A 52,706-nucleotide genomic window follows, 5' to 3' on the forward strand; every position below is an offset into this window, starting at 1 on the left:
AATAATCCCACCACCATCTCCAGACTGCGCTCGGCGCAGATGGCGACCCGGTCATCCGGCTGCACGCCGAGGGTCAACAGATGATGGGCCAGCCGGTTGGCGCGGCGGTTCAGTTCGTCATAGCTGAGAGCGTGTTCTTCAAACACCACGGCGGTGACATCCGGGGTACGTGCCGCCTGTTGTTCGAACAATTCATGGATCAGGGCTTCCTGCGGGAAATCCGCCTGTGTGGCGTTGAAATCCCTCAGCAGTTGTTGCTGCTCTGTGACAGGTAGCATCGGCAGAGATGAAAGCGCTTGCGTCATATCCGCGACCATTGCTGTCAACACGTTCTCAAGGTAGCCCGCTATGCGAACCACGGTCTCCTGATCAAACAGATCGGTCGCATATTCCAGCCCCCCCACTAAACCGGCGTCGGTTTCAGTCAGTGACAGCGTCAGGTCAAATTGGCTGCTGCGCTGCGGTTGCTCAATAAGGGATAGAGCCAGTCCGGGCAACGTCAGCGCCTGAGCTGGGGTGTTGTTCAGCGCCAGCATGACCTGGAAGACAGGGCTGTAGCTCAAACTGCGGGCCGGCTGCAATGTATCTACCACCTGTTCGAAAGGCAGGTCCTGATGAGCATAGGCCGCCAGTGTGCGTTCGCGAACCTGAGCCAGCAGTTCCGCCACCGTGTGGCACTGACCGGGTTCGATACGCAAGGCCAGCATATTGACGAAGAAACCAATTAACGCTTCGGTTTCGCTGTACTGGCGGTTGGCCACGGGGGTGCCGATGACGATATCATCCTGGCCACTGAGGCGGGTAAGGACAACAGTCCAGGCCGTGAGCAGGGTCATAAACAGGGTTGTGCCCTGACGTTGCCCCAATGCCTTGAGGGAAGTGAGGACTTCAGCAGTCAGATGGAAAGGCACCCGGCTGCCGGCATAACGCTGTACTGACGGGCGTGGCCGGTCCGTGGGCAATTCCAGCAAGGCGGGCGCGCCCTGCAATTGGGCACCCCAGAAATCACGTTGTTCGGTAAGGCGCTCTCCCTGCAACTCATTGCGCTGCCAGACGGCATAGTCGGCATACTGGATGGGCAGGGGCGGTAAAACCGCCGCCTGACCAGCAAGAGCGGCCTGATAAAGCGCTGCCAGCTCGCAGACCATGATGCCGGTGGACCAGCCGTCGGAGATGATATGATGCTGGGTAAACAGCAGCACATGCTCCTCATCGGCCAGTTGCAGTAATTGACCTCGGATCAGCGGGCCCTGAGTGAGATCGAAGGGCGCACAGGCCTCATATTCGGTGAGTTCGGCAACGCGCTTAGCACGGGCCGTCGCGCTCAGGGAACGTAAGTCCAAACAGGAGAGTGAAAAGCCGATGTCTGTAGGCGCTATCTGCTGACAGGGCCGACCGTCAACCAGCGTAAAGTGGGTCCGCAGGCTCGCTTGGCGGGCGACAAGGCTATCGAGTGCCGCGGTGAGGGCCTGCGGGTCAAGCTGACCGGAAAGCTGCAATACCGCGGGAATATGGTAAGCCTGGCTGGCAGCGGAATCGAGTTGGCCGAGGAACCACAATCGCTGCTGGGCAAAGGAGAGTGGCAGAGGCAAACTATGATCGGCCGCAGGGATAACCGCCCGGGCGGTGACGGAGGCAGCAGTGAGTGCCCGGGCGAGGTCAATCAGGACAGGCTGGGCAAAGAGCTGAGCCAGCGGCAAATCCAGAGCTAATTCCTGACGTACACGTGTCGTGCATTGAACTGCGAGTAATGAATGCCCGCCGAGTTTGAAGAAATGATCATAACGCCCGACACACGCCAGCCCCAGCAGGTCTTGCCAAATTTGTGCCAGTGTCGTTTCCAGTTCGCCAACGGGTGCCTCATAAGCATGCATTGCCACGGCAGACTGGTCGGGTGCTGGCAGTGATTTGCGATCGAGTTTGCCATTGAGCGTGAGCGGGAAGCTCGCCAGCATCACAAAGGCACTGGGCAGCATATAGTCGGCCAGATGCTGTGCCAGTCGCAGCCGTAAATCCGCCGGCACCAGTTCAACGCCGGACTGAGGCCGGAGATAGGCCACCAGACGGGTGTCGCCCGGAATGTCTTCGCGGGCGACGACGACAGCTTCGTCCACCCCCGGACACTGAACAAGTTGAGCCTCAATTTCACCCGGTTCAATGCGGAAACCGCGCAGCTTGACCTGAAAATCGTTACGGCCGAGGTATTCGATATTGCCATCTGGCAGCCAGCGGCCAAGGTCGCCGGTTTTATACAGCCGGGCACCAGATACGGTTGAGAACGGGTCCGGAATAAAGCGTTCCGCGGTCAACTCTGGTCGGTTAAGGTAGCCGCGGGCCACACCGGTGCCGCCAATATAGATCTCACCGATAACGCCGAGAGGTACGGGTTCACCCTGTACATCCAGAATATAGATTTGGGTGTTGGCGATTGGGCGGCCAATAGGGACATTGCGAGTGAAACCATTCAGCTCATAGGTATCAAACGCGATGCAACCCACTACGGTTTCGGTTGGGCCGTACTCATTAATAATGCGTGATTCAGGAGAAAGTTCACGCCAAAGTGCTACGGTTGAACTAGAGAGAGGCTCTCCCCCCACAATAAAATAGTGTGCAGGACAAGTTTGTTTTGCCGTCAGCAATTCCTGACCAACCGCAGCAAAATGGGTTGGGGTGATCTTGACCAGAGTAGTGGCATCCATAGATAACAGGGTGGGTATCAACTCGATCAATTCTTGTCCATCACGGAGCAGTTGTATTCTACCGCCACAAAGCAGGGGCAGGTAAATACTGGTGACAGTCGCATCAAAGGCCACCGGTGATGACACAATACTGTTTAGTCGATTTGCATTAGCATAGTGTCCAAGAGCCCACTGTAGGTAATTTCTGAATCCGCCATGCTCAACCATAACTCCTTTGGGTTGCCCGGTGGAACCTGAGGTATAAATCACATACGCCAGACTGTGTGAGGTCAATCCCAATGCTCGAGCATCGGGGTTTTCTGCTGACGCTTTATTAAAAATAGATAGTTGTTGGACATCAAGCACTACAGTAGGCAGGTTGCTGCCCAATGTTTCCCTCAGGGCTGCTTGAGTAAGTAGTGCGACTGGCGCCGCATCATCCAGCATATAGGCCAGTCGTTCGGCCGGATAGGCTGGATCCAGTGGTACATAGGCGCCACCAGCCTTGAGAATAGCCAATAACCCCACCACCATCTCTGGACTGCGTTCAGCACAGATGACCACCCGGTCATCGGGTTTTACCCCCAACGCAAGCAAGTCGTGGGCTAGACAATTAGCACAGCAGTTAAGTTCCTTGTAACTGAGAGCGCGTCCTTCGAACACCACAGCAATGGCGTCGGGAGTACGTTCAGCCTGTTGTTCAACCAATTGGTGTACTAGTTCATTTTGTGGAAAGTCAGCTTTGGTCGCATTGAAATCCATCAGCAATTGCTGACGCTCGTTGGCGGACAAGATTGGCAGGCGACAAATAGGCTGCTGAGGGTCGGTAGCCAAGGTTTCGATCAGATTACCCATGACTGTGGTCAAGTAACCCGCTATTCGAGCGGGATCGATCTCCACAACGCTTTGAACCAACAGACTAAAATCTTCACCTAGATCATCTACCGAGAGAGTGAGCGGATAGTTGTTACGTTCTATTGTGGTTAGCAATCGGGTACCGTCCGAGGCAATATTATCTATGTTTGATTGATTATGACGGTAGTTGAATAACGTGTTGAACAGCGGTAATGGCGGGGTAACACCACTACAGCGTTGGGCTAATGCCAGCGGAGCCTGCTCATGTTCCAACAGCATCGCTAGATCACGGTAGGTGGTCTGCACCATTTCCAATACACTGTGATTAGCAAGGGATACCCGCACCGGTAGGGTATTGATAAACATTCCCATGACTCGATCAGACCCAGCGTAACCTCGCAGGCGACCCAGCAGCACGGAACCGAAAACCACATCATCACGGCCGCTGGTCTGTGCTAATACTTGCGCCCAAGCAACATGGAATAGTACCCCTGCACTGACTCCTAAGTGGCGGGCCTGAATACGGATCGCTCGTGCCAGAGTGCTGTCCAGCAATAAATGGGCTTCGGTAATATCGTGAGCATCATTCTGTACATTAAACAGACCAAATGGTGTCGTTGGTGTATCAATATCGGCGAGTCGGGCACGAAAATAGTCTTCATGAACTGAAGACGGTACATTCAAGGTCTGGGCAATGAAGTTACGGTATGGTAGCGGATTAGGCAGTTCTTCAGTGAGTCCTTGCCGTAATAGATGGATTTCACTGGCGATAAGTTCCAGTGTCATATGGTCACAGACCAAATGATGGTAACTCAGCGCCAGCAGCCACTCGTGACTGACCGGATCATGAGCGATATCGGCGCTCAGTAACGGAGCCTGGCTTAGATCAAATCGGCGTTGATGTGGGTCTGTGTGGGTCTGTAACTGGGCTTGCACATTGTCTGCTGAAATAGGCACGAAAGTCATCACTGATAGCGAGGCTTGTCGCCAGACCACTTGTACGGGTTGGGTCAGCCCCTGCCAACAGATAGCGGTACGCAGGATATCGTGGCGATCAATGACTTTTTGCAAAGCTTCAAGGAAGGTATCAAGACGCTGACGGTTATCAAAAGCAATCAGACTATTTAACAGGTATGTATCGCCTTGCTCCTGTAGGCGGTGATGGAACAGTATGCCTTCCTGTAGCGGTGCGAGCGGATAGATATCCTGCACATTGGCCGCGCCGCCAACTACAGTTTTTGTAACCGTGTCGATTTCTGCTTGAGATAATGTTACCAAGGGCAACAAATCGGGAGTAATAGCGGTACAATTTTTAGGAATACGATTAGGTGGCACAATAAAAACAGAGTTATCTTGATTTATCTGGATAGCCTGAGCCATGTCAGCAAGCACGGGCGCAGAAAAAACGCCGCGAACATCAAGCAGCCATCCATCATTACGCAGTCGTTCAATCAGGCTAACCGCCATCAACGAATGACCACCGAGTTCAAAGAAATGATCTTGACGGCCAACACATTTCAATCCCAGCAAATCTTGCCAAAGCTTAGCCAGTTTTGTTTCCCGTTCCCCATTGGGGGCTTCATAGCTACGCGTTATTACTGCTGATTGATCAGGTGCCGGTAGTGCTTTACGATCGAGTTTGCCGTTGAGAGTCAGCGGGAAAGTTTCCAATATCACGAATGCACTGGGCAGCATATATTCAGCTAATTGCAAAATAAGTTGCTGACGTAGTTCAGCCAAGACAAGCTTAATACCGGGCTGAGGCTGAATATAGGCAACCAGCCGTGTGTTATTGGGGGTATCTTCACGAGCAATGACAATAGCCTCCCTCACTCCCGGACATTGAATGAGATGAGCTTCGATTTCACCCAGTTCAATGCGGAATCCACGTAATTTGATCTGAAAATCATTACGGCCGATGTACTCAATATTACCGTCAGGTAACCAACGTCCAAGGTCACCGGTTTTGTACATGCGGGCATCAGGATCTGAGGTAAACGGATCCGTCAGGAAACGCTCGATAGTCAATTCAGGGCGGTTCAGATAACCTCGGGCCACCCCGGCACCCGCAATATAAATTTCGCCGGTTACACCAAAAGGCACGGGTTGGCCTTGTATATCTAGAATATAGATTTGGGTATTGGCGATAGGACGACCAATAGAGGGTTGTGGTAACGTGATATCAATCGGGCAGACAGTGGCATCTACCGTACATTCTGTTGGCCCGTATAGGTTAAGAAATCGGGAAGTCGTGATTTGTTGCAATCTGGACCAAACTAAAGGTGAAATAGCATCACCACCAATCAACACGAGCTTAGGCTGATAACCAGAAGAAGAGCCTAAACCAGCATTCAGTAACCATTGCAATTGGACTGGCGTGCAGTCGAAGACATCCACTGCCTGACTGGCAAAATATTGCCATAGCATGTCCCCATCTGGACGCACGTTCTCAGGGACAATAACTAACGTGTGGCCTGACAATACTTGGATCCAATTTTGTACTGAAGCATCAAATACCAGACTGGCATTCACGGCTACACGATATGGCTGTTCTGTGTTATTCAACCCAGTATGAAGACCTAGTCCAGTATAAAGATTAATAACATTCCTGTGCGTTACCATGACTCCTTTAGGTTGCCCGGTAGAGCCGGAGGTATAAATCACATAAGCCAGATGGTTTGAGGTCAGTTTCTGGGCCTGAGTATTGGGATTTTCTGCCGATTTTTTATCAAAAGCGGACAAGACCGGGGCGTCAAATACTACGGTAGGCAGATGGCTATTCAGTTTTTCAATGAGTGAAGACTGAGTCAGCAGAGCCACTGGTTTCACATCATCCAGCATATAGGTCAGTCGCTCAGACGGATAGGTCGGATCGAGGGGCACATAGGCGCCGCCAGCCTTGAGAATAGCCAGCAGCCCCACTATCATATCCAGGCTACGTTCAACACAAATAGCGACCCGCTCATCGGGTTGTACGCCTAAAGAAATCAGATAATGCGCTAAACGGTTGGCCCGATGATTCAGTTCATTGTAGTTAATTGATTGTGTTTCAAATACCACGGCAATGGCATCAGGAGTGCGTTCAACCTGTTGCTCAAACAGCTGATGTATCAGTGCGTTTTGTGGAAAATCAACTTTGGTTGCGTTGAAATCCATCAATAATTGCTGACGCTCCCACGAAGGTAAGAGAGGGGCATTCCCGATCGGCCTATCTAAAGAAGTTATGGCGGCTTCTACTAATAGGGCTAAACGAGCCTGGAGGGCAACGACTTCTTCGTGATTCAGGTAATTAGTATTGTAATTGAATTCGATTGTGACAGGCTGGCTTACCTTTTCAAGGTGGGTAAATGTGTATTGGTAGATAGCTATTGCAAGGGGGAACATTGCACCACGATGTGACGCTTTAAGCGTTGTGACAGCTTGTTGCATATTAAAATTGGTGTTGAACAACTCAAGCGACAGTGTGATATCAAAAAGTTGGGCACGTCCTGTTTTCTGTTTTATCTGTGTATGCTGGTTAATTTCTGTAATGGGTAACCGCTGATACTTATAGCAACGACGTAACTCTGCTGCAACCTTGTGCATAACATCAAGGAAAGAGTCTTTAGAGTGAATAGTTACTCCAATGGGAATGACTGACGAAAATGTCCCTAGAGTACATTTCTGTTTCGCATTTTTGCGATTGTGCACTGGAATGCCAATAACAATCTCTTCTGTGTCTGTACTACGGGCGAAATAGCAAGCCAGAACGGCATACATAAAATGGAGGATAGAGAATCCATGAGCGGCCACTGTATCTTCAATCTGTTGAAAAAGTGTTGCGTTCAGCTGCCAAAGAACGGGTTTTGCCGGCGAGTGAGTGACAGATGTGCCTGGATTTGAGGGCGGAATTAGGGCTGGAGGCAGTTTTTCATAGCGTTCCAGCCAAAATTGCAGGTCACGTGTGTGTAATTTGGAGTCAAGATAGGTACGATCTTCAACAATAAAGTCAAGGTAGGAAGGAGCAACGTCTGCTAATGTATCCCCCTTGACCAAACGATTGTAATTATCTGCAAGATCTTTGATAACCAGCCTCAAACCCAGACCATCTGAGATCAAATGATGACAGCAAAATTGCCAGTACCAGCGTGTATCACTGACTCGCAGCAACTCAGAACGCCACAGCTCCCCATACAAATGGAACGGGCGTATAAAAGTAGCGTGCACTTGCTGTGTGGCTTGGGCTTCTGCATCAGCATAGTGTGAAAAATCGTGCACAGCTAAAGAGACTGAGGAAGTATCGACGAGTTTTTGGCGAGGTAATCCGTGGGTATCCACAAGCCGTAAGCGTAATGTGTCATGGCGAGAAACAACGGCTTCAAGAGCCTGAGTGAACAATACTTCATCCAGAGCTCCATCAATACAGACCAATGTACTGATGTTGTAATTGGGGGAGTCAGGATGAAGAATTTGGTCAAGCCAAATGACTTGTTGAGTAGAACTAAGTGATAGTTCATGAGAAGAAGTAAAAGGATTTTCTGATGATAGGTTGTGGCTATGTGGCATATTCATTTTATCATTCCAAAGTGTCAAGTCTTGAATCTCTATCAACCAAACATCGTTCTAATTTCTAATAGGGCAAACATTTGATAACAGACACTAATATAGTGATACGTTTATATGCTTAATTAAGATAAAAGAATGATATAGAAATAATTCGATTGATATTCGTCACGGAGATGGATAATTAAGTTTATTATTAAAACGTGATGAGACGGAATATCACTTGATATGAATCGCCCTGATTTTCCAACAAGTGATGAAACATAATTCCATCCTGCAACGGCGAAAGTCCATAAATATCCTGAACGTTCTGGAGCCCTCCCGTTATCTGGTTGATACTTCGATCAATGTCAGACTGATTTATTTCAGTCAGTGGCAACATTTCTGGTGTAATGCGTTCGATATCCTCGGTAATTTGTTGCCAAAGTTTTTGCAGGAGAGTAGAAAACAGCGGGAAAACATCCAAACATTTAATTTCATCCATAATATATCCCATTGAAGATTAGCTATTAATGATTTCGTCTCATTATAGAACTTGAAGGAATTCGTTATTATTGCAGGCGGTAAACTAACTTAAAATTTCTTTCACTATTTTAAATATGTTCAAAATTGAATTTTTCAGCTTTAACAAGCACAACATCGATATGTAAACTAATTGTATAGTTTTATTATTTTCTGGATAAATTTTCTCTGCCTTTATAATTTCCTTACTCTGTAAAAAAAGCCTATTTACGTTATCATTAAAACTATTTCTTCTGTTTACTACCTTTCGTATTTTTAATTTTCTTTTCTAAGTTACTTCCCACGCTACCGCCCTCCTGGTTCTTTAGGATAAATCTTATCAATATTAAAATCGAAAAAAATCAACACTATAATAAATTAAAAAATTATAGTAATTTATTAATATTAAACATATGGCATGTCAATTGAAATTATAATATTCTTTGATTTTTATATTGTTTTTCTCATTAAAATATTTCAAAACAAATAAATAGACTCAGTTTATTAAATTGTTATTTAAGTTTAATTATCACATATATTTATTTTTTAACTTTAACAGAATATTAATATTTATTTTATTATGGTTAATATTGTAGGCCACCAGTAAACCGGAGGTCATGTCGACCAGAAACTGGTCGAGTTGGCTTTTGATCCGCGCTGCCCAGGCAGCGCACTTTCAACTTGAAATTCCAATGAAGGTGCCAGACCTTCCATTACCGCATTAAAATTATCTTTATCAAGTTTACGTTGAGTATTCATGGCATCTTTATATATGACAGGAAGTGCAAACTTACGTTAAACCACACCAAACCTGATTAAATAATCGAATAAAATGAAATAAACGAAGAGAAAAATTAACGTCTATTTATAGCAATCTAATATGTTGTGACACATTTAATGATATTTAAAAACCACCGCAGGCCAGCTGGTAAATAAGTTCTCACACATATTAATTTAATGCAACACCTTACTGGATTAAATATAATATCAAAAACCTCTCAAATTAATTTAACCTATTGTATTTAAAGGTTAAATTAAAAATTACGAATTGTAATTAAAGTGTATTTTCATACTTGTCCTATTTTTCAAACTACTATTTTTAGCAGTAATACTCTGATTAGTCAGAAAAAATAAAATATAGGTGTAATTAAAGGATGAATTATGATTTTCGTCATGATCAACCAGAAATAGTTATATTGATAATCGATTTGTTAGATTTTAAAGTATTTATTGCAATCACAAACCAATATATTTTTAACATTTTGCTTTATATAGGCGGGAATTTTAACCATGAAAGACAGGTACAATGATGTCATTTCATCAAATTAATTTTAATGGAAATACAGAATGGTTATGAACAAACCTTAGTCATAAAGGAGATAAATTCAATAAGTAACAAATGCTCATTTGGCGTGTAGCGGCAAAACTCAATCACCTGGTTCAACAACCATTTTTATTCTTTCTGCATAAACAGGGATATCTTGCATAAGAATAATCATAAGTTATATGAAATCTATGCAAAATATCCACCCCGTGAAGTTCGCCAATTAACACTAAGTTATTAAATGGCTTATCAAAAACAACTAGAGCTTAGAATCTCTATGAGCCTGATTAATAATGGCTTTTGCCATCCATTTAGTGATTTCAATAACCTTCTCATTATCCATATTCCAAATATCTTTCATTACCAGAAAGACTTCAGAGCCATAAATCAGAGAAAAAGAACGAATAACATTTTCCAAAGTCTCCGGTGGAAAATGCCCTTTTAGTGGTTCAACAACCGTTGCAAGGATCTCCTTACGATGCCCACGTACCAATTTCTTTTCCTGCTTATCCGCAGATAAATCTCGCCCATGGGCCCATTGCTGTAAAGAAACCAACAGAGCCGCCCGCAATGCACCTTCATGTTGAAACATACGGGGATAGGCAAAATCCAACAGCTCAATAATCCGATCTTCGGTTTTCTCACTGGAAGGCTTCCAAGTGAGAATCGGCCCGAGGCTGGCACTAACAATTGCGTCAATTAAATCGCTCTGGGTCGGAAAATAGCGGTATGCCGTTGCTCTGGAAACACCAGCATACTGTGCCAATTCGGAAACCGAAGGTATCGCTCTCTGCTCAAAAAGTTCCAGTGCAGCATTTATCAGCAATGCATACGTTTTTTTCCGGGTCCCGGTAAAGTGAGGTTTAGTATTCGAATCCATCATTGCCACAACTCTTTCACAATAAAAATCTCTAGATAAAGCTTATGGTTAAAATTCTTCTTCGCTATCATCACTCTACTTAACTATCTACAAAACACCCAAATTGATTCAGTTTATTTATGGGTAAAATGAGATGACAGTCTCAATTTGGTAATATAATAGTGATACTAGAGTCTCATCTTGTCTATAATCTGTCCATGAATTAGTAGTCAGCACCAGGGAAGTATTCATAATTATAATGAAAAAAAGCCAAGGCTGTGTTTATATCGCCACTATTTTTGATACCAAGAGCGCAGAAATCTTCTACGTCAGGGATCTGATAGAAAAAGCTGGCCTTGCCGTTCGTACTGTGGATTTAACTACTAAATCTGGCCCGCTCGAAAGAGGTGCGGACATCACTGCATTAACAGTAGCAGAGCATCATCCACAAGGCAAAGATGCCGTTTTCTGTGGTGATAGGGGGAAAGCGATATCCGCAATGTCAGTCGCTTTTAATATTTTTTTATCAAGACAAACTGATGTTTTAGCGATTCTAGGTCTGGGGGGTTCCTGCGGGACAGCACTGATTACACCCGCGATGCAATCTTTGCCTGTCGGTATACCAAAACTGATGGTTTCTACTATGGCTTCCGGTGATGTTTCAGGTTATGTCGGTGTCAGTGATATCGCCATGCTCTATTCAGTCACTGATGTGTCCGGCCTTAACCGTATCTCCCGTCAGGTATTGAAAAACGCGGCCAATCAAATTGCAGGCGCAGTTTATTTCTACCAGGAGAACAATGTTGAAGATAAGCCGGCTATCGGTCTGACAATGTTTGGCGTCACAACACCTTGCATACAATTACTGACCAAAGAGTTAGAGCAACAGTATGACTGTCTGGTTTTCCATGCAACCGGCAGCGGCGGCAAAACAATGGAAAAACTGGCCGAAAGCCGTCTGCTAAATAGCCTGCTGGATATCACCACAACTGAAGTCTGTGACTATCTGTTTGGTGGTGCTCTACCCTGTGATGCAGACCGTTTGGGGGCGATAGCACGCACACAAATACCTTATATTGGCTCTTGCGGCGCATTGGATATGGTAAATTTCGGGCATCTGAATACTATCCCGGAACGCTACAAATACCGGCAATTTTACCGCCACAACTCTCAGGTAACATTAATGCGCACCGTACCAGAAGAGAACCGCCAAATGGGAATTTGGATTGCGGAAAAACTTAATCGGTGCGAAGGAAAATTAAAATTTATTATTCCTGAAGGCGGTTTTTCCGCTCTGGACATTGAAGGTGGCCCCTTCTGGAATCCTGATGCGACTCAAGCCTTTATCAACGCTTTTGAGTCTACATTTATAGAAACGGAAAACAGACAACTAATTAAAAACTCTCATCATGTGAATTCACCTGAATTCTGCCAACAGGTGATTAGCGAATACCAACAGATGATGATGACTTAAGTTGTGACTCAACACGAACAACCACTGAAACAGGAGTAAACATTAATGGGCCTGACCAGCAACGATAATACCGGTTCAGAAGCAGTACTTACACTGAAAGATTGTATACAACTAATTAATGACTAAGCAAAAAGTTGTCAAAATAGTGCATTCTGATGCTATTGTTCTATTAGTCACAGCTTCTTACGATATGTCTGTCAGGAGTTGTACTAAATAAAGCAGTCAGGTGCTCATGTTCTAAAGGGAAGCCATAAGAACTTCCTGTTAATAACCTTGCTGTAAGATGTTGGGAGTTAACAAACTAAATTAAAACATAAATACACCTGCTTTGTTTTCTTCCTTTTCGGAGCTTATCTCCGTCAACACCAGGCTCCTGCGGCACCCACCGCAGGAGTTTTTTTATGAATAAACGGGCAGTAGATTAAAACTTGATAAGATATGAGCAGTGACATTCAATACGCCAAACAGCAAAATCAAGCCGATCATCGCATTGCCGCCCCAAACCCGATAGGCTGGGCTACCAAACCGTTTACGGGATGCTCTGGCGAGTAAAGCGGGAACGATAGCAGCCCAAACTGTCGCAGCAAGGCCGGCGAAGCCAATCGCATAAATAAAACCATTCGGGTAAATCATCCCTCCAACCATTGGCGGAAGAAACGTTACCAATGCGGTTTTAAAACGCCCCAGTTTGGTATCATCAAATTTAAACAAGTCGGCCAAATAATCGAACAGTCCCAGCGTGACACCAAGAAATGAGCTGGCAACAGCAAAGTTAGAAAAAAGGGTCAACAATAAGTTCAATGTTGAACTGTTTAAGCCTCCACTTAATGACTGGACCAGAACATCAATATTTCCCCCTTGTTCCGCAACTTTAATAAAATCTGACCGGGGAATATTTCCCATTGTTCCAATCAACCAGACTAGATAAAGAACTAATGCCATTAACGTCCCAATAAACAGACATTTCTTTATTTTCTGAGGTTCTTTTCCATAATATTTCATCAGACTAGGAACATTGCCATGATATCCAAAAGAAGCCAGACAGAAAGGCAAAGTTGCTAATACATAAGGCCAATAAGTCGGATTAATCTCAACAGTATTAAATAAAACCGCAGGTTCAACGTTATAAATCAAGCCACCAAAAGTCATAAAGAAAGTTAATACTTTGGCACCAAGAATAATAGAGGTTATCCGGCTAACCGCTTTTGTACTTAGCCAGACAACAAACGCAACAGCAAAAGCAAACAAAAAACCAGCCAGTCGCGGCGAAAAATCTATCTCCATATCCCCTATGACATGCTGAATAATCGATCCACTGGCAGAAATATAAGCATAAGTTAGAATATATAAGACAAACGCAATCGTAATACCATTAATGATATTCCATCCGTTGCCTAAAAGATCTTTTGTTATCGTTCCGAAACTTGAGCCAATCCGATAATTAAGATTGGCCTCCAATATCATTAACCCTGAGTGCAACATACAAAACCAGGTAAAAAGCAAAGCAGCGATTGACCAGTAAAACCATGCTCCTGACATGACAACCGGTAAGGAAAACATGCCTGCGCCAATAATCGTTCCGCCAATGATCATTGCGCCGCCAAGTAAAGAGGGAGACGATTTTTTTATTAGTAAAGTAGCCATGTGCGTAATCCTAGCGTGGCTTTATGATATACGAAATAAAATTTGGGATGCTTGCAGATAGAAGCACCCCGTTTTTTATTATTTAATTGGCTTTAATCTTGCAACAAAATGCCGTAATACTGAAGGCTCATAAGTAAATGTTAATCCTCTAATTTGAGTCGCTCTCTCTTTCAGGGAAATAAAAGCCTCTGCAATATAATCCATATGATCATTGGTATACACCCGGCGAGGAATAGTTAAACGCAAAAGTTCCATTGGTGATTCTTTTTGCTTTCCTGTTTTCGGATCACGACCTAACAATAAAGAGCCAATTTCGACACTCCTTATTCCTGCATCCAGATACAGTTCATTATTCAATGCATGAGCAGGAAATTGCTCTCCTGGAATATGTGGCAATAATAATTTAGCATCAACGAATACAGCATGACCACCGGTAGGATACTGAATAGGAATACCCGCATCTCTTAATCTGTTGCCTAAATAAGCCACCTGATTAATACGATATGCCAGATAATCTTCATTCATACCCTCTTCAAGGCCAATTGCCAGAGCTTCCATATCACGCCCGGCAAGGCCGCCGTAAGTAACAAACCCTTCCATTGGCACACAGCGGGTACGCACTTCGTTAAATAGATCTTCATCGTCACGGAAACAGCAAAGACCACCAATATTGACCATCGGGTCTTTTTTAGCTGACATTGTCAGCATATCACCATATTGATACATCTCTCTGACAATTTCTTTGACTGATTTATTCTCGTAACCTTTTTCTCTTTGCTTAATAAACCAGGCATTCTCACAGAAACGAGCGGAATCAATCACTACAGGAATATCGTATTGCTTCGCAATCTCATACACAGACTTCATATTAGCGATAGAGACAGGTTGACCACCAGAACTATTACAAGTCACGGTTGTGATAATTGCCACAATATTATCAGCCCCCTGTTCCGCAATCGTTTTTTTCAATTCATCAATATCAAAATCGCCTTTCCAATCGTAATACGTCGTTGTATCAAAGGCTTTTGGCGTAACAACATTAATCGCTTTCGCACCATTTAATTCAACATGGGCAGCCGTGGTATCAAAATGGAAATTAGAAATAAAGACCGGATGTGTTGCGCCCCCTTGCGCTTTTTTGCGGGCAATCAATGATGGGAATAAAATTTGCTCTGCGCCACGGCCTTGGTGAGTTGGAATAGTATATTGATAGCCAATCAGCTCGTTAACTTTATTACATAAATGATAATAGTTGCGGGAACCCGCATAAGCCTCATCACCCATCATCATTCCCGCCCACTGGCGATCACTCATTGCACCGGTACCGGAATCTGTCAGCAAATCAATATAAACAGCATCACTTGGCAACAGGAATGGATTATATCCAGCCTCTTCTAATGCTTTTTCACGTTCCGCACGCGTAGTCATGCGGATATTTTCTACCATTTTAATACGGAAAGGCTCTGGAATACGTTTCATAAATATTTTATCCAATAATTGTCTATACTGCATAATTCAGGAAAGCCCCTGAAAAACACACAGAAATACGCCACAATAAATGCAGTGATTAAAAATAAAGATTTAATTAAAGATACAATTAGAGGAATTAATTAGGGAAATAGTTAGAAATACGGTGATCGACATTAAACCATGCCTGTATATTACAAGAATAAATAAAATGATAATGTAAAAATATAGAAATCATAAAATGAACTTATCCCCCAGTTAAAACTGTTCAATAAGATATAGATAATATTTAAATTATCCGTGACCAATCACGCAAAAAACAAAAATTATAAAAAATAGAAATTTATATACACCTCAGTAAATCGATTATATACTCAAGAAAAAACAGTTAATAAACATCGTATAAAAACCAATGAAAAAAATATAACAACACAATTAAACTAAATCAATAAAACTAAAAGTTAACACAATAAGAATATTTTTAATTTCTGCATTTTCCTATATAGTATAGCAATTACTACGAAAAACAGAGCTGTTCATAGAGTGAAAAATACTTATATAATGGAAAAAATATCACAGAGCTAAAGAATAACGTATGAACCAACATAAACCCTATTGGAATCGTATGGTGCCGGAGCTCACCGTCACTGATTTTTCTCGATCTTTGGATTTTTACCAAAGAATTCTTGGCTTCCAGTTACTTATTCGCCGCGATGCCCCAGATTTCGCGTATCTAGAATTGGGCGAAGCACAACTAATGCTTGAAGCACTACATGATGATGGCTGGAATACTGCCTCACTAAATTATCCTCTGGGAAGAGGTGTGAATTTTCAAATTGAAGTTGATGATTTAACTCCTCTACTTAACAACTTAAAAGCTAATGGCATAAAACTATATCGAGAAGTTAAAGACAATCATTACCGTGTTGATGAAATACTGGCCTGCCAAAGAGAATTCCTGGTGCAAGATCCCGATGGCTATCTGCTACGTTTCAGCCAATTCATAGAAAACATAAACAATATACCAATAAACACATTACTTGTTATTGATTAATTATATTTCAGTTTAATAAATTGTTCTAATTACTTAAATCTAAAACAAACTCATTTAGATTATTTTCATTAGCTTAAATAGAACACCTTAGAGTCTGATTTATTTATAAAAACCCGCCCTTATTAAAGGGCGGAATAGAAATAACAGAAATAGAATTCTGTATAGCACAATAACTGTGCTATCTGAAAATTAATTAATTCCAGTCTCGATTAATTATTTATTCTTAAATACAACAGGGGTTGATTGTTCAGGAGTTGAATTATTAGGACTATCAGAACCGATAATACATGTCGCCGTATGGGATGAAAAAATAACACATTTTATTGCGCATATAGGGAAATGTGGCTTTAATACACAAGCATAGGTAGATGCAGAAAAAGTAGAAAAAAAAGTCAACATCAAAATAGTCATTATTAATCGACGCTGTAGTCTATTTATCATCATATCACCTCGTTAAATGGTATATTTTTATTTCCATATATTTTACTCCTGCAACTGATTATAGAACAAAATTTAACCAGGTAAATTTTTTTATCTTTTCGTTGATGAAGCGTTTAAGTTTTAATGAAGAAATAAAATTATTTAGATAAGTTAAACTTTAAATATTACCCAAACACAAAAATACAGATATTATTTGGGAAATTTATCAAACATAAAAATAACAATCTCTAATTGTACCAACTTCTATATCAGTGTTAATCATATGAAAACGTTACCAAAACAATCAAATAAAACATATAAATTTTTTTACTTTCTACTGTTATCAGACAACAATCTACTTGATATAGATCTGAAATTATTCACAAATCTACCTGGTATCTCAACAGTCAGATACAGACAAATTGAAAAATAGCATTCACCTTTTTATTCTTATCCTCTCGCTGTTAACAGATGAATAAACCATGTACAATGTATGAATATTTTCTGAGTACGCTGCATCTCAAGAAATTACTTATTTTACCTTTTTCAATAAGCAGGTTTTTCAAATGCATCAAACTGATGTTACTGAGCGTTCGCTCTTTTCATTAAGCTGGCCGATTTTTATTGATATTCTCCTCCATCTGGCCACTTTATTAATTAACACCTATATGGTGAGCCATGTTTCTACTTCTTATCTGGCTGCCATGGCAGTAGGTAATCAGGTCTTTGACCTGTTTATCACTATTTTCAGCTTTATCAGTGTCGGTTGCAGTGTTGTTATTGCGCAATACATTGGTGCTGGCAAACAGAATAAGGCCAGTCAGGCAATCCATATTTCTATCGCATTCAACTTCTTACTTGGGCTTAGCTGTGCACTGATTACCCTCTTCTTCGGCTATAAGATATTACATATCATGAACATGCCAGAACACCTGATGGAAGACGGTTTCAGCTATCTGCACATTCTGGGGATCTGTCTGATCCCGGAAGCCATGTCGCTTATCCTGGCGACTTGTTTACGGGTTTACGGAAAATCCAAGCCGGCAATGTATGTCACGCTGATTGCTAACTTGCTGACGATATTAGGTAATATGATTGTCCTGTATGGTTTCTTCGGATTACCTCAATATGGTCTGGAAGGTGTTGCCTGGTCTACCGTCTTTGGCCGGATTGTTGCCGTTATCCTGTTATTCTGTCTGCTCAGTTATGGCCTGCGGATTAAATTTAAGTTGTCAGGTTTCCTGCGCTGGTCGAAGAATATGTTGGGCAAAATCTTACATATTGGATTACCCGCCGCGGGTGAAAACGTGGTGTGGGTCCTGCAATATATGACTGCCATAGCATTTATTGGACTGATGGGTGAAACCTCACTGGCAGCACAAACCCTCTATTTCCAGTTGTCACTGTTTGTGATGTTGTTTGGAATTTCTATCAGTATTGGTAACGAAATTATGGTTGGCCATCTGGTCGGGGCCAAACGATTTGAAGATGCCTATATTCGCGGCTTTAACAGCTTGAAAATTGGTTGTGTCGTAACCATTGGTGTTGTCGCCATCTTCTGGCTGTTCAGAATACCGATTCTGCATTTCCTGACGCAAGATGAAGCCATTATTAAACTCCTATTGCCATTATTCTTGCTGTCCGTTTTTATGGAGCCAATTCGTACCGCTAATATCGTTATGGTGAACGCATTACGTGCATCCGGTGATGCCCGTTTCCCGTTATATACCGCTATGTTCTTTATGTGGTGTGTTGCTATTCCTGTGGGATACTTTCTAGGCATCAAGATGGAAATGGGGATCTTAGGTATTTGGATCGGTTTCTTCTGTGATGAATGGCTGCGTGGATTCGTTAATACCTGGCGTTGGAAATCTAAAAGATGGCAAACCAAGCGATTAGATATTTAATACAGATTATTGGTGATTGAAGTCACCATATAACCCCCACTCCTGGGGTCCCCTTCATCGGGAGCCCCAATGTTGTATCCTTCCCAATTGATGATTTTATAATTCCACTACCCTCTACAATGGAAGACACCTTTGTTTTTAATATCAACGAGGCAAGCAGAAAGTCGAGGATTAGATGGTCTAGGAGTAAAACCTAATACATCTCAAATGCATTGATTTTCGATTATTTCGTTTATTGTATATTTCGATTATTTCGTTTACAATCAAGGCAACACAATTAATTAGGAGATAACGATGACAACCAAGCAACTGACCAATGTTAATCTGCCGGACAAATTCGAAACGGAATTAGCCCAGCAAAGCCAACGCGAATTAGCGGCCTATCTGTCAACGAAACTGGAAACCCAGAAAATCGAGATTATGGGCGAAGACCAGCAATCTCATACAATCGAGCTTCCAACCTCAGCGATGATGTTGCTGATGGAAATTTTAGGTGAGCTAGCTGCTGGCAATGCGGTTCAGATCGTGCCAGTTCATGCAGAACTGACGACGCAAGAGGCGGCAAATATCTTGAATGTGTCACGTCCACATATGGTGAAATTACTGGAAGAAGGATTGCTGCCTTTTCATAAAACAGGCCGGCATCGTCGCGTATTGTTTGCCGATCTAATGGCTTACAAGCGTCAACGTGATCAGAACAGCCTAGAAGCTATGCAAGCGTTAGCAGAGCAAGCTCAAGAACTGGGGATGGGTTACTAATGAGACATTCGCCCTATCCTGTCCTTCTAGACGCCTGTGTTTTGTATCCGGCCAGACTGCGTGATCTGTTAATGCATCTGGGGATAATCGGCCTTTATCAACCTAAATGGAGTGCTCAAATCCACGATGAATGGCAACGAAACCTTTTAAAACAACGGCCTGAAATTACAGCGGAAGCTTTAACCCGAACTGTTCAATTGATGAACAGGGTACTGCCCGATGCCAACGTGGCGGGATACGAGCCTTTGATTACGGGTCTGACACTTCCTGACATGGATGACCGCCATGTACTAGCTGCTGCGATCCGAGCTAAAGCCGAAGTGATTGTAACGGTAAATCTGAAAGACTTCCCGGCAGAGGTATTAGCTGCTTTTGACATTGAAGCCTTGCATCCTGATGCCTTCATTTCTGATCTATTCGATTTAAATCCTGCGTTTGCTCTAGAAGCAGTCAGAAGACAGCGTAAGTCGTTGAAGCATCCCCCAATGGATGCCGACGAGTTTCTGAATATGCTCTTTAAACAAGGGCTGCCTATGACGGCTAAAGTCTTGGAAGGTTATAAGTATACGTTTTAAAATAATTCTCTCGTATCGCATGGTTTTATGAATAATAACTGTCTTAACGATGGTTAATTTAAAAAAATAACGAAATTACAGGTAGGCGATAAAACTACATCTATTAACCGAGCTTATTTACGACTTATATTAAAGAAGCACAGGATACTTCTGTAAAAAAACTTAAACGAAATAACAGCAAAAAATAGTAAAAATACAACCATAATAATGAGCAGGATATTTACCTGCCCATTATCACCTTGTACCCATTACTTCGAAATTAAATGCTCTTCTTTACCATAATGCTCAGAACGGGGACCATAAAGTAAACCGCGACTACCGCCAGCTGTCAGTAAACGATTACTTGTAATGCCGGCAATTTCATGGCCTTTATCCGTAATGGTATTCGCGATTTGTGAAACGACCGCAGACACCAAGATTCCAATAAGACTACTATTCGAGTTATCTTGATTTTCAGTCGATGAGGCAACTGCCCGGCCATTCCACAATTGTTTACCACTACGCAGATCCACCAGTTTCGCGGAAGCCGTTACGCGGGTATCGCTGTTGATAATCTGATATTGCGTGCCGTACTCTTCAATATCCAGATAGAGCGCGGAATCTGCACCAAAAATATCATGCAGTTTTTTATAACTGATATTCTGAATATCCTGCGCCACTGTCACGCCATTTTGCTGAAATGTCTCTTCCACCACCGCAGCCGGAAAAACATAATAGCCAGATTCTGCTAATGGATAAGTCACTTGAGATATCAGGCTGTGACCTGCTTTTACTTCCAAAGATTTATTCACCGCCGGCAATACCAGAATGGATTTTGGCTTGCTCTCTTTAAATGCTGTGTAATCATAAGGAACAGATTTACTGCTACACCCAGTCAGCACAAGCGTAGCTAATAAACTTAACGCCACAAGAATACGGTTCATTGCATAGTTCCTTTATTTTTACTTAATAAAAAGTCCATAAATGGCGCTGATTCAGGAAACAGTTTTTTCTCTGCTTCAAACTGATGGAACGCGTCTGAAACACGACCCGTTTTGCTATACAGCAAACCCATCTGTGCATGCAACCCAGGCGGTACAGATTTATCTTTCGCTTTCGCTTTTTCAATCACTTTCTGCAAAGCCTGTAACTGTTCTTCAAACCCCATCTTATCCTGCTGATAATACTGATAAACTGTAGGTTCGTATTCATCCCATTCATAAATCGTTTTCGGCTGATTGATACAACCCGCCAAAACCATCGTAGCCAGTAATAAGCCCGCTTTTTTCATTAATACCATGAGAATATATCCCTATATTTCTTAGTTAGAAGGTTTCCATGCACCCGTTTCAATATTTTCGACCAAGCTATTTACCGCTTCACGAATTGCCAGATCCAGCACTTTACCATTCAGCGTGGAATCATAGCTGGCAGTGCCACCGAAGCCGATAATTTCACGGTTGGATAATTTATACTCACCCGCGCCTGCCACAGAGAAAACCACTTCGGACGTTTCCACATTCACCACATTCAGCATGACTTTTGAATAAGCCACCTGTGATTTACCGCGTCCAAGCAGGCCCCATAACTGATGATCGCCGACTTCTTTACGGCCAAATTCAGTCACATCGCCGGTAATGACGTAAGTAGCACCTTTCAGCTTCTGTGATTTACCCTGTAAACCCGCTTCCGCTTTCAGTTCCGCCATGTTGGTACGTTCCAGAACGGTAAAGCGCCCGGTCTGCTGTAAATGGGTGATTAAAATCGTTTTAGATTGATTACCGAGACGATCAACGCCGTCAGAGAAAATCCCGTTTTGATAACTGGAACGGTTTTCAAACTTACCGATAGCAATTGGACTGCGCACACCTTGATATACAGTGTTATAAGAATTCACTTTTTGCACCTGAACGGTATTGGAAGATTCCGTTGCACACCCTGATAATATTGCCGAAGCCAAACAAATTGAAGATAAAACCAACTTACTCCGCATAAACCCTATTCCTACACAAAATTATTCGCCTATCCACCTAAAATGCAAAAATAGGCAGATGACATATTCCATTAAAAATCTATTTATATCAGAAATTATTATGAATAAGCCTGAGCTATGTGACCAGAATTTTATGCTAAAAAAATAAAAAACCATTCGTTATATCACACTTTCATTATTAAATTTTATTTCCATAGCGAATAAAATCACATTAACTTAAATTATAATTTAAATATTTTATTAATATTTATACTGTTAATGAAATTATTGGTATTTGATATCAAAAAATCTATTTGTTGATGATTAAATATCGTTCAAAAATAACCAATTAATTAAGCTAAACAAGTAAAACAGGAATATTTCTATATATAGCAAACAAAATGGAGAAAAACATGAATATTGTTGATCGTTTTATTTCTTATACCAAAATCAATACCACGTTTACCCCCCACCCGATTCCGATGCGCGGTGGCGATGATGGCGCCGTTCTTTCCCAAAAAGGTTTACCTTGCCCGAATCTCTTTACCGGCGCACATAATTTCCATTCAATTTATGAATATTTGCCGGTGAAATCCCTGCATGCAGCCAGCGAAGTTGTGAAAACGATAGTGGAATTAACGGTAGCCCGGTTTGCTCCAGGAGCGGATATATAATGCAAATTCTCTCGATATAGTCAGAATAATTTACTGGACGATAAACATCTGGCAACTCACTTAGTTAAACTGCCCAAGTTTTTTTGGGGCAGTTCACCACAGCCGGGAGCAAGTGCTACCCGGCTATCTCCTGCATGGATTGCTTCACAAATTCCGAAAATGGCTTACGTTCTTTCCTACCGAAGCCGATTCCAGCGCCGATAGATACTGAGTTCTATTTTTAAGCTTAATTACCGTCCAGGGGTAAGCACTGAATCGCCAGCTTTCTTCAGTCGTGAGGTCTGCATCCAGGAGATACCATCCCCTGATAATTTGCTTAAGATAGCCTTTCTTGACGAGAAAAGTGCGTTGCTTATCAGTGATTGATCTGGAGTTGAATACGTTACCCACAGCCGCATTACTCGCCGCTTTCAGTGCTTCTGCTAACCTTTCGTTTCCAGTTTTTGCCATATTCTTTCCCCGCCAGATGCTTAATAATTAGCTGTTATGAGAATGCAAAATTAGTTTTTACGCTATTACATTTCTAGCTGTTGCGCTAAGATGGGGTAGTGACCAGCTACCCGGTCACTACCCCAAGATCCAGTAAACAAAAGGGGTTTGGCGTACGCTGGAACACGAGCTTCTAACTCAAATATATCGCAACCTTGTCACCAATAACTTCATAACATAATAATAAAATACTGTTAATATTATCGCTCATATTGAAACTATTTTATCCATATTTAGCAACATAATACGCTTTATGATATTATGAATAATGATAACCTCAGGTAGTTTATAACTCATCAATGCAGTGGGTTCTCCGCGATACCCAGGAATGTTTTGAATGAAAAACGAGCCGGGCTATGAAAGCAATTTCGCCTGATTCGTCAAGGCGTTATTGCATCAGAAGTAAAGCAATGTCGTCATTCAAAAAAATAAGGAGAAGACCGATGCAGGTCAGCAGAAGAGCTTTCTTCAAGATCTGCGCGGGTGGTATGGCGGGAACAACAATTGCCGCGCTGGGATTTGCTCCAGCCGTAGCGCTGGCTGAAACTCGTCAGTACAAACTACTGCGCTCACGTGAAATTCGTAATAACTGCACTTACTGTTCCGTTGGCTGTGGCATTCTGATGTACAGCCTGGGTGATGGTGCGAAAAACGCCAAAGAAAGCATTTTTCATATCGAAGGTGATCCGGATCATCCGGTCAGCCGGGGTTCTCTCTGCCCGAAAGGGGCTGGAGTGCTCGATTATATTCGCAGTAAAAACCGCCTTCAGTACCCTGAATACCGCGCTCCAGGTTCTGATAAATGGCAACGTATCAGTTGGGATCAAGCGATTGAACGTATTGCCCGTCTGATGAAAAATGATCGTGACGCCAACTTTGTTGAGAAGAATGAAAACAATGTCACTGTCAACCGCTGGCTGACAACGGGTATGCTCTGCTCTTCCGCTGCCAGTAACGAAACCGGTATTCTCGATCAGAAATTCACCCGCGCCATGGGCATGATCGCCATTGATTGTCAGGCACGCCTCTGCCACGGTCCGACGGTATCGGCCCTGGGGCCAACATTTGGCCGTGGTGCCATGACCAACAACTGGGTCGATATTAAAAACGCTAACGTTGTTCTGATCATGGGCGGAAACGCCGCTGAAGCGCACCCGGTAGGTTTTAAATGGGTAATTGAAGCAAAAATCAAAAACAATGCTCAAGTGATCGTGGTTGATCCACGTTTCAATCGCAGCGCTGCGGTAGCCGATTTTTACGCGCCGATCCGTGCCGGCTCAGATACCGCCTTCTTACTGGGTGTGATCCGCTATTTGATGCTCAACAACAAAATCCAATCTGAGTATGTTAAGGCTTACACCAATGCGGGCTTGATTGTTCGTGAAGATTATCAGTTTACAGACGGTTTATTCAGCGGCTTTGACCAAGCCACCAAAAGCTATGACCGATCTTCATGGCATTACGAAACCGATGAACAAGGTTATGCCAAACGGGATGACACCTTGTCTCATCCACGCTGTGTCTGGAACTTGTTGAAAAATCACGTTGAACGTTATACCCCGGAACAAGTTTCCAGCCTGTGTGGGACTTCAAAAGAGGATTTCCTCTATATCTGTTCCCAACTGGCAAGTACCTCAGTCACCAACCGCACCGCAACCATTCTCTATGCACTGGGCTGGACTCACCACACTGGCGGTGCTCAGATTATCCGTGCCGCCGCAATGGTCCAGTTACTGTTAGGTAACGTGGGAATGCCGGGCGGCGGTGTTAACGCATTGCGCGGTCACTCCAATATTCAGGGCTACAGTGACCTTGGTTTATTATCGCTTAATCTGCCCGGTTATCTGCCTCTGCCGAGTGAAAAACAGCAGAACCTGGCAACCTATCTGGCGCAAACCACACCGAAAGCCTTAGTGCCAAATCAGGTTAATTACTGGAAAAACACACCAAACTTCTTTATCAGCTTGCTAAAAGGTTTCTGGGGTGAACACGCCACAGCAGAAAATGACTGGGGTTACGATTGGCTGCCTAAATGGGATAAAAGCTACGATATCCTGACTCAAGCCGAATTAATGACTCAAGGCAAAATGAACGGCTATATCGTTCAGGGCTTTAATCCGCTGGCAGCATTCCCGGATAAAAATAAATCAAGCAGAGCATTAGCTAAACTGAAATATCTGGTGGTGATCGATCCGCTGGTCACAGAATCATCTAACTTCTGGCAACACCACGGTGAGATGAATGATGTGAATCCGGCTGATATTCAAACCGAAGTTTTCCGCCTGCCCTCTTCCTGTTTTGCCGAGGAAAATGGATCGATTGCTAACTCAGGTCGCTGGCTGCAATGGCACTGGGCTGGAGCTCATCCACCGGGAGAAGCCCTGCACGACGGTAAAATTCTTGGCAAGTTGCTGATGCGTCTGCGTGAACTCTACCGTGAAGAAGGTGGCACTTATGCCGATCCTATTATGAATCTGTCGTGGGATTACCAAAATCCTGAAGATCCGACACCAGAAGAGATTGCCCGTGAAGCTAACGGTAAAGCATTAGCGGATATTAAAGACGAAAACGGCAATATCATGCTGAAAAAAGGTCAGCAACTTTCCAGTTTCTCTCAACTGAAAGATGATGGTTCCACATCCAGCTTCTGCTGGGTCTACACCGGTTGCTGGACCGAACAAGGCAACCAAATGGCCCGCCGTGATAACTCAGATCCATCCGGTTTGGGCTGTACTCCAGGCTGGGCGTGGGCGTGGCCACAAAACCGCCGGGTGCTCTACAACCGCGCATCGGTTGATCCACAAGGCAAACCGTGGGATCCGAACCGTGAGCTGATCAAATGGGATGGCAGCAAATGGCATGGCTTTGATGTTGTTGATTACAGCAACGCCGCACCGGGAACCCATGTTGGGCCGTTTATCATGCAGCCAGAAGGCGTCGCTCGCTTATTCTCTATTGATAAAATGGCTGACGGGCCATTCCCTGAACATTACGAGCCGATTGAATCCCCTATCGGCACCAATCCACTTCATCCGAATGTGATCTCCAACCCGGTTGCCCGCATCTTTCATGCCGATGTGGCTTATATGGGAGACGCGAATGAATTCCCTTATGTCGCAACGACTTATTCCATTACCGAACTGTTCCGTCACTGGACAAAACACGCTCAGCTTAATGCCGTGGTTCAGCCCGAACAATTTATTGAAATCGGTGAAAAACTGGCGGCAGAAAAAGGCATTATTCAGGGGGATGAAGTCAAAGTCTCTTCCAAACGCGGGTTTATCAAAGCCAAAGCCGTTGTCACCAAACGAATTCAGCAACTGACCATTAATGGTAAGCAAGTTGAAACCATTGGTATTCCTTGCCATTGGGGTTTCGCCGGGGCAACCCAGAAAGGTTTTCTGGCAAACACTCTCACACCTTCCGTGGGTGACGCCAACGCGTATACACCAGAATACAAAGCGTTTCTGGTGAATGTGGAAAAAGTCTAACAGGAGCGAATTATGGCAATGCAATCTCAAGACATTATTCGTAAATCTGCCACCCATTCCTTTACCCCAGCACCTGGTGTGCGTGATCATCAGGAACAAGTGGCAAAATTGATCGATGTCACCACCTGTATTGGCTGTAAAGCCTGTCAGGTGGCCTGTTCAGAATGGAACGATATCCGTGACGAAGTGGGTTTTAATGTCGGTGTTTATGATAACCCAACCGATCTGACCGCTAAATCATGGACCGTGATGCGATTCTCTGAGGTGGAAGAGCACGGCAAACTGGAGTGGCTTATCCGCAAAGATGGCTGTATGCACTGCGCGGATCCGGGCTGTCTGAAAGCCTGTCCGTCAGAAGGTGCGATTATCCAGTATGCGAACGGCATTGTGGACTTCCAGTCAGAACACTGTATCGGCTGTGGTTACTGTATCGCGGGTTGTCCGTTCAACGTGCCGCGGATCAATAAAGAAGACAACCGGGCATATAAATGTACCCTGTGTGTTGACCGTGTTGGCGTTGGCCAAGAGCCTGCCTGCGTGAAAACCTGTCCGACCGGAGCAATCCATTTCGGCACCAAAGAAGATATGAAAAATCTGGCGTCCGAACGGGTAACTGAACTGCAAGGCCGTGGTTATCAGAACGCCGGGTTATACGATCCCGCAGGTGTTGGTGGTACGCACGTTATGTACGTCTTGCATCATGCGGATAAACCGCAGCTTTATCACGGTTTGCCGGATAATCCGACCATCAGCCCAACCGTGACTTTCTGGAAAGGTATCTGGAAACCACTGGCAGCGGTGGGTTTTGCCGCAACATTCGCCGCCAGCCTCTTCCACTATGTCGGCATTGGTCCAAACCGCACCAGCGAAGAAGACGAAGAACATGCCCGTCAAGATGATGAGGTACCAACAAAATCAGCTAATCGGGAGGAGTTGTAATGAAAAAGAAGGATACGATTCTCCGCCACTCACCGATTGAACGGGTGAATCACTGGTCAGTGGTGCTCTGTTTTCTGTTTACGGGGATCAGTGGGTTGGGTTTCTTCTTCCCATCCTTTAACTGGTTAATGAATATTTTCGGCACACCTCAGTTAGCACGGATATTACATCCGTTTATCGGCTCCATGATGTTTTTCTTGTTTATCTTTATGTTTTTCAGATACTTCAAGCATAACTTTATCGACAAAGAAGACATTGTCTGGCTAAAAAACATCCATAAGGTCCTGAAAAATGAGGAAGCCGGCGATATCGGCCAATATAACCTGGGTCAAAAAGGTATTTACTGGTCTATCATCGGCTGCCTGATCTTACTGGCTATCAGTGGCGTGATTATCTGGCGTCCCTATTTTGCCGATTTCTTCTCTATCCCGCTGATCCGGCTTGCGCTTCTGGTGCACTCTCTGGCCGGAGTTGGCCTAATCCTGCTGATTATGATACATGCCTACGCCGCATTTTGGGTGAAAGGCTCTATCCGATCGATGGTGGAAGGCTGGGTAACCCGCGGCTGGGCGAAGAAACATCATCCTCGCTGGTATAGAGAAATTCGTCAAAAAGAGCAGCAGGAAGAGAAAAACTCTTAGCCCATTTTCCTGCTGAATTTACCTGAACCATGCCATGTGAATAACTGACAGAGATGTTCCAGCATGGTTCTTTATTTGCAACAATACCCAATACCGGCAGTGAAACATTTTGATATTTTATATTTAATTGACATAAATCATTATCTTATTCTGTTATCTCTGTTTAAACTATCTAATGTGAAAGCCACTTACAAATATTTTTACAATTGTTGGTTTTTTTGCTCAATTTTCTTCTTTTCTCTGTTTATATCAGAATAAAAAGAAATTAAAATCAGTTAATTACAATAATTCACTATGATCTATCAATTTATGTCATTAAAAAATAATTTCTATTTTTCACTTATACATGATCGATTATTCTGTAACGCGAAAATGTTCTCCCGTTATCTTCTTACTGACGATCAATCTGCATAGTGAAATACTCTGATATATACGAATCTCAAAAATATAGGGTTGTTGCATCATGTTACATCTCTTCCCTATAACACCTACATTTTTAACGGAAATATTAAGCGAGAGCCATTATGGAAACGGCAAAAAACAACCCTATCATGGTCGCAGATTCCCCTGCGGCAAAGCGGGCAAACATGACTGAAAATGAATGGCGGGCAGCTATCAAATTCGACAATCTTGATGTTGGCTGGATCATCATGAGTATCGGCATGGCAATCGGCGCCGGTATTGTCTTCCTACCGGTTCAGGTTGGTTTGATGGGATTGTGGGTTTTCCTGCTGTCATCGGTGATTGGTTATCCAGCGATGTACCTGTTCCAACGTCTGTTTATCAATACGCTGGGGGAATCCCCCGAATGTAAAGATTATCCCAGCGTTATCAGCGGTTATCTCGGTAAAAACTGGGGCATTCTGCTGGGTGCGCTCTACTTTGTTATGTTGGTAATTTGGATGTTTGTTTACTCAACAGCCATCACTAATGACAGCGCTTCCTATCTGCAAACTTTCGGCGTCACTGAAGGTTTATTATCCGACAATCCTCTCTACGGACTGGTACTGATTTGTATTCTGGTTGCACTTTCATCCAGTGGTGAGCGACTCCTGTTTAAATTATCCAGCTTTATGGTGCTGTCCAAACTGCTTGTCGTCGCGGTACTTGGCTTATCCATGATAGGCATGTGGCACTTATATAATGTCGGCGCGCTGCCACCAGCAGGAACGCTGATAAAACAGGCGATCATTACGCTGCCATTTACCCTGACTTCCATTCTGTTTATTCAAACCTTAAGCCCGATGGTTATCTCTTATCGCCATCACGAGAAAAATCGTGAAGTCGCCCGCTACAAGGCATTAAGAGCGATGAATATCGCCTTTGGCGTCCTGTTTTGTACGGTCTTCTTCTATGCAGTTTCATTCACCTTAGCAATGGGACATGATGAAGCGGTTCAAGCTTATGAACAAAATATCTCTGCTCTGGCGATTGCTGCAAAATTCTTTCCCGGGGGCTGGGTAACGGTTATCAGTGTTTTACTGAATATCTTTGCTGTGATGACCGCCTTCTTTGGCGTTTATCTTGGCTTCCGTGAAGCAACCCAAGGCATAGTGATGAATATTCTGGCGCGTATCATGCCAACAGAAAGAATCAATAAAAACTGGGTACAAAAAGGCATCATGATTTTCGCTATTCTGCTGGCTTGGGGAGCGATTATTCTGAATGCACCGGTACTGAGTTTTACGTCAATCTGTAGCCCAATATTCGGTATGGTCGGTTGCCTAATCCCGGCTTATTTGGTCTACAAAGTGCCAGCGTTGCACAAATATAAAGGAATATCGCTGATCTTGATTATCTTTACCGGATTCCTATTGTGTATCTCACCATTGCTGGCATTTTCCTGAATTAAAAAAATATTAATGGGGTAAATCGCAGTCTGATAACAGACTGCATTTACTCAATTAATGAAATTATACATTCAGAATTACATTAATATGAATGATGAAACAGACAGTTATCATAATATATATGAATACAAAAAAAGCAACCAAAACAGAATTAAATAATTTAATTTTATGTATTAGAAGTCAATATTATAACTTGTTTAACATAAATGATAATATATAAAGAGTTTTACCTAAAAAAACAGAATTAATTTATTTTTAGGTGATCATAATATTGGCTAAGAATAACCAATTCCCCTACTTAAAATAACAGCAAAGTTGATTATCTGCACATTTAAACCGAATCCTAATTCCCCATTTATAAACCAACCCTTATTAAGTAAATCATTAATTAAATATGAGATTCAGTAACTGAATAAAATCATCTAATTTATTAAATTCCTTATAGATATATTGCGAATTTTTTTCTTTTCATTACTATGAGCTTATGAACGATTAACTTAAGTCATTAAATTAATTCGTTCGTTTTCAAACAACCAAAAAGCATTTCTGTTAATTAAGTTACAACCTACAATTGAATTAATCATATATTGTTATTAGTTCATAAGTTATATATTTTGGGTTATTTAGGTGCATATAATGATAAGTAAGGAAACATTTGAGGTCTTTCCCTCTGTTGATATTGTTGACGGCATAGCGATGACATCGAATTCTGCGATTCGATTAACCCGTGGTGAAAATTCAACATTGCGGAAACCTTTAGGTACCCCGGTAGAGGTCGCACTGGCCTGGCAAAATGCCGGGGCGAAATGGATACATGTTGTTGATCTTGATGCTGCATCAGGGCGAGGTTCAAACAGCCATTTGATTGCTGATGTTATTGCCGCAGTCGATATTCATGTCCAGGTCTGTGGCGGGATCAGAGATGAAGCGATCTTGAGCAAAGTATTAGCAACCGGATGCCAACGGGTTAATTTGGGCACCGCAGCATTAGAAAAACCAGATTGGTGTGCCCGAGCTATTGCAGAACATGGCGATAAAATCGCAATTGCTCTGGATGTAAGAAGCACATCAGAAGGTTATCAACTGACAACCCATGGATGGAATGTAAACAATGGCAATCTCTGGGATGTACTTGAACGCCTTGATAGGCAAGGTTGTCAGCGCTACGTCGTGACCGATGTTGAGCGGGGCGGCATGATGAGTTCACCAAACTTCACCCTATTACGTGAGGTCTGTGCACAAACTTCATCGCCCGTGATTGCCGGCGGCGGGGTATCAAGCATAGATGATCTGCGTGCTTTGGCGGACATGCACCCTCTGGGTGTTGAAGGTGCAATTCTTGGTCAGGCTTTACATATCGGTAAAGTTTCTCTGGAAGATGCCCTTGCCGCAACACAATCGCTGAGGAGTTGAATATGTCCGGGACGTTCTCTTTACCTCCTGATTTGGATTTTCGCGCTATTGGTTTATTGGGTGAGTTACGCGGCATACCTGAAGCCGGCTATTTAGCAAAAGAAGTGATGTCTCTCCCGGGTTTACTTACAGAAACATCGGAATTCGTCGGTTCCCGCGGTGTTGCCTATTACGAACAAAAATCTTGCCAGGAGCTATTAGCGACAGCGAAATATTACGCGGAGCACATCACTCAACTCCAATGTACAGATGAGCTGTGCGCCACCCCATCAAAATATATCTTAGCCGATCATATCCTGGCAAAGTTGCTCAGAGTTATTGATAGCTTATTAAGCTCTCCGCAAACTGTTAACGAAGATATTGTGCCGTTCATTGATGGGGTCAAAGAGTGCACTAAAGTCGTCAGCTCAACACTGACAGGCACAGCATTCACTTTTTCATCCTCCTCGATCCGTGACCTGAAATTGCCGTTTTCTTCGGAACACAAAGTGCCCAGACCGTATATTGAAGGGGATAATCACCTGTTAACGTTAGCTGCGGCACAAATTGATGCATGCCCAAACTCCTCGGTTGTTGGCATTATGTTGGGAGGATCATCGGCGGCGGCAGTCACCGCCGCGGCGTGGAGCAGCGATCTCAATTTAGTGAAAGTTTCACGCTACGACGATGCATCTCATAAAAGCAATCGCCTCTGGGGACATGACATTCCATCTGGACAAACAGTAACGATTATTGATGATAATTGTGGAACAGGAGATACCTTACGTCAGGCGATAGACCTGGTGATAGCTGAGACCGGGCAACGTCCGAAAGCACGGGCCGTCGAACTGCACTGGGAAAAATTATTGCGTACCCGTGTTTATGGGCATCTTGATCGTGTATTTAATCCCGAAACTTTAGATGTATTGACACCCTGGTGTTTCAGACATCATCGGGTACTAAACAGTTCGGTTACCCAACTCTTAACTCATGGTAAATACACTCATACAACCACTGCGGATTGGATCGCCTATTCATACAGTTTGTTATCTGTCCTTCATGACAGCCTGGCAGACTCAACATGGGCAACCAAATTATTGCATTTTCTCTCGAATCTAAAATCACAAACACCACTGAATTGTGAGCAACCAATAGATGCATTTAAGACTTTGGCACATCAATGCCCTGAATGTTCTGCTCGGAAAATTAGTTTGGAAAAGGGAAATAATTGATTATGGCAACAGCACATATTATTTGGGATTGGAATGGAACATTGCTTAATGACGTCAACGCAGCGTTAAATGCAACGAATTTTGCACTTGCTGAAATTGGCATTGGACCACTGACGCTGGAACAATATCGGGAATATTATTGTGTTCCTGTACAAGCGTTCTATAAACAAGTGATTGGGCGTGAACCCTCATCCTCTGAATGGTCAGTGATCGGAAACACATTTAATCTTCACTATCGACCGGGCCTGCAAAAAGCCAGTTTAACTGAAGGCGTAAGCCAGTTACTTGCTTCCCGCTATCAAGCAGGTGCTACTCAATCATTATGCTCACTGATGCAACATGATGAATTGTTGCCTATGATTGACAATCATGGCATTGGCAAGTTCTTTACCTGTATAGATGGCAGAAATACGCCATTATTGACAACCGGCAAATCAGTGCAATTGGCTAATCACGTAAAAAACCTCAATATTTCCCCTGAGCAAAGTGTTGTTATTGGCGATGCTACTGATGATGCCATTGCGGCATTAGCGGCAGGTACTCATGCCATTCTATATACCGGGGGAACCCACAGCCGTATAAGTCTTGAAACCGCAGGTGTTCCCGTTGTTGATACCTTAAGTGAAGCGTTATTAATAGCAGACTCTCTGGTATATAAACAATAAAAAGGAATTTATCCAAAATAACTATAATAAAAAATATGTTTAGTCATTTAAAAATAAAATTTAACTATTATCTATGCTCATTTCATAAATAAAAAGGAATAAATTTATGTTAATTTCTGTCGTTGGACTCCAATTCGGAGATGAAGGAAAAGGAAAATTTGTTGACTATTTGTCCGTTAATACAAATAACGTCGCCAGATTTAATGGCGGAGCAAATGCCGGTCACAGTGTACAATATGGGAATATAAGAGGATCATTCTCCCAATTACCCTCATCACTGAATGAAAAAAATTTATATATATGTCAAGGAGCTCTAATCAGCTTGCCGATACTCATTAGAGAGATTGATTTCATACAAAAAGAAAACATTAAATCTAATATATTTATCGATCCCCGCTGCCATATCGTTTTACCATTACATGCCGAGCTAAATAAAGCATCAGAGAAATATAAAGGTAAAAATAAAATAGGCTCGGTTGGTGTAGGCGTTGGTGCCTGCGTTGAAGATAAATCTAATCGTCATGGTATCCGACTTATTGATACCTTAGATAAAGAGAAATTAAGAAAAAAATTAGAGTTTCTTTGGGGTATCAGGGAAAAACAGATTAATCATGTTTTTAATGAAGAAGCCACATTAGATTTTGAGGAGATGCTAGAAAAAACGCATCAATATGGCAAGAGAATAGAGCCTTATTTCACATTCACTAATGAAGTTATCGGTGATTTGCTAAATTCTGGCGAAGATGTTTTACTTGAAACATCACAAGCCACTTTCTTAGATAATAGCTTTGGTACTTATCCTTATACCGTAGCATATCAGACATTAGTTCAAACTTGTTTTGCTATGATAGGTATCCCGGCGCAGAAAATACATATTGTCGGTGTGATGAAATCCTATATGATCCGCGTAGGCAACGGACCATTCCCCACAGAGTTATCTGACGAGAAAGCTGACTATATTCGGGAACGTGGAAACGAATATGGTACCGTTTCAAAAAGACCAAGACGTTGTGGCTGGTTAGATTTATCTCTGATTAAACATGCGGTAAAACTCAATGGGGTAACCGAACTGGCAATCACGAATGTTGATGTTCTTGCTGGCTTACACGAAATAAAAGCGGCTATTGCATATGAAATTGACAATGAAATCGTCAGTTGTGATAACGCATTATTACAGTTAGACAAAGCAAAACCTATCTATAAAACCTTTAAATGCTGGGGAGAGCTTAACGGATCATATACACACTTGACAGAGCTTCCCACCGAATTGATTAACTTCTTGTCTCTTATTCAAGACTATGCTGGAGTTCCTATCAAGTATGTCTCATATGGACCAGATAGAAATCAGACATTAGTCATTCAATAATAAGAGCGGAAAAAATAATGATTCATTATGTAACTGGATTTATGTTTTCTAAAGATAAAAAACATGTCTCTTTAATCTCAAAATTACAACCCAGTTGGCAAACAGGGAAACTTAACGGGATTGGCGGTAAAATAGAGGCAGGTGAAAACCCTCAACAGGCAATGGCAAGAGAATTCGCTGAAGAAGCAGGAATTGAAACACGCCCTGAAGAATGGCGACTATTTACTGTCTTAACTCGCCCTGACGTTTATCGGGTAAATTTTCTCTCTATGTGTGATGATCGGGTTTATTCTGCAAAATCTATTGAAAAAGAGATCGTCAATATCTATGAAACAAATGCATTACCCGATAATGTTATCTATAACTTACGTTGGTTAATTCCAATGGCTGCCGATGAGCATTTACGTTTCGATAAAGAAATTGAAATAACAGAAATGCGGGGTTAGATGCGATGTTATTGGTATAATGTATATTTTATGTAATTAATACTGTTGCAAATACGGAAGCACCTGTATCTGAAATGGGTGCTTCCGTAGTCAGAAAACACATTTTCTAATGATGGGAATGTCAGATAAACACGCTGAGTATCACTCATCACAAAAAACCTTTAAAACTAAAAGCTTTCTAATTTTATCGTGGAATTTCAATAAAATAGAACAACCAACAAAAAACCAATAATTGCTTCTATGAATTTAAAAAAAATTGATAATACTCTTAATTTTTTCACTCTTGTGACTGCTCCCCGCCGTAAAGAGGGTGTCGTAAAAGCTCAATGAATCTTTCAGTTATATCATTAAATAAATCAACATCCGTATCATACTCTTTAACTGCTTCCTCACCATTGGCAAGTAAGAAAAAGTTGAATTCAAGTTTATTTGTGGGCACAATGTGCTCACAACATAATGAGGAGGATATCATGCAAACAAGTATTAAGACACGGATCTCCGAAGAGCTGAAAAACAACGCTATGACTGTCCTGAATGATTGTGGCCTCACCGTCAGCAGTGCCATTCGTCTATTCTTAGAACAAGTTGTGCAATCTCAAGGGTTACCCTTTGAAGTTAAACGACGCCCCTCTACTAAGACACTGGCAGCCTTACAAGAAGCCAAAGAACTGGAAATAAAAGCAGAACATCGTTATCACTCTGTAGAAACCATGCTCAAAGGACTGAATGATAAACAACAAACGGAGTAAATTACCCCGACGGATAGAGTATACACGTACTTTTGCAAAGTCTTGGGAACGTTATAATCGGGGTCGTAGAAATATGAACGATATGATTGAGGTTATGAAACTGATTTTTTCAGATAAAGAGTTACCGGAAAAATATCTCGATCATGAGTTAAAAGGGGCAGAATGGGAAGGCGCAAGAGAGTTACACGTTGGTGGTGACTTTATTCTAAAATTTCAATAAATATTTCAGTTATAGCATTAATGATTGTTAAAAAAATAAAATAAATAGATAAGAATAAACTATTCATTTATTGTGGCGAGATCACTGACAAAAAACCATTAAAGTGACCGTTCCGTCGGTCACGAAACTCAGCCATCAACCGGTTTATATCTTCCCCCTCTTTAAGCCATTATCAGTTAACATCCAAATTTACCCAATGTCGCTTCCGCAATAGGAATATATTGGTCTGTTAATTTACTGACGCTGTTATTGGTTGCCGGATAACAACAATCAAGGAAAAACCAGTTTATCGGTGTATCCAATATTGAAGCAATCTGCACCAAATGGGATAAATTAATGCGGTTTATCCCTCTCTCATAGCGTGAAAGTTGTTGTTGGCTGATAGCTATTTGCTCCGCCAATTTTACTGCGGTCATGCCTAATTCTTTCCTTCTTTTCTGAATACGCTTCCCTACTAATAGATGATCTTGTCTCATTTTCATCCCAACCTTTAGCTTAAAATAACACCCTATTTTATGGCATTGCCAAAATTATTGCCCCTGATCCAGAAAAAGGACCGGCTTCTACTTTGCCATTTTTCTGTAAAACTGATTTCACCATAACTGGTACGCTTCCTCCAGCCGGTACAAAAACAGAAACACCCTCTTCGCCTCTTCTATTATTTAATAACAACTGGGCTTTTAAACTACCATCACTTCTCAACGGTACGAATCCCCTATCAGGACCCGTCGCTGTCACAACAATCTCTATATCTCTATTACAGGTCACATTAATATTCTCAGTTCTGCTTGCGCCTTCCAATTCTGCTTCATCAATATTACCGTAATTAAGTTCAACTGAACCCTCACTTACTTGACAAAAACCTATCGGAGGAGGTGCAACACCACATAAAGATCCCGGCAATAGTCTCCCTCTAAAACCATTTCGATCAGTTTCATAAAACAACCCCACACATTCCTGATGAAACTGAATAGCCGGGCCAACATGTTTTGCAATTCCGGTAATTGGAAAACTGGTTTGTTTCAATATCTGAGCCTGAACTTGTTTCATCGTCCTGTATCTTTCTACACGGATATTGAATAGTTTATATGGCTGCCCTGAATAACCGTCTATACTATGACGATGGTTAACAGACACCCAACATGCAGAATAACCATAACAAGGATTTGGCGTAAAATCGTTCTCTTCATCCCAGCGTTCAATCACAAAAGTATAATAGGCATTTGTGGGAACACCCTCAGATTTAGTGATATATGAAAATATTGATGCCGCAGCACCTGATGAGAACAGCGATAAAAATACCAGACAAGCAGAGAATAATTTTTTCATTTACTTACCTAATAAAATAAAACCAAAATTGTGCGATTAGTCATAGTTGAGATTAAATGTCGCAATAGCATGAAACACGCCCCGTTTAATCGTCTGGTTAATCAACGCCGTTGGTTCAGCTTGCACATACGCTTTCAGGATAATCACGTTTTCACCCACTTTTAACGGATAAACATCACCGTCTTTATTCAACGGTAACCGTTTGCCTTCCACCGTTTCGATACCAATGGCAATCCCGGAAGCCTGGCTACCCGCGCCTAATGCTAATAAACCCGGTATTTGTGTGTTTTCTACCCCATTGAATGTCAGTTTAATAGATTTCCCCACACTCATATCACAGCCAGATAACCTGAGCTGAAAAGGTTCACTATTAGTCCTGCCATGCATATACAAATATTTTTCAGCAATCGTGCCCAAATCAAGCCGAATATCTTCATCACCCGGTTTAATCGTGCAGGGTTCCTCAACCAATGCTCCGTAAAAACGCATATTATCCGCAGCCTGTACCACCTGATTGCAATAAACCGTAATAGCAACAATCATAAAACCAACGCGTAACACGAATAACTTGAAATAATTCATTGGGTTTCCTTTCACTGGTATTCCGCCAGTAATGTCGCCGTCACTTCAAATGCCCCTTCTGGTAACGTGCTTCCCGGTTTTTTCACCGGCACAGCCTGTATCACCGGCAGTTTCTGTGATGCCACCGGAATACGCTTGTTAAGGATGAAAGCTTTACCATCCAAAGTCAGATGAATACCCAAATTGGTGATATTCGTTTTCAACGCAGCAGCATCAAATGAAGTCTGTGGGCCAATCACTGTTAATCCTAAACTCCAGCCAGAAATATCAGGCACACATACCAATTGATAATTCACCGACTGGGTATAATTCACCCCGTCCACCTTATGTATTCCAACATTATGACCAAAATAGACATCAATCATATTGCCGTCATTAATGACGCAAGGGGGCGGTTCAAGCAGTGTGCCATGAAACCACATATTATCTGCCGCCTGCCCCGACATCACACTGATCAAACCCAGATAAACTGTCCAGAAAGCACGATAAATCAAATATTTCATCAGTGTCTCCTGTTTATTGGTACTCAACCATCATCGTAGCAGCCGCACCAAAACCACCGCCTTTCAATACCGCAGTCATATTTTTTACCGGCACCGCATGTAACTCCGGAAAATCCGGGTAGGCAAATTTCATCCAATCATTGACGGGTAATTTTTGTCCGTTATGAATAACCGCGATACCAAGCCCAGAGTGATTGGTTTGTAACACTGCCCGGTCAAAACTGGCAGTGTTACCCGATATCATCATTTTCATCGCATTGGCCGGCATTTTTTCACATTTCACCGTGTACTTAACCGGTTTCATGTAATTAACCCCATCAATACGAGTAATCATCACTTCACCAAAATCCACATCAATAGTATTACCATTATTAATCACACAAGGTGGAGGCGCGATAACAACGCCATAAATATTGACCGGCGTTTTACCCGAAAGACTACTCACTGGCGTTGCTGCGACGTTTACCCTTTTTGTCGGTAAATCAGCCTGAACACCAGCACTCAGCAAACAACCCAGCAGTAATACAACCCATTTTTTTCGCCTGCGGTATGGCTTTCTTATTCGCAGAGGCTTAGTCATAATTCACCCTAAAATCCACCACTGCCCAGTAATGCCCGACCTCCAATGCTCCCGACGTTCGCACCGGCGTCACGTAATACACCAGACTATCCTGCCCCGCTGCCACAAAATGCGGGCGTCCCCGTTCTCCCAATCGGACATCATTGTTAGCAGTATCTGTGATCTGCAATCCCAACCCGGTGATGCCCGCCACCCGTACCAGATGGGGATAATCCCGATCCGCCGCAGCCACAAAACTGACGGTCACCACCGGCTGCAAGTTACTCCACGTCAGATTGCCTGTCCGGGTATCTCGCACCGCCCCTTTGGTCCGTAAACAGTCGCGGAATTTCAGGGTGAACGGTATCGGCGTGCCTTTATCTCCCGGCTGGCGTAAATCACTGTTCAGCGTCGTGCCCAAACTCACTTCCTGCCACTCAGAAGTCATATCCAGACGGCACGCCGCCTCAGTTAACATACCAAACACATGCAGTTCACCGTGGTGACTATCTATATCCGCAACCCGGTTCTCCACCGCCTGACTCACCGTCACCGGTATCAGTAAGATCGCCAACACCAGTGCGCAACCTGCCCGCTTTATGTTCATCGTCGCTCCTCGCGGCTTCGCCCGTTACGACGAACGTTCAGCCACCTGACACTGGTTTCCTGCACAGCTAAAAGTCAGTTGTGGCCGGCCACCAAAATCATTGACGTAGGTCAGTACCGGCGCACTTCCCAAAGCCCCCGCGCTCCCACTCAGCACCGCACTGCTTTTTGGCGCCACCATCAATGGCTTAAAATCCGCCACAGTTTTCCCTTTAAGCTGATTCGACGCATCCACCACGGTGATGTAATACGGAGTCGGGTTGTTCACCTGATATTGATCCCCCTGACGTGTCAGTGTCATCTTCTCCTGCCACGGGTTATCCAGATCAGTGCGACTGGCAAAAATCGCCTTTGGCCGATAGAACAGTTTTATCCGAGTTTGCAGCGCAATTTGCAATGTGTTCGGTTTCTTGCTGCGCGGCGGTATTTCACGCAAATTAAAATAGAACAGGCTTTCTCGATCCTGTGGCAGCTGTGCTATTGCCGGCAGTGACTGTATTTTCACCTGGCTCTTTGCCCCCGGCTCCACTCGCTGCACCGGCGGTGTCACCACTAACGGACCATTGATTTTTTTACCCTGTTCATCTTCTATCCAGCCCTGAGCCAGGTACGGCAACTCTTTGTTCTGGTTGCTGATATCCATACTGGTGGATTTATCCTCACCGTTAAACACTATCCGGGTACGATCCAGTGCAATGGCCGCCATTGACTCACTGACCACTGACAAACTCAGGGCTGCGATCGTTACTGCATTCATTGTTTTCTTCAATTTCATGCTCAATTACTCATTCTCAGAATATGTCATTTCAGCGTCATTACGGGTCACCGCGATAAGTTCTGGTGACAGCAACAAGGTTTTCACGCTGCCTGTTAGTTGAAACTATGGCTGCTTATTACCGCCAGCCAACTGGCAAGGCAGTAATAACGAGGCCATCTCTTCGACTATTGATAATTCATGCGGCAGTTCAATCACACACTGCAACTCCCCATCCCAGCGTACATCCAGTTTCTCCCCCGGATTTATCCCGCTCAGGTAGGTATTCCCACCATCATTGACGATGCCAATCTCCCGTTTATCCTGATTCAATACGGTGGCCCCAAACGGAGGTATACTCCCGTCCGACAAACGGATCATGCTCATCGCTTTCTCACCGGATATCACCTGAAATTTACGGTAGCCAATCGCCCCTTCCGTCAGCGTCGCTTGTTGTACCGACCGTATTGCTTCCACATTGTCCGGTAGCTTATTCAAATCAATACTCGCACTGTTGCGGTAATAGTTGTTTACATCAGAGATCACCGCCTTACCGAACATATTGGTATGGGTAATCGCACCGAAGCCTTTCACCGGGACACCCCCGACACCATCGGTATCTACCATCAGACGCGTCGTACCCGGCGTATTGATGCGATGCAATGCCGCACCTTCTGACGTGACAGTCACCCCACCCTGAACAGCAAGCGCCGCCGAGGTATAACGCCCATCCTGATAACTCGCACTTGTCGTCAGTTGGGCAAGATCACCGTAATGGGTTAAATAGCCGTTAGCCGCTGCCTTACCGTCAATACTGGTACCCGCCGCTAAACGATAGCTGCTGTTTTCATTAATCCGGTCGTAATAACCTACCGTATTGGAATTACCTTTGCGGTTGACCATCGCGTTATAACTGATCGTTCCTGAATTCCCCCACGGCAGGGATAACGTCATATACATGCCATCGTCATTCTTACCTTCATATTTATTACGATAAGCCGATAGGTTCAGGTTAATATTCTTAATGGTTCCAATACCGAAATAGCGTGATACCGATATGTTGTAGCGATCATTGTTCGACTGGTTCCAGTAAGTCTGGTGGCTGTAGTTCAGATAAGTACTGATCCCTAAATCCGTGAACTGTTTATTCAACATAATGGTATAAAGTTCTTTATTACTCTCCGCATCCCCATCGTGATAACGGCGATCCAAATACTGGCTCATGCTCATGAAGTCACGTTCCGAGAAGCGATAACCCGCAAACGTCACCTGACTGTCATATTCCTCAAAACGCTTGGAATAACTGAGACGATAAGAGCCGCCGGTCAAAGTTTTACCCTCATCCGGTAAGCGGGCACGGGATTCAGTCACATCAAACGACAACGCACCGAAGGCCATCAGATCACGCCCTACCCCCAACGACAGCGCGTTATAATCTCCGGCCCCCAATAACCCACCATACAGTGACCAACCGTTGTTTATCCCCCAGGAAAATTCGCCCAACCCAAAGCCGTTCCCCTCACTATGGTGCTTCCAATTGGTCGGCTTACCCGCCGCCAATTTGTACTGCACCCGGCCCGGACGGGTCAGATAAGGAATGCTCGCTGTATCGACCTGAAATTCCTGTATGCCACCATCCTGTTCTTCCACCCGGACATCCAGTTTGCCACTGACCGCATCATTGATGTCCTGAATACGGAATGGGCCGGGCGCAACCTGAGTCTCATATAACACCCGGCCCTGCTGACGAATGGTCACTCTGGCATTGGTTTTCGCCACGCCAGTCACCTCCGGCGCATAACCACGCAGGTTTGGCGGCAACATATTGTCATCCGTCACCAGACTCGCCCCGGTAAAACGAAAGCTGTCAAAAATACCTGAATTGAGATAATCCTCACCCAGTGTCAGTTTGGCCTGCCAATGCGGTATCGCCCGATACATATAGTAACGGCTCCAATCCCAATTTCTCTCTGTACTCCCTTCCCGTCCAGTGATGTGGTTATATTGTGACTGCCAATCTGCCCGCAGACGCCACGCCCCAAAGTTTATCCCGGTTGTGCCGTTGGCACTGATATTATGATTCTCATTTCCCTTAGCCGGCTTAGATACCTGAGCGTTGACGTTATAATCAAACATCATTCCCAAAATCCCTTCATCCCAACGTGATGGCGGATCCCAGTCTGATGAGCTGTATTCAAGATAAGCTTGCGGCACACTCAGATATAACGTATCGCTGCCCAAATCGCCGCGCACCATCATTCCTGGCAGCGTGTTAATTTCCAGACACTGATTATTGTTCCACCAAGTAATCTTTGATTCCCATTCCGCCCGCAGTCCTAGCTGCTTCACCATATCAGGCGGCAGACAGGCCACACTGCCCTTCGGATCATCCGGTGGCACCATAAAAGTCACCGGCATCTCAGACAGCTCGTTTTTATTCAGGCGTATCATCATCTGGTAATCCCCCGGCATAATATAACCAGCACGGGAAAACTCTTTTAAATCAATCCGCGAACGATCCTGAACATCCAATACGTCGGTATTAAATTCAATTTCTTCTTCCGCATACGCAACATGAGTCCCAACCAAGGCAAGCAATCCCAAAACAGTAAAAGAATTCAGGACACGCCGAACCGGGACCACCCTGTCATGTTCGGCGGTCAAACCAAAAAACAAAACCATAACATTCTCTGATCGATGATTAGTGATAATCCAGCTTGAACCGGACAGTGGTTCGATACTGCCCCGCCTGCAATAACTGGTGATTACCCACCAATCGCATCGCGTAACTAAGAGTCATATGCCCTTCCTGTAAATCCCCCACAGGTAATGGCGTTCCCGGATAAGCCTGATTGCCGTATATGTCAGTAATTTGCAACGCGACACCTCGTGCTACACCATACAATCGAAAATTGTTCCCATCCGGCATGCCGTCAAACGTCATCTGAAAGCGATGCCAGTCAGACTTACCCAATGTGGCAGAGGTCAGTACGCAATTAATCAAGTGGATGGAAAAGGGGCTCATTGGTCCCTGTCCATCATGGACCATCTGGCTTACTGGGGCCGTGGCTAACTCAATCGTCTGGTCACGGCTACCTGCATCAATCGCACAGGCCGAATCAATAATCGCGCCTTGCATGCTAACGCGACCATGCCCTTGTGTTCCTCGTGGTGCAGTCGCTGCAGCGCTGACAGCAATGCAGGAAAGCATTAACAAGCAGGGCACCACAACAGCGGCAGAATATCGGCTCATGACTTCTCTCCGGCTAAACTCATTCAAGACTTTTAATTAAGAAACGCCCGCTTCCCTGTAAGCGTTTCCGTGCATGAAAAAGTTATTGATAAGTCAGTTGGAAATTGGCAATACCGGTGAAATCACCCGGAACAACTGCATCAGGCCCAGTGTCACCCTGAAGATAAGCAGCGAAGTTCAGATCATTACTACCATCACGCAGTGCTACCGCAGGAGAAGGGGTACCCAGTTTAATTTTATTGCCACCCCCATCGGTGATCGCAATGCCTGCGCCTTTAGCCGATCCTTCAATACCCAGCAGCCCCTCACCGCCAGTGATACTGGATTTGGCGCCGATAAACGTGGTTGTTACTGTATTTATCGTTTCAGTCGTGCAATTCTCTAAAGAGATTTTGAACGACTTAGAAGAAGAACGACCGCCATTTTTCAAAGAAACGTTAGAGATAGAACCCAATGGTACAACCTGATCAACCGTTTCAGGGGTGATAGAACAAGGTGCATCAATGATAGAGCCTGTAAAAGTTACCGTTCCATGACCTTGACTAGGATTAGCCGCATTTACAGAACCCGCAACCAAAGCCATGCCCAATCCCAGAGCCATAACCAATTTATTCAATTTCATGTGAATTAATTCCTTGAATTTAAGGATAAAATACCCATAACCATAAAAAAAATAGCAGCGCAGGATTACCGATCCATGCACCCGATATCCGGCACAAAATAGGGTTTAAAAATTTCGGATTAATATTTTTTAAAACCAAACAAAATGCACCAAACCGTATTATTTAGTTAAAAACACTAAAAAAACATAATAATTCGAAGTAAACATTATAAATTTCATATTATTTCAAATTAATAATCTAAGTCATTAATTGATATTTGATTGAATTCAGATGAATTAACTGATTTTTTACAATCTAATTAATATTAGTTACAAAAAATAGTAAAAAATATCCAAGAAAATCTATATATTATAAATAGTTAAATATTGGCAATCTGGAATTACACTAAATTTGACTTAAGAGGTAGTTTTGTAGGAACATATTTACAGTTTGGTGCATTCTGTTTAGTTTCTTTTTATTGTCTAATAGTTTCCAAATATATAATTACAAAGTTTACAAGCTGATATTTTCTATTAAAAAATGGCTATTTATGACTATCTGAAAACGGTATTTATAGATTTTGCCCCAAATATATAGAATTACCAGCCAATAATTTTATAAAAGTTCTATTAATTGATATATTCCGGTAGATTAATATTATTTTCTACCGATAACTATCTGCTCTGATTCCACAGGAACTATTTTCATGAAGAAGCGTAAGTTCTTAACAAGACATGAAATTAATGCGATTTTAGAAAAAACACGTCAAGGTCGTCACGCTGAGAGAGATTACTGCATGATACTCATGTGCTTCATTCATGGGTTTAGAGTCAGTGAACTATGTAATCTAACACTATCCGATCTTGATCTTAACTCAGAAATTATTCATGTAAGGCGACTAAAAGGGGGATTATCAACAACACACCCACTGGTTCCAGAAGAAATAATTGCTTTAAATCAATGGCTTAATATAAGGAAGCAGTGGAGAGAATCAGATACATCGTGGGTCTTTTTATCACAAAAGTCAGGTGCGATTTCACGCCAGCAAGTTTATGGTTTATTAAAACGTTATGGCAGACAAGCATTAGTTAATATTTCACCTCACCCACATATGTTAAGACATGCCTGCGGTTATGCTCTCGCTGATCTCGGAAGAGATACACGCCTTATTCAGGATTATCTCGGCCACCGCAATATATCCCATACCGTTATTTACACAGCAAGTAATGTAAAACGGTTCTCCAGAATATGGGAAACACCGGCAAAAGGCCTAGACTAATCTCAATATCTCTTTTTATAAAAGACACTGTAGTATAAGAAATTATTTGTTTTAGCAATAAAAAGCATCATCTGATTACAAAAAATCCTCATTCATGTGTGTATTGATGAGGATTTTTCATTCGCTAAAACAATTATCAATATCATAAGATACGGCCTATTATTTCTTATAATCATTTTTAAATTAACTTTCTCAGAAATAAATACATTGGGTTATTAAATAAAAATAGGAATTACCAAACACCGATAACGCAAGAAAAATCGACTCAGGTCATAATGTGGATGATAGGTAAGAGGATTTTTTCTCTCTGAATTTTCTTTGAAGGAGAAAACCCTCTCACCTTTAATTTTATACAACAGTTAAATAATCAACAAAATAATTATCACACCAATGATTATTTAAAATAATTAATAAATAGATTAATGACTATTTTTTGTCGAAACGAGTTGTCTATCGGGGAAGTCTTCATTTAATTCATCATAATCTTTAACTTCATTTTTAAATGTAATAATCTTATCTTGCCCACTGCATTGGCTATTCGATATCATATTGCAATCATCGGGAATATTTTTTTCTTTTATTCCAAGCCATTGAGAAAATAAAGTTAGAAAATGTAATCCACTTCTTTGTGACGTTATTTTTTCACGATGAGAATAATCGCTTCCGGTAATAAAAAAAGGCACCTGAAAACTCTGTTTATTTTTGTCATTATGTGTCAGATTTTCCTGTTCGGTTCCTTCATCAACATGAGAAAGACCGTGATCTGAAAAATACATCATAGTCCATTTTAAATGATTATTATTCGCTTCAGACACAATTTCAGAAAGAAGCTTGTCTGTGTTAGAGATACTTTTTATATAACAAGAAATTTCTTTTGATTGTAAAAACAGATCATATTTTCCATTAGTTCTGACGCACGCCTGTGGATGAGACCCCATCAGATGAATAACAATCAGCTTTTTCTTCTTTTCTGACATTAACGCCTTTTTAATATAAGGCATCAATTTATCATCAGGTAAATAAAGCCTATCATCAGAATTGCCGCTTTTCAGAAAATTAAAACTATCTGCCTGCTGTCCAATTAAAGCAACCGGAGAATCAAAAGCACTCTTCATACCTTGGTTAGATATCCAATAAGTATAAAACCCCGCCTTTTTCGCCAACGTTATGACACTGTTGTTTAAATTGATAGTATTATCGTCTTTCAGAGCAAGTGAGTTCGTCAAAGACAGCTGGGTAGATGCCGATGCTGAGATATAATTTGTAAATATCTTACCATTGGTTTTGTCCAGCCACGGCGTATTATTATAAGGAAAACCATACGCATTCATAAAATCTTTTCTAACGCTTTCACCAATTACCATTATATATGTTTCATATTTATCCTCTTCCACCACCGGCTGCCATAAATCCTTCTGTTTTATTATTTTAGAAAATTTCACCCTTTCTGAGTTAACTTCATTGTAGCTCTCCACGAGATCGCTAAAAAACCTGACTTCTGGCAAACCAGAAGCTAATATACTAAAATCAGGATTAAAATCAGATTTTATATATCCTCTCACCGGTGACCAAAAAGCTGACAATACAAAAAACAGAGACAGCAATATTATATTATTTCGCTTCAAAGTTACTTTTAGCTTGAGAGACAAAAACATTAACACAATGATTATCAATGCAATTAAATAGGTAAACAAAGGAAGCCCACTGATGAATTCAATAGCTTCATTTTTATTGGTATAAATTAAAGAGCCTACTGAATTAACATCAGGATAACCATAAGTCAATCCTACTGGAGAATAAACCACACCAGTTAATCCGATAGCAAGTATAAATATACAATATATAGTGAAGCTAAAATTAGATAACAATATTAGAATCGAAAAAGCACTGAATACATATATAAACTTTAACTGATACCCAAGACTTAAATGGGCAAAGGTGATAAAGCTAAATAAGCACACCAAAATGAACATTTCTCGAAATTTTTTACTTAACAACATAACGAACTCGTTTCCTTAATTTATAGAAGAGATACTCAAAAATTTATAATTTTTTCTTACCAATATGGATAATTTTGCAAAATTAAAATATCTGTGATTGATCAATCCCCAGCTTGAATGCAATCCGTTGTGCTAATATTTTGTTCAACACGATTATATTCCACATATCATCTATTCTTTATGCAACTTTAAACGACATCACTCAGATTTTTATACTAAATAGTAAAACGAATACCTAAAAAACACTTTATCATCTCGCTGTCGTTTAGTTCAGAACTTCTTTAGTCAGTTAGGATATAAGATTTTTAGTTATTGATCTGCAATATTTGATTAAAAATATGTAAATAAATTGCGTTTTCCTATTAATAACAAAAATTCTGGGATTTTCTGGTTGTGCTCATTATCTGTGAGCTATAATTATGCACATAAATTATGATCTGGAATGTGTTATGAAAACAGCTGCAAGTAGTAGAAAAAAGGGTCAAAATCAAAGATAAATAATGTACTTAATCCATAAGATCTAAAAGCCTTGGCGTTCACCATCACAAAATTGCCACTATGATAGCAAAAAATGGCAAAAATACCCTATTTTTGCTATCATATTAGCAATATTTCCAATTCAATAGGTGCTGAAATGCTATCACTAAATACCCCATACGACACTCAGATTGCGTTTAAGACATATCTGAAGAAAGTTCGCAAAAACCGTAAGTTATCCATTGAGGCACTAGCGCAACATTCCGGTGTCCCCAACAGTACGATTCGAAAGTTTGAAGCAACAGGTAATATCTCTTTAAGACAATTCTTAATGCTTTATGATGCACTGTGCAATCTCAATGATATTCATCAGATAACCAAAATAAAACCCCATCCCCAAAGTATCGAAGAGGTTTTAAAACATGCTTAATATCCCTTTACTGGTAAAGCGCAGATTCAGTAATGGAAACGTGGAGAACGTCGGTAAATTAGCTGAAAACAGCAGCGGAGTTTACTTTCAATACGATGATAATTATTTATCAGCACATAAAAGCTCTATTGCTCCATTTAATCTCGAGTACGATGATTCATTGCAAAAAGCACCCTATCAACCTCACTACGGATTACATGGCGTTTTTGGTGATAGCTTGCCCGATGGATGGGGATTATATTTGATGAATCGCGTTTTCCGCCAAAATGGTTATATTCCCCAAAATATCACAGCATTGGAAAGACTGGCGTTTATCGGCAATCGTGGCCCTGGCGCTTTATCCTATGAGCCTGAAATACAAATTGAAAACAGAGACAAATATCAAGATATAGAACTCATTACATTAGGTACAGAAGCCGTTAAAGAATTTGAAGGAACGGAATCTCACCTAATAGCACACCTAATGAACGCAGGGAGTTCAGGTGGTGCAAGACCAAAACTTAATGTAACCAAACTGGCAAATGGGACTTTTACCACAAAACAAGATGCTATTGGCGAAAAACTGATTATCAAATTGACCTCAGAAAAATTTGCGCTAGGGCATCATGAAAGCCTGATTGAATATACCTATATGAAAATAGCAGAACGCGTAAATATTGAAGTTTCCGATTTTGAGTTATTTGATGCCGGGAATGGGCAATATTGGTTACAGCAATCCCGTTTTGACTGTGTAGGTGAACAAGGGCGTTTTCATATGATTTCTGCTTGCGGGTTACTGGATGCTCCTTTCAGAGAACCTTCGCTGGATTATATCGAATTGATCAAAGCGACCCGAATGTTATGTAACACTAATGAAGCCAAGAAACTTCTCTACAGAGCCATATTTAACTATCTGATGATGAACCAAGATGACCATGCAAAGAACTTCGCTTTCCTGGCCGATGACAATGATAACTGGCGTATCTCTCCTTTCTACGACATTATATATAGTCCATCACGCTATAATGAACATATGACCGCTTTCAATGGCTATGGCTCGACAATAACAAAACAGACAATGGAATTAATGGCAGGTCAGGCCGGGTTATCAGGCGCAAAAGCGATGATGAATATCGCCGCTGAAATTTATGACATAGCCAAAGATTTTCATACAGCAGCAGAACATGTTGGTATTCCAGCAATTTTAGCCAGAGAAATTCAACGAAATATTGACAACAGATGGAACACGTTAAAAGAATAATCCTACAACTATAGGAGATTAGTAATGAACGAGAAATTCTATCAGTTAAAAATAACGCTTACAGACTCACAACCCGCTATCTGGCGACAATTTGTCGTTCCTGCCTCTATTTCACTCGACAGGCTGCATGATGTGATACAAATCGTTATGGGGTGGCAAGATAGCCATCTGCATGAATTTCGTATTGGCAAGCTGCGACTAACAGAAATGCCAGAAAGTCCGTCTGATGGCAAAGAAGAATGTTTATATCGCTTGGTTGATTTGATTAAACAAAAAGGTCGAGCGTTTACCTATCTCTATGATTTTGGCGATAACTGGGAACATGAAATTGTTTTAGAAAACAGTCATTATCCTGAGAATGATCTTCCGCTGCCTTTTTACTGTCTGGATGGTGCCCGCGCATGCCCTCTTGAAGATACCGGTGGTATTTATGGCTATGAAAACCAAATAGAAATACTTAATGATCCTGACCATGAAGAATATGAAGAAACACTACAATGGATAAATGAATCGCTTGGTTTGCCTGAAAATGAACATTTCGACCCAGAGCAATTCTATCCGGACAATATTAATGCCTTTTTAGCGCTCTATTATCGCTGGTCACGAGACCGTTACTATCCCTTATGGAACCACGAAGCCTAACCATAGGATAAATCTATCATCACAGAGAAAAATTTCAGATGAATCACTACTACGGACACTGGTGCTTAATTTGAACTTATTTTTCTCACGGAATCAATGATACATCATTCAGTATCGAGTGCAGTTTCAGTGGTGTTTTCAGATTACCCCCAGTCAAACTGCACCTGCACTTTACACAGCGTCATACCTTCCATAGCGATGTAAAAGAGATATATCGTCATTCCTCTTGTTTAGACCACGCAATCGCATCCCAACAACGATTAACACATGTCAAAAACAATAATAATATTGCTACAATGAAAATATAATTGGAATAAACCAATGATTGCGGCCAAAATGCGATACACATCCCATAAACTCCCAACAAGAAAGCCCGATCGCTTTTCCCTAAAGGCCCTTTATAACTTCGCACTCCTCCAAGACGGGCGTTATGTTGTGTGACCTGCAGGGCAAAGAGACGCAATTCGACCTGTTTGCGTCGGGTACCCAAACCCCTACCCCACGGCGTGGCAGTGAAAAGTTGATGCAAACGCTGGATAAAATTAACAAGGAAGGAAAGTCACAAGTGTTCTTTGCCGGCGAAGGGATCAAGCCGGCTTTCGCGATGCGCCGGCAACTGCTGTCACCGGCCAATTTGACGCGCTGGCACGATATACCGACGGCGTTTGTTCGTTAGGCTGCACGCTGTTTTCCTACCGGCTATGCGGCTGCGTAATCGGATGGTTAATGGTGTTGCGGAATATACCATTTATGGTATAGTGAATTTACACCATACCAGAAAAGGTATAATCAGGATGGTGCAACAAGGTGAAAAGCCGCTAGTGTGGATTGGCAGCAGCAAGAAAGATTTACTGGATTTGCCGAAGGACGTGCAGCGCTTCTTTGGCTTTGCACTGGACTTCGCGCAGGGTGGCGAAAAGCATGATGCGGTGAAGGTAATGAAAGGGTTTGGCGGCGCCGGCGTTCTTGAAGTGGTCGAGGATGATATAGGCGGTACCTACCGGGCCGTGTACACAGTGAAATTTGACGAGGCAGTCTTTGTGCTGCACGCGTTCCAAAAGAAGAGTAAACACGGAATAGCGACGCTGAAAGAAGATATGGACATCATCCGCAATCGACTGAAAGTGGCCGCTGTGATGGCCCAGGAGATGAAAAATGAAAGAGAAAACCATTAATGGCGTAGCGGTTGAAATAAGCTCCGGTAACGTGTTTGCCGATCTGGGTTTCGCTGATGCCGAAAAACAAAAAATCAAATCTGGACTGGCCGTTGAGATCATCAAATCTATCAAGCGGCTGGGGCTGACACAAACCACCGCCGGTGAACGTATGGGGATCAGTCAGGCGAAGGTATCCCACCTGTTCCGGGGCGACTTTTCCAACCTGTCAGAACGTAAGCTGATGGAGTGTCTGAACCGGCTGGGCTGCGACATTGAGATCACCGTTAAGCCGACCACCGCCGAAACCGGGCATTTAATCCTGGCACATAGCGGGTAAGATCATATGCCCCTGGTCTGATGAGAGGGGCTAAACCGAGGGAAGCCAATGGACTTACTTCATGGTATTTATTCTCAGTATTTAGGCTTGCCGTTTATGCAGCAGATTTTCTTTGGTGGGGTGCTGCTGCTAAACACCGTGTTGTTACTGGTGTACTTATCCAGATTTGCGACGATGCTTTCACATTGGATCCGGGGAGAAAATATCCCCCCAAAAGGGAGCAAAAGTTAGGCGGTGTGATTATCCGTTTGAAGTAAAAGACCACCTCCCTAGGAGGCTGTCTCTTGATCACAAGTCTTGCTGGATAGAATGCGCCAGTTCTCGAAAAAGTTGTACTCATAAGTGAAACGATCACCGGCATCAAATTCAAAGTCATCAAGCGTGATTTTGTAAGGGTTATCCGAAAATGCAATCCCGCCAGAATAAGAAATGCCGTAATCTTTGCCATAAATATGGAATTGGTGAAGGTGATCGCCATGCCATCCTTGAGCAATCTGAATGATATAGTGAAAAGCCGCTAAAGACGTTTCACTTAATAACCTGAATCGCCGCCAGACCATAGGACTGATACCTCGAAGAGCCATTTTAACGATATAGGCTTTCATTATAAGCTGCCTGATAAAGACCTGCTAAGCTGCTTATTATACCACCAACTTAGCGGAGTGCCCCAAGGTAATGAGATGGTTCCCCTCACTCTAACGGCAGTATATTAGCAGAGTGATTATCTTTGATAAGAGGCTACCATCATGAACACTATCGCACTGATTGGCATCGATCTCGGCAAGCATTCTT

The 52,706-nt window shown here is 42.6% G+C and carries 48 protein-coding genes and 1 pseudogene; 25 read left to right on the forward strand and 24 right to left on the reverse strand.

All coding sequences use genetic code 11. The features are described 5' to 3' along the window. From C5470_RS17630 to C5470_RS17645, 4 genes are all read right to left on the reverse strand, one after another. Positions 1-8,084: amino acid adenylation domain-containing protein (locus tag C5470_RS17630; protein ID WP_166290985.1), on the reverse strand; the 8,084-nt coding region annotated here is incomplete at its 3' end. Between the two features lie 187 nt (positions 8,085-8,271). After that, a complete protein-coding gene (locus C5470_RS17635; protein ID WP_166290987.1) occupies positions 8,272-8,559 on the reverse strand; it encodes a hypothetical protein in 288 nt (95 codons plus the stop codon). A 632-nt stretch (positions 8,560-9,191) separates the two neighbouring features. Continuing rightward, positions 9,192-9,335 (reverse strand): type VI secretion system contractile sheath small subunit, encoded by a 144-nt coding sequence (locus C5470_RS17640; RefSeq protein WP_242688080.1) that lies wholly within the window; start codon positions 9,333-9,335, stop codon positions 9,192-9,194. An 824-nt stretch (positions 9,336-10,159) separates the two neighbouring features. Further along, the gene (locus C5470_RS17645; RefSeq protein WP_166290989.1) at positions 10,160-10,783 is read right to left on the reverse strand and encodes a TetR/AcrR family transcriptional regulator; all 624 of its coding nucleotides are present in this window, start codon (positions 10,781-10,783) and stop codon (positions 10,160-10,162) included. Positions 10,784-11,018: 235 nt separating this feature from the next. On the opposite strand from C5470_RS17645, the gene C5470_RS17650 reads away from it, so the two are divergent. Next, positions 11,019-12,233, forward strand: a complete 1,215-nt coding sequence (locus tag C5470_RS17650) for a Tm-1-like ATP-binding domain-containing protein (RefSeq protein ID WP_036849696.1) — start codon at positions 11,019-11,021, stop codon at positions 12,231-12,233. Between the two features lie 399 nt (positions 12,234-12,632). Here the strand turns inward: C5470_RS17650 and mtr are convergent, their stop codons facing one another. From mtr to tnaC, 3 genes are all read right to left on the reverse strand, one after another. Then, positions 12,633-13,877, reverse strand: a complete 1,245-nt coding sequence (mtr, locus tag C5470_RS17655; RefSeq protein WP_166290991.1) for a tryptophan permease — start codon at positions 13,875-13,877, stop codon at positions 12,633-12,635. A 78-nt stretch (positions 13,878-13,955) separates the two neighbouring features. After that, positions 13,956-15,356, reverse strand: a complete 1,401-nt coding sequence (gene tnaA, locus C5470_RS17660) for a tryptophanase (protein WP_152963132.1) — start codon at positions 15,354-15,356, stop codon at positions 13,956-13,958. Positions 15,357-15,483: 127 nt separating this feature from the next. Next, complete coding sequence (gene tnaC / locus C5470_RS23780; protein ID WP_071993008.1) at positions 15,484-15,582, reverse strand: tryptophanase leader peptide; 99 nt, start codon at positions 15,580-15,582, stop codon at positions 15,484-15,486. 357 nt (positions 15,583-15,939) lie between these two features. Here tnaC and C5470_RS17670 point away from each other — a divergent pair, with 357 nt between their 5' ends. The 4 genes from C5470_RS17670 to C5470_RS17685 all read left to right on the forward strand — a co-directional run bounded on the left by C5470_RS17670 (position 15,940) and on the right by C5470_RS17685 (position 20,059). Beyond that, on the forward strand, positions 15,940-16,398 hold the full coding sequence (locus C5470_RS17670) for a bleomycin resistance protein (RefSeq protein ID WP_166290993.1): 459 nt from the start codon (positions 15,940-15,942) through the stop codon (positions 16,396-16,398). A 986-nt stretch (positions 16,399-17,384) separates the two neighbouring features. After that, positions 17,385-18,725, forward strand: coding sequence for an MATE family efflux transporter (locus C5470_RS17675; protein ID WP_036849694.1), 1,341 nt, complete (start codon positions 17,385-17,387; stop codon positions 18,723-18,725). A 294-nt stretch (positions 18,726-19,019) separates the two neighbouring features. Then, a complete protein-coding gene (locus C5470_RS17680) occupies positions 19,020-19,484 on the forward strand; it encodes a helix-turn-helix domain-containing protein (protein ID WP_036849693.1) in 465 nt (154 codons plus the stop codon). Continuing rightward, entirely contained in the window at positions 19,484-20,059 is a 576-nt protein-coding gene (locus tag C5470_RS17685; protein ID WP_152963133.1) for a PIN domain-containing protein, read from the forward strand. Before C5470_RS17680 ends, C5470_RS17685 begins: the two co-directional genes overlap by 1 nt. Before the next feature lie 248 nt (positions 20,060-20,307). On the opposite strand, the gene C5470_RS17690 is transcribed toward C5470_RS17685, so the two are convergent. Genes C5470_RS17690 through C5470_RS17700 form a run of 3 tightly spaced genes read right to left on the reverse strand, consistent with a single transcriptional unit; the run spans position 20,308 to position 22,031 of the window. Next, on the reverse strand, positions 20,308-20,982 hold the full coding sequence (locus C5470_RS17690) for a DUF799 domain-containing protein (RefSeq protein ID WP_166290995.1): 675 nt from the start codon (positions 20,980-20,982) through the stop codon (positions 20,308-20,310). Next, entirely contained in the window at positions 20,979-21,338 is a 360-nt protein-coding gene (locus tag C5470_RS17695) for a DUF4810 domain-containing protein (protein WP_036849690.1), read from the reverse strand. The genes C5470_RS17690 and C5470_RS17695 overlap by 4 nt, the downstream gene beginning before the upstream one ends. Before the next feature lie 21 nt (positions 21,339-21,359). Continuing rightward, on the reverse strand, positions 21,360-22,031 hold the full coding sequence (locus C5470_RS17700) for a CsgG/HfaB family protein (protein ID WP_166290997.1): 672 nt from the start codon (positions 22,029-22,031) through the stop codon (positions 21,360-21,362). Positions 22,032-22,474: 443 nt separating this feature from the next. Between C5470_RS17700 and C5470_RS17705 the strand changes: the two are divergent. Then, a pseudogene (locus C5470_RS17705) lies at positions 22,475-22,684 on the forward strand (peptidase T); the annotation flags it as partial. Positions 22,685-22,828: 144 nt separating this feature from the next. On the opposite strand, the gene C5470_RS17710 reads toward C5470_RS17705, so the two are convergent. Beyond that, positions 22,829-23,134, reverse strand: coding sequence for a hypothetical protein (locus C5470_RS17710; protein WP_036849687.1), 306 nt, complete (start codon positions 23,132-23,134; stop codon positions 22,829-22,831). A 482-nt stretch (positions 23,135-23,616) separates the two neighbouring features. Between C5470_RS17710 and fdnG the strand changes: the two genes are divergently transcribed. The 9 genes from fdnG (at position 23,617) to C5470_RS17755 (ending at position 35,195) form a co-directional block, all read left to right on the forward strand. Continuing rightward, a complete protein-coding gene (gene fdnG, locus C5470_RS17715; RefSeq protein ID WP_166290999.1) occupies positions 23,617-26,664 on the forward strand; it encodes a formate dehydrogenase-N subunit alpha in 3,048 nt (1,015 codons plus the stop codon). A 12-nt stretch (positions 26,665-26,676) separates the two neighbouring features. Beyond that, a complete protein-coding gene (gene fdxH, locus C5470_RS17720) occupies positions 26,677-27,603 on the forward strand; it encodes a formate dehydrogenase subunit beta (RefSeq protein ID WP_152963139.1) in 927 nt (308 codons plus the stop codon). Continuing rightward, positions 27,603-28,244: a formate dehydrogenase cytochrome b556 subunit gene (gene fdoI / locus C5470_RS17725; RefSeq protein ID WP_166291001.1), complete on the forward strand. Its 642-nt coding sequence runs from the start codon at positions 27,603-27,605 to the stop codon at positions 28,242-28,244. Before fdxH ends, fdoI begins: the two co-directional genes overlap by 1 nt. 524 nt (positions 28,245-28,768) lie before the next feature. Continuing rightward, positions 28,769-30,091: an SLC5/6 family protein gene (locus C5470_RS17730; protein ID WP_166291003.1), complete on the forward strand. Its 1,323-nt coding sequence runs from the start codon at positions 28,769-28,771 to the stop codon at positions 30,089-30,091. Between the two features lie 639 nt (positions 30,092-30,730). Further along, positions 30,731-31,507: a HisA/HisF-related TIM barrel protein gene (locus C5470_RS17735; protein WP_166291005.1), complete on the forward strand. Its 777-nt coding sequence runs from the start codon at positions 30,731-30,733 to the stop codon at positions 31,505-31,507. Positions 31,508-31,509: 2 nt separating this feature from the next. Then, the gene (locus tag C5470_RS17740) at positions 31,510-32,718 is read left to right on the forward strand and encodes a hypothetical protein (RefSeq protein ID WP_166291007.1); all 1,209 of its coding nucleotides are present in this window, start codon (positions 31,510-31,512) and stop codon (positions 32,716-32,718) included. Between the two features lie 2 nt (positions 32,719-32,720). Further along, positions 32,721-33,383, forward strand: coding sequence for an HAD family hydrolase (locus C5470_RS17745; protein ID WP_166291009.1), 663 nt, complete (start codon positions 32,721-32,723; stop codon positions 33,381-33,383). Between the two features lie 106 nt (positions 33,384-33,489). Next, the gene (locus C5470_RS17750) at positions 33,490-34,749 is read left to right on the forward strand and encodes an adenylosuccinate synthase (protein WP_166291010.1); all 1,260 of its coding nucleotides are present in this window, start codon (positions 33,490-33,492) and stop codon (positions 34,747-34,749) included. A gap of 17 nt (positions 34,750-34,766) precedes the next feature. Further along, the gene (locus C5470_RS17755; protein WP_166291012.1) at positions 34,767-35,195 is read left to right on the forward strand and encodes an NUDIX domain-containing protein; all 429 of its coding nucleotides are present in this window, start codon (positions 34,767-34,769) and stop codon (positions 35,193-35,195) included. A gap of 277 nt (positions 35,196-35,472) precedes the next feature. Here the strand turns inward: C5470_RS17755 and C5470_RS17760 are convergent, their stop codons facing one another. After that, complete coding sequence (locus tag C5470_RS17760; RefSeq protein ID WP_152963146.1) at positions 35,473-35,634, reverse strand: hypothetical protein; 162 nt, start codon at positions 35,632-35,634, stop codon at positions 35,473-35,475. Between the two features lie 31 nt (positions 35,635-35,665). Here C5470_RS17760 and C5470_RS17765 point away from each other — a divergent pair, with 31 nt between their 5' ends. Both C5470_RS17765 and C5470_RS17770 read left to right on the forward strand, forming a co-directional pair. Beyond that, positions 35,666-35,944, forward strand: a complete 279-nt coding sequence (locus tag C5470_RS17765; protein WP_036849677.1) for a type II toxin-antitoxin system RelB/DinJ family antitoxin — start codon at positions 35,666-35,668, stop codon at positions 35,942-35,944. Next, entirely contained in the window at positions 35,922-36,164 is a 243-nt protein-coding gene (locus tag C5470_RS17770) for a type II toxin-antitoxin system YafQ family toxin (protein ID WP_166291014.1), read from the forward strand. Before C5470_RS17765 ends, C5470_RS17770 begins: the two co-directional genes overlap by 23 nt. Before the next feature lie 176 nt (positions 36,165-36,340). On the opposite strand, the gene C5470_RS17775 is transcribed toward C5470_RS17770, so the two are convergent. The 10 genes from C5470_RS17775 to C5470_RS17820 form a co-directional block, all read right to left on the reverse strand. Next, positions 36,341-36,646 (reverse strand): helix-turn-helix domain-containing protein, encoded by a 306-nt coding sequence (locus C5470_RS17775; RefSeq protein ID WP_132354721.1) that lies wholly within the window; start codon positions 36,644-36,646, stop codon positions 36,341-36,343. Positions 36,647-36,677: 31 nt separating this feature from the next. Beyond that, complete coding sequence (locus C5470_RS17780) at positions 36,678-37,493, reverse strand: MrpH family fimbial adhesin (protein ID WP_166291016.1); 816 nt, start codon at positions 37,491-37,493, stop codon at positions 36,678-36,680. Between the two features lie 36 nt (positions 37,494-37,529). After that, a complete protein-coding gene (locus C5470_RS17785; RefSeq protein ID WP_166291018.1) occupies positions 37,530-38,075 on the reverse strand; it encodes a fimbrial protein in 546 nt (181 codons plus the stop codon). A gap of 11 nt (positions 38,076-38,086) precedes the next feature. After that, on the reverse strand, positions 38,087-38,578 hold the full coding sequence (locus C5470_RS17790; RefSeq protein WP_166291020.1) for a fimbrial protein: 492 nt from the start codon (positions 38,576-38,578) through the stop codon (positions 38,087-38,089). Positions 38,579-38,591: 13 nt separating this feature from the next. After that, positions 38,592-39,158 (reverse strand): fimbrial protein, encoded by a 567-nt coding sequence (locus tag C5470_RS17795; protein WP_166291022.1) that lies wholly within the window; start codon positions 39,156-39,158, stop codon positions 38,592-38,594. Continuing rightward, positions 39,151-39,744: a fimbrial protein gene (locus C5470_RS17800; protein ID WP_166291024.1), complete on the reverse strand. Its 594-nt coding sequence runs from the start codon at positions 39,742-39,744 to the stop codon at positions 39,151-39,153. The genes C5470_RS17795 and C5470_RS17800 overlap by 8 nt, the downstream gene beginning before the upstream one ends. A 24-nt stretch (positions 39,745-39,768) precedes the next feature. Then, positions 39,769-40,500, reverse strand: coding sequence for a fimbria/pilus periplasmic chaperone (locus tag C5470_RS17805; RefSeq protein WP_242688089.1), 732 nt, complete (start codon positions 40,498-40,500; stop codon positions 39,769-39,771). 123 nt (positions 40,501-40,623) lie between these two features. Next, positions 40,624-43,179: an outer membrane usher protein gene (locus C5470_RS17810; protein WP_036849669.1), complete on the reverse strand. Its 2,556-nt coding sequence runs from the start codon at positions 43,177-43,179 to the stop codon at positions 40,624-40,626. Between the two features lie 19 nt (positions 43,180-43,198). Next, complete coding sequence (locus C5470_RS17815; protein ID WP_166291028.1) at positions 43,199-43,750, reverse strand: fimbrial protein; 552 nt, start codon at positions 43,748-43,750, stop codon at positions 43,199-43,201. An 82-nt stretch (positions 43,751-43,832) separates the two neighbouring features. Continuing rightward, positions 43,833-44,372, reverse strand: a complete 540-nt coding sequence (locus C5470_RS17820; protein WP_166291030.1) for a fimbrial protein — start codon at positions 44,370-44,372, stop codon at positions 43,833-43,835. 686 nt (positions 44,373-45,058) lie between these two features. Between C5470_RS17820 and C5470_RS17825 the strand changes: the two genes are divergently transcribed. Then, on the forward strand, positions 45,059-45,631 hold the full coding sequence (locus C5470_RS17825; protein ID WP_166291032.1) for a tyrosine-type DNA invertase: 573 nt from the start codon (positions 45,059-45,061) through the stop codon (positions 45,629-45,631). A gap of 419 nt (positions 45,632-46,050) precedes the next feature. Here the strand turns inward: C5470_RS17825 and C5470_RS17830 are convergent, their stop codons facing one another. Further along, positions 46,051-47,631: a phosphoethanolamine transferase gene (locus C5470_RS17830; RefSeq protein ID WP_166291034.1), complete on the reverse strand. Its 1,581-nt coding sequence runs from the start codon at positions 47,629-47,631 to the stop codon at positions 46,051-46,053. A 634-nt stretch (positions 47,632-48,265) separates the two neighbouring features. On the opposite strand from C5470_RS17830, the gene C5470_RS17835 reads away from it, so the two are divergent. The 7 genes from C5470_RS17835 (at position 48,266) to C5470_RS17865 (ending at position 52,145) form a co-directional block, all read left to right on the forward strand. Next, positions 48,266-48,538 carry a helix-turn-helix domain-containing protein gene (locus C5470_RS17835; protein WP_036849665.1) on the forward strand — a complete coding sequence of 91 codons (273 nt, stop codon included), beginning with the start codon at positions 48,266-48,268 and terminating at the stop codon, positions 48,536-48,538. Beyond that, the gene (locus C5470_RS17840; protein WP_166291036.1) at positions 48,531-49,778 is read left to right on the forward strand and encodes a type II toxin-antitoxin system HipA family toxin; all 1,248 of its coding nucleotides are present in this window, start codon (positions 48,531-48,533) and stop codon (positions 49,776-49,778) included. The genes C5470_RS17835 and C5470_RS17840 overlap by 8 nt, the downstream gene beginning before the upstream one ends. 24 nt (positions 49,779-49,802) lie before the next feature. Next, a complete protein-coding gene (locus C5470_RS17845; RefSeq protein WP_166291038.1) occupies positions 49,803-50,420 on the forward strand; it encodes a plasmid pRiA4b ORF-3 family protein in 618 nt (205 codons plus the stop codon). A gap of 430 nt (positions 50,421-50,850) precedes the next feature. Continuing rightward, positions 50,851-51,096, forward strand: a complete 246-nt coding sequence (locus C5470_RS17850) for a DUF4113 domain-containing protein (RefSeq protein WP_166291040.1) — start codon at positions 50,851-50,853, stop codon at positions 51,094-51,096. Positions 51,097-51,214: 118 nt separating this feature from the next. Next, positions 51,215-51,595: a type II toxin-antitoxin system RelE/ParE family toxin gene (locus C5470_RS17855; protein WP_207627039.1), complete on the forward strand. Its 381-nt coding sequence runs from the start codon at positions 51,215-51,217 to the stop codon at positions 51,593-51,595. Further along, a complete protein-coding gene (locus C5470_RS17860) occupies positions 51,576-51,914 on the forward strand; it encodes a helix-turn-helix domain-containing protein (RefSeq protein ID WP_152962838.1) in 339 nt (112 codons plus the stop codon). The genes C5470_RS17855 and C5470_RS17860 overlap by 20 nt, the downstream gene beginning before the upstream one ends. A 48-nt stretch (positions 51,915-51,962) precedes the next feature. Then, a complete protein-coding gene (locus tag C5470_RS17865; protein WP_166291042.1) occupies positions 51,963-52,145 on the forward strand; it encodes a hypothetical protein in 183 nt (60 codons plus the stop codon). Positions 52,146-52,183: 38 nt separating this feature from the next. Here the strand turns inward: C5470_RS17865 and C5470_RS17870 are convergent, their stop codons facing one another. Further along, the gene (locus C5470_RS17870; RefSeq protein ID WP_166291044.1) at positions 52,184-52,519 is read right to left on the reverse strand and encodes a plasmid pRiA4b ORF-3 family protein; all 336 of its coding nucleotides are present in this window, start codon (positions 52,517-52,519) and stop codon (positions 52,184-52,186) included. Positions 52,520-52,706 lie beyond the last annotated feature (187 nt).

The sequence above is a fragment of the Photorhabdus stackebrandtii genome (assembly GCF_011189495.1).
Classification (GTDB): domain Bacteria; phylum Pseudomonadota; class Gammaproteobacteria; order Enterobacterales; family Enterobacteriaceae; genus Photorhabdus; species Photorhabdus khanii.

Excerpts from the sequence above, each read along its gene's own strand:
- C5470_RS17750 (WP_166291010.1), top strand. The coding sequence starts at position 33,490 with ATGTTAATTTCTGTCGTTGGACTCCAATTCGGAGATGAAGGAAAAGGA.
- C5470_RS17835 (WP_036849665.1), top strand. The coding sequence starts at position 48,266 with ATGCTATCACTAAATACCCCATACGACACTCAGATTGCGTTTAAGACA.
- C5470_RS17690 (WP_166290995.1), bottom strand. The coding sequence starts at position 20,982 with ATGAACCGTATTCTTGTGGCGTTAAGTTTATTAGCTACGCTTGTGCTG.
- C5470_RS17795 (WP_166291022.1), bottom strand. The coding sequence starts at position 39,158 with ATGACTAAGCCTCTGCGAATAAGAAAGCCATACCGCAGGCGAAAAAAA.
- C5470_RS17810 (WP_036849669.1), bottom strand. The coding sequence starts at position 43,179 with ATGGTTTTGTTTTTTGGTTTGACCGCCGAACATGACAGGGTGGTCCCG.
- C5470_RS17860 (WP_152962838.1), top strand. The coding sequence starts at position 51,576 with ATGAAAGAGAAAACCATTAATGGCGTAGCGGTTGAAATAAGCTCCGGT.
- C5470_RS17680 (WP_036849693.1), top strand. The coding sequence starts at position 19,020 with ATGACAACCAAGCAACTGACCAATGTTAATCTGCCGGACAAATTCGAA.
- C5470_RS17735 (WP_166291005.1), top strand. The coding sequence starts at position 30,731 with ATGATAAGTAAGGAAACATTTGAGGTCTTTCCCTCTGTTGATATTGTT.
- C5470_RS17775 (WP_132354721.1), bottom strand. The coding sequence starts at position 36,646 with ATGAAAATGAGACAAGATCATCTATTAGTAGGGAAGCGTATTCAGAAA.
- fdnG (WP_166290999.1), top strand. The coding sequence starts at position 23,617 with ATGCAGGTCAGCAGAAGAGCTTTCTTCAAGATCTGCGCGGGTGGTATG.
- C5470_RS17675 (WP_036849694.1), top strand. The coding sequence starts at position 17,385 with ATGCATCAAACTGATGTTACTGAGCGTTCGCTCTTTTCATTAAGCTGG.
- C5470_RS17765 (WP_036849677.1), top strand. The coding sequence starts at position 35,666 with ATGCAAACAAGTATTAAGACACGGATCTCCGAAGAGCTGAAAAACAAC.
- C5470_RS17815 (WP_166291028.1), bottom strand. The coding sequence starts at position 43,750 with ATGAGCCGATATTCTGCCGCTGTTGTGGTGCCCTGCTTGTTAATGCTT.
- C5470_RS17640 (WP_242688080.1), bottom strand. The coding sequence starts at position 9,335 with ATGAATACTCAACGTAAACTTGATAAAGATAATTTTAATGCGGTAATG.
- C5470_RS17780 (WP_166291016.1), bottom strand. The coding sequence starts at position 37,493 with ATGAAAAAATTATTCTCTGCTTGTCTGGTATTTTTATCGCTGTTCTCA.
- C5470_RS17805 (WP_242688089.1), bottom strand. The coding sequence starts at position 40,500 with ATGAATGCAGTAACGATCGCAGCCCTGAGTTTGTCAGTGGTCAGTGAG.
- C5470_RS17870 (WP_166291044.1), bottom strand. The coding sequence starts at position 52,519 with ATGAAAGCCTATATCGTTAAAATGGCTCTTCGAGGTATCAGTCCTATG.
- C5470_RS17865 (WP_166291042.1), top strand. The coding sequence starts at position 51,963 with ATGGACTTACTTCATGGTATTTATTCTCAGTATTTAGGCTTGCCGTTT.
- C5470_RS17850 (WP_166291040.1), top strand. The coding sequence starts at position 50,851 with ATGTTGTGTGACCTGCAGGGCAAAGAGACGCAATTCGACCTGTTTGCG.
- C5470_RS17740 (WP_166291007.1), top strand. The coding sequence starts at position 31,510 with ATGTCCGGGACGTTCTCTTTACCTCCTGATTTGGATTTTCGCGCTATT.
- C5470_RS17855 (WP_207627039.1), top strand. The coding sequence starts at position 51,215 with ATGGTGCAACAAGGTGAAAAGCCGCTAGTGTGGATTGGCAGCAGCAAG.
- C5470_RS17700 (WP_166290997.1), bottom strand. The coding sequence starts at position 22,031 with ATGCGGAGTAAGTTGGTTTTATCTTCAATTTGTTTGGCTTCGGCAATA.
- C5470_RS17845 (WP_166291038.1), top strand. The coding sequence starts at position 49,803 with ATGAACGAGAAATTCTATCAGTTAAAAATAACGCTTACAGACTCACAA.
- C5470_RS17820 (WP_166291030.1), bottom strand. The coding sequence starts at position 44,372 with ATGAAATTGAATAAATTGGTTATGGCTCTGGGATTGGGCATGGCTTTG.
- C5470_RS17710 (WP_036849687.1), bottom strand. The coding sequence starts at position 23,134 with ATGGCAAAAACTGGAAACGAAAGGTTAGCAGAAGCACTGAAAGCGGCG.
- C5470_RS17830 (WP_166291034.1), bottom strand. The coding sequence starts at position 47,631 with ATGTTGTTAAGTAAAAAATTTCGAGAAATGTTCATTTTGGTGTGCTTA.
- C5470_RS17745 (WP_166291009.1), top strand. The coding sequence starts at position 32,721 with ATGGCAACAGCACATATTATTTGGGATTGGAATGGAACATTGCTTAAT.
- C5470_RS17695 (WP_036849690.1), bottom strand. The coding sequence starts at position 21,338 with ATGGTATTAATGAAAAAAGCGGGCTTATTACTGGCTACGATGGTTTTG.
- C5470_RS17825 (WP_166291032.1), top strand. The coding sequence starts at position 45,059 with ATGAAGAAGCGTAAGTTCTTAACAAGACATGAAATTAATGCGATTTTA.
- fdoI (WP_166291001.1), top strand. The coding sequence starts at position 27,603 with ATGAAAAAGAAGGATACGATTCTCCGCCACTCACCGATTGAACGGGTG.
- C5470_RS17785 (WP_166291018.1), bottom strand. The coding sequence starts at position 38,075 with ATGAATTATTTCAAGTTATTCGTGTTACGCGTTGGTTTTATGATTGTT.
- tnaC (WP_071993008.1), bottom strand. The coding sequence starts at position 15,582 with ATGATTTCTATATTTTTACATTATCATTTTATTTATTCTTGTAATATA.
- C5470_RS17770 (WP_166291014.1), top strand. The coding sequence starts at position 35,922 with ATGATAAACAACAAACGGAGTAAATTACCCCGACGGATAGAGTATACA.
- C5470_RS17635 (WP_166290987.1), bottom strand. The coding sequence starts at position 8,559 with ATGGATGAAATTAAATGTTTGGATGTTTTCCCGCTGTTTTCTACTCTC.
- C5470_RS17840 (WP_166291036.1), top strand. The coding sequence starts at position 48,531 with ATGCTTAATATCCCTTTACTGGTAAAGCGCAGATTCAGTAATGGAAAC.
- C5470_RS17755 (WP_166291012.1), top strand. The coding sequence starts at position 34,767 with ATGATTCATTATGTAACTGGATTTATGTTTTCTAAAGATAAAAAACAT.
- tnaA (WP_152963132.1), bottom strand. The coding sequence starts at position 15,356 with ATGAAACGTATTCCAGAGCCTTTCCGTATTAAAATGGTAGAAAATATC.
- C5470_RS17670 (WP_166290993.1), top strand. The coding sequence starts at position 15,940 with ATGAACCAACATAAACCCTATTGGAATCGTATGGTGCCGGAGCTCACC.
- C5470_RS17645 (WP_166290989.1), bottom strand. The coding sequence starts at position 10,783 with ATGATGGATTCGAATACTAAACCTCACTTTACCGGGACCCGGAAAAAA.
- C5470_RS17730 (WP_166291003.1), top strand. The coding sequence starts at position 28,769 with ATGGAAACGGCAAAAAACAACCCTATCATGGTCGCAGATTCCCCTGCG.
- C5470_RS17790 (WP_166291020.1), bottom strand. The coding sequence starts at position 38,578 with ATGAAATATTTGATTTATCGTGCTTTCTGGACAGTTTATCTGGGTTTG.
- fdxH (WP_152963139.1), top strand. The coding sequence starts at position 26,677 with ATGGCAATGCAATCTCAAGACATTATTCGTAAATCTGCCACCCATTCC.
- C5470_RS17650 (WP_036849696.1), top strand. The coding sequence starts at position 11,019 with ATGAAAAAAAGCCAAGGCTGTGTTTATATCGCCACTATTTTTGATACC.
- C5470_RS17685 (WP_152963133.1), top strand. The coding sequence starts at position 19,484 with ATGAGACATTCGCCCTATCCTGTCCTTCTAGACGCCTGTGTTTTGTAT.
- mtr (WP_166290991.1), bottom strand. The coding sequence starts at position 13,877 with ATGGCTACTTTACTAATAAAAAAATCGTCTCCCTCTTTACTTGGCGGC.
- C5470_RS17800 (WP_166291024.1), bottom strand. The coding sequence starts at position 39,744 with ATGAACATAAAGCGGGCAGGTTGCGCACTGGTGTTGGCGATCTTACTG.